Genomic DNA, 56,607 nt, shown 5'->3' with positions numbered 1-56,607 from the left:
GCCCAGGGCGATGGCGGTGTAGAGGAGGGGATGGCCGAGGAAGGGCCCCTCTCCCCCGCCGTACTTGATGTAGCGGGAGGCGCGGTCGAGGAATGCCTGGGCGGCGCCGTAGTAGTCGCCCTTTTCCATGTGGGGCATGACCTCGTCGTCCAGGAGGGTGTCGATGTGCTCGTCGGTAAAGAGGTCGATGGCCCCGCCGGTGGTGGTGATCCAGACCTTGCGGTTGTCCATGTCGATGAGCAGCAACAGGCCGTCGTTTTCCTCCCCGCAGCCGATGCCGTTGTAGTCGTAGAAGTCGTCGGCATAGGCCATGGCCGACTTGCCCCCGGCGTCGTCGGTGGTGACCACAGCGATGTCCATGTGGTAGGTGGTGGCGGTCTCGGTGGCCTTTTTGGTGAGGGTATCCCGCTCCTGTTGGGTAAAGAGACCCGCCTGGTCAAACACCTTGGTCAGGCTGCCGGTGGCGGTGCCCGCCAGGGCGCAGAGGGGGGCGGCGCAGAGCAGGAGGGCGGCCAAAGCCAGGGCGGCCCACCCCCTGTTTCGGTTCCCATTTGCGTGTTTTTTCATTTGAGCAGCCCTCCGATCAACATCGACACGGCAAAGAGGATGCCGCTCACCCCGCCAAACCAGGCGGCCAGCCGCCCTTTGCTCATGGGCAGGCGGCCCACCATCTTGCCGGTTTGGCCGTTCATGGCCAGGTGGTAGGTCTCCCCCTTGTACTTGGTGTTGAGGACCCAGACCGGCAGCATGGCGTAGTCGGCCCGCTCGCTTCGCACCAACACCGAGCAGTTGCCCGGGCTGACGTTGGTGTAGCCGGCCACCGTGTCCCGCAGCAGCATTCGGCTGGTGTTCTCGATGCGCTGGTGGACCCGGGCGGCCAGGTCGCGGGCGCTCTCGTCGTAGCGCTCGGCCAGGTAGCCGGAGAGGTATGCCATGGAGAAGGGCTTGATCTGGCCGAAATTGAAGGGTTCCAGCGCCTGCATCATGCTGTCGTCCAGCCCCTTGGAGCCGTCGGCCGGCAGGTGGTTGAAGGAGATCGCCCCCGCCCGCTCGATCTGGTAGACGTCTGTCTTGGTGTAGCGGTAGCTCGAGTCGCTCCAGCTGGTGATCCGCTCGGCCCGGGCCGAGAGGGAGGCGTCCACCTGGCAGTCAAAGAGCCAGAAGGGGGCGTAGAGGCCGCTGAGCTTTTCGATGTGGCGGGTGGAGGTGAAGTCCCGGGGCAGCAGCGGCTTTTTTTTGCACAGCTTTTCCAGCGCCTGGAGGGCGTGTTCCTTTTTGAGGACAAAGGGGAGCACGTAGGCCGGGCGAAACGCCCCCTCCAACCGGCCGGCGATGACGGCGGGGTTGTGGCAGAAGACGCAGAAGGTGGCGGTGGTATTTTGGTCGGTGAGGATTTGGGCGCCGCAGCTGGGGCAGGTGTAGACGGTGACCTCTTCGGCGTGGTCCTCCCCTGCGCCCTCGCAGTTTTCCAGTGGGTCGTCAACCTGGGCGGCCTGCTGCTGCCGCAGGATCTCCTCCATCTCCTCGGCGGTGAAGGAGCCATTGCAGAAGGCGCAGTCCCACTTCTGGCTGTCGCTGTTAAACGAGAGGGCGGCGCCGCAGCGGGGGCAGTCGTAGGTGAGGGTGGTCTGGGTCTCTGGCATGGCGTGTCTCATCCCTTTCTCTCAAATTGCGTGGTGGCCACAGGGCCGGGCCCCCGCGGAGCGAGGCGCGTCCGCAGGGGCCCAACATCCCCCCGTCCCCTTCTGCCGGGGCGGCAGAGGGGACAAGCAGGGGGCGACTACTTGAGTTTTTCGCCGCAGGACGGGCAGAAGTTGGCCCCGGGCTCCACCTCTTTGCCGCATTTGGGGCAGACGGAGGGGGCTGCCGGGCGGGGCTTACCGCAGTTTTGACAGAAGTTGCCGCCGTTTTCCTGGCCGCACTCACAAGTCCAGGTCGCCGCCGGGGCGGGCTGGGGCTTGCCGCAGTTCTGGCAGAACTTGCCGGTGTTTTGCTGCCCGCACTCGCAGGTCCAGGCCCCGGCAGCCGCGGCGGCTGCAGCCTGGGCGGCCGCCGCTTCCTTGGCGGCCTGTTTCTCGGCCGCCTGCTGCTGCATCTGGCTTTGGTTGGTGGCGCTAAAGGCGCCCATGGGCCCGCCGGAGGCCTGCATGCCGATGCCCATTCCCATAAAGGCCTGGGCGGCCCCGGCCGAATTGGAGCCGGCGGCCTTGATGCCCTCGGCCACCGAGCCCTGGACGTAGCCCTCGCGGACGGTGGCGTCGGAGAGCATGGCGCCCTTGTTGCGCAGGTTGATGAGGTTTTTGGAGTCCTCGTCGTAGGAGATGCTGTTGATCCCCACCGACTCGATCACCATGCCGCGGCGGTCGTTCCAGTCGTCGTCCAGGACGCCGGACATGTACTGGGCCAGCTTCTGGCTCTGCGACGCGACGTAGGAGATGCGCTCGTGGTCGGCCGACATCTGGTTGATGGCCGCCTGGAAGGCGGTGAGAAACTCAGACAGGTAGAGCTTGTGGATGTCCTCCACATTGACGTGCTGGGCGTCCCGGGGGATGGCCTCGCGGTAGAACTTGATGGGGTCGGTGATGCGGATGGAGAAGTAGCCGTGGGCCCGCAGGTAGAGCTCGGCGTTGTAGAACTCGTCAAAGTAGTTGACCGGGTTGACGGTGCCAAAGGCGATGTTCTTGATCTCCTGCATGTTGATGAAGTAGATTTTTTGCTGCAGGGGGGTGGAGCCGGAGAACTTGAAGCGCTCCCAGGTCTCCTTGACCGAGTCGCCCAGCTGGCCGTTGAAGACCGACGGGGCCGCGGAGTTGTCGACGGTGTAGTAGCCCGGCTCGGCGGTGTAGCTGACGATCTTGCCGCCATCCACCAGGAGCATGCACTGATTTTCGTTGACGATGATCTTTGAGCCGTTGGAGACCACCTGCGCGGTGCCCTTGTAGTTGCTGTCCCGCCGGTCGCCCCGGCGGAGTTTGACGCCGGGGGCCATGACCGTGGTGTCACCCATGTCGCCGGCCTCAAACGCCTCCAGCCACTGATCTGCCAAGGCGCCGCCGATGGCGCCGGTTGCCGCTTTGATAAGACCCATATTCATTCCCTCCGCTTATTTTCCCGGCGGCCCACCGCGGGCGGGACGCCTGATTTTTCAGTTGTGTTTCTAGGCGCTGCCGGCACGGCAGTCAGCCGTGCGGTTGACATTGGCCATGGGGCAGGGAGCAAGCGCAGCTTGCGCATCTGCCTGGCCACCTCTGGTGCAATAGCTACTTTGCGGCTATTATACCACAAATTTCGACAGACGCCCACCGCCGACGCCCCTGCAAAGAGGCAAATTTTGGAGCTGTCCTTTGGGCATTTCGCCGACGGGGGGCCGTTCATTTGTGGCGATTTTGATTCTATGCCGGAGGAGGGGGCCTATGGTATACTACCATTGTATGTGCAACCACCTCCGGCCAGCCCCCTTGGGGGAAAGGCCGGGGCGGAGAGGAGGACGATGCGAGCGATGCAATGGGAGGACAAACTGCTGGGCTGTCTGGCCGGCGCCGCCATTGGCGACAGCATGGGCGGCCCCACCGAGGAGCGGAGCACCGAGATGATTTTGGAGGATTTCGGCGGCTACGTGACCGATTTCCGCGACGCCCCCCTGGACACCTGGGCCTACGGGGCCAAGGCGGGGATGGTGACCGACGACTTCTCCCTGGCCTACTTCACCCTGGAGGCCGCGGTGGCGGCGGGGGGGCGGGTGACCCGGGCGGTGGCCGAACAGGCCCTGCTCAAGTGGGCCCAGTACCCCCAGTACTTTGACTACAACGTGGGCCCCACCACCAAGGCGGCGGTGCGGGCCCTGCGGGGCGAGCCGGTTCCCCCGCGGGACATCCCGGTGCAGGTGGTCTGTGAAAACGGGCGCGCCTCCAACGGGGCGGCCATGAAGATCGGGCCGGTGGCCCTGCTCTCGGGGGGCGACGTGGACCGGGCCATTGCCGACGCGGTGGAGGCCTGCCTGCCCACCCACCCCTACGACATCCCCCTGGCGGGGGCCTGTGCGGTGGCGGCGGCGGTGGCCAAGGCGTTGCAGCCGGGCGCGGCCCTGGAGGAGCTGCGGGATGCCGGCCTCTACGGCGCCCGGGAGGGGATGCGGCTGGGCGCTCTGCGAGGACACCGGCTGGCCGGCCCCTCGGTGGAGCGGCGGATCGCCCTGGCCTGGGAGATCGGCCAGCGCCACGCCGGCGACTGGCGGGCGGGGATGGCGGAAATTCGCGATCTCATCGGCAACGGGCTGGCCACGGTGGAGGCAGTGCCCGCCGCCTTTGGCCTGCTGGCCGCCGCCCAGGGCCGGGTGATGGAGACGGTCTACGGCGGGGTGAACATCGGCGGGGACACCGACACCATCGCCACCATTGCCGGGGCCATGGCGGGCGCCTTTGCCGGGGCCGGAGAGATCCCCCCGGCGCACATCGACCTCATCGAGAGACAAAACCAATTTGACCTGCGGGGACTGGCCCAAACAGTTGCCCGCTTTTTGGCCGGGGAGCGGTGAGCGCCCGGATCATCACAACGGATAACGGAAAGGGGAACCAAACCATGAACGAGCCAATTGTCAATCCCGAGCGCTATGTGGTCGCCGTGGGGGACGGCGGCGTGGACCACTACTACGCCCTCTCCCGCTGGCCCGACCTGGGGGAGCAGATCCTCTGCCGGCCCATGGGGGACTACGTGGGGGGGATGATCTCCAACGCCAGTTCCACCCTGGCCGGATACGGCCGCCACACCTACCTCATCGGCACCACCACCCACTCGCCTGAGGGGGATTTCATCCTCAAGACCCTGGGGGAGGCGGGGGTGGATTTGAGCCACCACAACTACGACGACGACTACACCATTGTGGTCTGCAACATCTACCTGACCGACAGCGGGGAGCGGACCATCTTCGTGGGGCTGGACGAGGGCTGCACCTTCCGCTTCACCCCCGAGCAGCAGAAGCTGCTGAACGGGGCGGCCTTTATCTACACCACCATGAACAAGATCGAACTCTACGAAAACGGCTACGAGGCCATTGCCGAGGCCCGCAAAAACGGGGCCCTGGTGACCTACGACCTGGAGAGCTATGAGGGCGACGAGCGCCACCAGAAATACCTGGGGCTGTGCGACATCATCTTTGTCAACGACCACGATTTTGCCCACATGGCCCACGGCAAGGAGGAAGCGGTCTACTGCAAGACCCTTTTGGAAAACGGGGCCAAGATGGTGGTCATCACCAAGGGGGGCGAGGGCTGCTCGGTCTACTCCAAGGAGATGATCGTCAACCAGCCCGCCTGCCCGGTGAAGCCGGTGGACACCACCGGCGCCGGGGACACCTTCAACTCCTCCTTTGTCTACGGGCTGACCCAGGGCTGGTGCCTGCCCAAGGTGACCGCCTTTGCCACCGCGGCTGCGGCCCGCTGCGTCACCATGGTGGGCAGCCGCAGCGGCATTGCCACCCTGGAAGAGGTGGAGGCCTTTGTCAAAGAGCACCCACTGCCGCCCCAGCGGTGACGGCCGCACTGCGGCAAGGGGGAGCGAGGTGACCGGTCGGGGGAAGAGGGGCGGCATTCCCCCCTCCCTCTAGCGGCGGCCCTGCTCCTGGGACACCCCCATCACCGCTGCCTTCCCCATCGCCGAACAGTGGAAGGCAGGCTACAAAAAGCAGGGGATCGAGGGGTATTGCGACAGCATCAAAGGCGCCGGAAACACCTCCTGCTGGGTCTGCGCGCAGGCGCTGGCAGGGGGGCGGTACCGGCACTACATTGGATATTGACCCCCTGCCCGACCGGGCGTGAGGGCAAACAGAGACGAGGAGGAGACCACAGATGACCTTGAACGAACGCATTTTGGGCGGCCTGGTATTGGCCGCCGCTGGAGACGCCATCGGCGCGGCCACCGAGACCCGCTCCATCGACCTGATCGAGGAGCACTTCGGCGGCCCGGTGCGGGACTTTACCGACGCGCCTGAGGACACCTTCGCCCGCGGGGCCAAAGCCGGCACCGTCACCGACGACTTCTCCCTGGCCTGGTGCACCGCCATGGCCATTGCCGAGCGCGGGGGGGTCATCGACGCGGCCTGCGCCAAGGACGCCCTGGTGCGCTGGCACGGCCTGGGGGACTACTTTGAGCGCTACGCCGGGCCCACCACCCGCGCCGCGGTGATGGCCATGTTGGGCACCCCCATGGAGGCCCCCCTCTCCTTCCTGGCCTGCGACAACTCCAAGGCCTCCAACGGCGGAGCCATGAAGATCGAGGCGGTGGGCTATGTCAACCCCGGCGACTGGGACCGGGCGGTGGAGGACGCCATCACCATCTGCCTGCCGACCCACCCCTACGACATCGCCCTTTCGGGGGCCTGTGCGGTGGCGGCGGCCTGCGCCGAGGCGGTGCGGGAGGGGGCCGACCTCTTCTCCATCGTCAAGGCGGGGGCCTACGGGGCCAAAAAGGGGTATGAGAAGGGCGGCCAGGTGGGCGCCCGGCTGGCCGGCCCCTCGGTGGAGCGGCGCATCTGGATCGCCGCCGAACTGGGGATGCGCGCGCCGGACATCCAGACCGCCATGCGGGACATCTCCGACATCATCGGCACCGGGCTGGCGGCGGCCGAGGCGGTGCCGGCCGCCTTCGGCCTGCTGGTGGCCGGCCGGGGCGATCCGGTGGAGGCGACCCTGGCCGGGGTCAACGCCGGCAGCGACACCGACACGGTGGCCACCATTGTGGGCAGCATTGCCGGCGCGCACAGCGGCATCGCCGCCCTGCCGGAGCACTACCTGGAAGTCATCGACCGGGTCAACGGCTACGACCTGCGCCAGCTGGCCGACTCGCTGGCGGAGATCGCCGCCAAGCGGTAGGTATTCAAAAAAGGAGGGGGCGCCGGCTGTTTGGAGAGCCGGCGCCCCCTGTCGCACAGCGAGAAAAGGGGGATTTGCCATGGAGCGCAAAGACGCGCCTTACCTGGTCTTTTTGGGAGAGGCCTGTATTGACGAGTACTACGAGACCGACCGCTGGGGGCAGATGGGGGACAAGATGATGTTGCGCCCGGTGGAAAACCTGGTGGGGGGGATGGTGGCCAACGCCGCCGGGGTGGCCGCCGGGCTGGGGCAGAAGTGCTACCTGGTGGACTCCCTCAGCGACAGCCCGGTCTGCCGCCAGCTGCGCGTGGCGATGGAGGCCGAGGGGATCGACACCTCCTACACCCTGCACGACCCGGGGATGGCCGACCCCAAGTGCATCATCGTCACCCAGGGGGGCGAACGGGTGGTCTGTGTGGTGGACACCGCCCGCGCCCCCCGCCACATCACCCCCCGCCACCAGCGGCTGCTGGACGGGGCGGCCTGGATCTACACCATTGTGCGCACCCTGCAGCAGGTGGAGGGGGCCGAGGCGGTGCTGGACCGGGCCCGGGCCGCCGGGGCCAAACTCTACCTGGATGTGGAGGGGGTGGTGGCCGCCGACAACGACCCCCGCTTCCTCCGCCGGGCCGACGGGCTCACCTTCAACGAGCAGGGGTTTGCCGCCTTTCGGGGGGAGCGCAGCGAGGAGGAATGCCTGCGGGATCTCTTTTCCGGCGGGGTGGAGTTCGTGGCTGTCACCCTGGGGGCCAGCGGCTGCCGGGTGCACGCCCCGGGGCGGACCATTGCCTGCCCCGGACTGCCGGTCACGGCGGTGGACACCACCGGCGCCGGGGACACCTGGGGGGCCGCCTTCCTCTGGGCGCGGGTCAACGGCTGGGAACTGGGCGACTGCGCCCGCTTTGCCAACGGGATGGCCGCCCGCGCCTGCACCCTGCTGGGGGCCCGGAGCGGCATCTGCCCCCTGGAGGAGGGGCGGCGCTGGATGGACAGGGTGCCCCGGGCGGCGGAAACCCGGGCAGAGCTCTGAAAATATTACAAGAAGTTTACCAAAACCAGGCCATAATATGATAAAATAAGTCAAATAGGTTTTGTGTTTTAAAGGGGGACACCACTTTGCAGTACGGCGTCATCGACATCGGTTCCAACTCCATCCGCCTCTCCATCTACGAGTGCAAGGGCAGCGAGATCACCCAACTCATCAACAAGCGGGAGATGGCCGGCCTGGCGGGATATGTGAAAAAAGACGGGATGCTGGCCGAGGCGGGCATCCGCAAGGCCTGCGCCATCCTCTCCGGGTACAAAGAGGTGTTTTCCGGCTTTGGCATCGAGGAATACGGGGTCTTTGCCACCGCCTCTCTGCGGGGGGCGGGCAACCGGGACAAGGCCCTGGAGGCCATCCGGCGGGAGACCGGCCTCTCGCCCGAGGTGCTCACCGGCGAGGAGGAGGCCCGGCTGGACTACATCGGGGTCAACCACGCCATGCCCATGGGGACCGGCCTGCTCTGCGACATCGGCGGCGGGTCCACCGAACTGGTGGTGAGTAAAGAGGGGGCCATCGAGCACCTCTGTTCCCTGCCGGTGGGGTCTTTGGGGCTGCACGCCAAGTACGTGGACGGCCTGCTCATGAGCGATAAGGAGCGCCACCAGGTGCGCGGCGTCATCCGCAAGGCCATGGACAAGGTGGACTGGGTCGGCAGGGACACCCTGCCCCAGATGTGCGGGGTGGGCGGCACCCTGCGGGCGCTGTACAAGCTCAGCTGCGAGCTGCTGGGCCTGCCCGCCGACGCCCGGGAGGTGCCCGCCAAAAACGTGAAGAAGCTGTGCAAGATGATCCGGGACAAGGAGTTTTTCTACCAGACCGTCTACCGCATCGTCCCCGAGCGGATCTTCAGCATTCAGCCGGGGCTGATGATCCTGCGGGAGGTGGTGGACGCCTTCGGCTGCCAGCAGATCGCCATCAGCCAGAGCGGCGTGCGGGAGGGCTATCTCATCGACCGGATGCTGCAGACCAAAAAAGGGTGTGAAGAGGGATGAAGGGAAGCGAGCTGGCCCCCTGTATGCAAAACAGGGAGCTGTCCTGGCTAAAGTTCAACGAGCGGGTGCTGGAAGAGGCCAACTGCGAGGCCACCCCCCTGCTGGAGCGGTTCAAATTCCTCTCCATCTTCACCACCAACCTGGACGAATTTTTCATGGTGCGGGTGGGCAGCATCACCGACTACCTGCTGGCCGCGCCGGAGAGCAGGGACACCAAGACCGGGATGACCCCGGCCCAGCAGCTGGCGGCCATCTTTGCGGCGGTGGGCCCCCTCTACCAGCTGCGCGACCAGTCCTTTGAGGCGGTGGCCAAGGCCCTCGCCAAAAAGGGGATCGCCCGCTGCCGGGTGGAAGAATTGCCCGAAAAGGAGCAGCGGCACCTGGAAAAGCAGTTTCTCAAAAACACCCTTCCCCTGCTCTCCCCCCAGATCATCGACAACCGCCACCCCTTTCCCCACATTGGCAACAAGCAGCTGAACGTGGCGGTGACCCTGCGCCACAAGGAAAAAACCTGCTTTGGCATCATCCCCCTGCCGCCCATGGTGGAGCGCATCACCTTTTTGGAGCCGGCGGAGGGCAAGGCCCTGCGCTTTGTTCTCACCGAGGACCTGCTCTGCCACTTTGCCCACCTGGTTTTTGACATGTACGAGGTGGTGGAGCGGACGGTGCTCTGCGTCACCCGCAACGCCGACATCGACACCGAAGCCGGCCTGTTGGACGAGGACATCGACTACCGCCAGCACATGAAGCGGGTGATCCGCAAGCGGCTGCGGCTGGCCCCGGTGCGGCTGGAGCTGCAGAGCCAGGTGGGGGACCGGTTTGTCAAATACCTCTGCGGCAAGCTGCACATCGGCCGCGACCAGGTCTTTCTCTCAAAAGCGCCGCTGGACCTCTCCTACTGCTTTGCCCTGGAGGGGAAGCTGAGCCCCACCCAGAAGCTGGAGCTTTTGGACCCGCCCTACGCCCCCCAGCGCTCGGCCCTGGTGGACCCCGGCGAGAGCATGTTGCGCCAGGCGCTGGCGCGGGACATCCTCCTCTCCTACCCCTTTGAGAGCATGACCCCCTTTCTCAACCTCATCAAGGAGGCCAGCTGTCACCCCTCGGTCCTCTCCATCAAGATCACCCTCTACCGGATCGCCCGCCAGTCCAAGCTGGCGGAATACCTGATCGCCGCGGCGGAGAACGGCAAGGACGTGACGGTGCTGATGGAGCTGCGCGCCCGCTTTGACGAGCAGAACAACATCGAGTGGGCCCAGCGGCTGGAGGAGGCGGGCTGTCACGTCATCTACGGCACCGGCGGCTACAAGGTGCACTCAAAGATCTGTCTCATCACCCTGCGGGACCGGGGGCGCATCCGCACCATCACCCAGATCGGCACCGGCAACTACAACGAAAAGACCGCCCGGCTCTACACCGATCTGTCCATCATCACCCCCGATCTCTCCATCGGCGAGGACGCGGTGGAGTTTTTCAAGAACATGGCCATGGGCAACCTATTTGGCCACTACAACCGGCTCTGGGTGGCGCCGGTGAGCTTTAAGCAGAGCATCCTCGCGCGGATGGACGAGGAGATCGCCAACTGCCGCGCCGGGAAGCCCTGCGGCATCACCATCAAGTGCAACTCCCTCACCGACACCGAGATCATGGCCAAGCTGGTGGAGGCCTCGCAGGCGGGGGTGAAGGTGCAGCTGATCGTGCGGGGCATCTGCTGTTTGACCCCTCAGGTGCCCGGCCTCACCGACAATGTGAGCGTGGTGAGCATTGTGGGCCGGTTTTTGGAGCACTCCCGCATCTACTGTTTCGGCACCGGGGAACTCACCCGGGTCTACATCGGCTCGGGGGATATGATGACCCGCAACACCGAGCACCGGGTGGAGATCGCCTGCCCCATTCAGGACAAGGACCTCAAGGCCCGCATCCTGCAGATGGTGCACGTGATGCTAAACGACAACGTCAAGGGCAGGGAACAGCGCGCCGACGGCAGCTATCTGCAGCGCACCCCGCCCGCCGACTGGCCGGTGGGATCGCAGGAGCTGTTCATGGAGGAGGCGGTGGCCGCCGCCGCCAAACCGGCGCCGCCGGTGAAAAAGACCGCCTGGGGCCGCTGGAAGGGGCGCGCGCCCTTCTCCTGGTTCGGAAAGTAAAGGCAGATTTTAGGGAGGGCCCACCCGGCGGCAAGCCGGTGGGCCCTCCTCTTTTTTGCCGCCGATTGACAGGCGGGAGCGCAGCTTTTATACTAAATTACAGAAGGGACAACAGATTGGAGAGGAATTGGGTGAAGGTACTGATTTTGTCCTGCAACACCGGACAGGGACACAACACCGCCGGAAGGGCGGTACTGGAGGAGCTGCGGCGGCAGGGGGTTCCCTGCGAGATGAAGGACGTGCTCCTCTTTGCCGGACAGCGCACCTCGCGGGTGGTGTCAAACGCCTATGTCAAGATCACCACCCGCTCCCCCCTGGTGTTTCGGTGGCTCTACCGGGCGGGCGAGGCCATTCGCTCGGACCGGCTGCACTCACCGGTCTATTTTGCCAATACCCTCTATGCCGACAACCTGCTGCACTACATCGAGGAACAGGGGTTTGACCGGGTGCTGACCCCCCACCTCTTCGCGGCCGAGGCCCTCACCAGCCTGCGGCGGCGGGGGAAGCTGGCGGCGCGCTGCTATGGGATCGCCACCGACTACACCTGTATCCCCTTTTGGGAGGAGACCGAGCTGGACGCCTACTTTATCCCCCACCGGGATCTGGAGGAGGAATTTGCCCAAAAGGGACTCCCCCGGGAAAAACTGGTGGCCACCGGCATCCCGGTAAGCCGGCGGTTTTCCTCCCCGGGCGGCCGGAATGCCGCCCGCGCCGCCCTGGGGATCGGCCCCGACAGCCAGGTCTGCCTGGTGATGACCGGCAGCATGGGCTTTGGCCGGGCCGGAGAGTACGCCCAGGCCCTGCTGGAGCAGGGGGGCGACAACCGCCGTGTCTACCTCTTTGGCGGACACAACCAGAGGTTGAAGGCCGAGTTGCGGGAACGATTTGCCGGGGAGCAGCGGATCGCCGTTCTCGACTACACCGACCAGGTGCCCCTCTACATGGACAGCTGCGACCTGCTCCTCACCAAGCCCGGCGGCCTGACCAGCACCGAGGCGGCGGTACACCGCATCCCCCTCATCCACACCGCCCCCATCCCTGGATGCGAGACCCAAAACGCCGCCTTCTTCAGCCGTCGGGGGATGTCCCTCTGCCCCGACGGGCCGGAAGAGACCGCCGAGGCCGCAGAGCTGCTGCTGGGCGATCCCGCCCGCCGAGCGGCGATGGCCGCGGCCCAGGCGGCAAATTGCAACCCGCAGGCAGCGGCGGAAATTGTTCGCTGGATGGTGGAAGACACCTTTTAGACATCCCCTTTGAGAGAGGAGGAAAACGGCTGTGCTGCCCTATCTCTTTTACGCCCTGCTGGGCTTTCTGTCCGGCAGCATTCTGTACAGCGCCCTACTGCCCCGCTGGCTGCGGGGGGTTGACGTCATCGCCGACAGCGACGACCACAACCCGGGGGCGACCAATGCCTTTTTGCTGGCCGGTGTGCAGGTGGGGACACTCTGCGTTCTCTGCGATCTGGCCAAGGGGTTTTTCCCGGTCTTTCTGGCGGCAGAACGGCTGCCCACCCAGGAGCGGCTTCTCTTCTCCCTGGTATTGGCGGCGCCGGTGCTGGGGCACGCCTTCTCTCCCTGGCGGCGGGGGCGGGGCGGCAAGGCCATCACCGCCAGCTTTGGGGCCCTATTGGGACTGCTGCCCGGCAGCCTGGTGGTCTTTTGGCTGGCGGCTCTCTACCTCTTTTTCTCCCTGATCGCGGTGATCCCCGACCACCGGCTGCGCACCCTGGCCACCTTTTCCCTCTTTGCCGGAGGCAGCTTCCTCCTCTGTCCCAACAAGTGCATTGCCGCGGGCTGCACCCTCATTTCGGCTGCGGTGATCTTTCGCCATCTCAAGTGGGAATCCCACCTTAGCCCGGAAGTGCTGAAAAAGGCCTTTGAGCGGAGGATATTTAGTTGAAAAAGAGCAAGATTATACGAATTGTAGTAATTGCATTGATCGCGCTTCTCCTTCTCTTCCCCAAGCGCACCCTCTACAAGGACGGGGGAACGGTGACCTACACCGCTCTGCTCTACCAGGTGGTCGTCTGGCACCAGTTGCAGGGGGCGGATATGCCCTACAAGACAGGGGTGGAGGTGCGGCTTTTCCCCCACAATTTCGGTGGGTTGTAGCGCGCGCTCTTCTCTTCTTGCCGCCCGGGCGGCAAAGGGCAAATGGCAATGCAAGTGGCAAAGGAAGAGGGGGACGGATTCCATCTCTGCGGCAGAAAAGACCGCCAGTCGGCCCGAATAGGGCTGACCGGCGGTCTTTGTTGACTGTGTTAAAACGGGAGGGCTACCCCTTCTATTCTTTCTGCCCATTCTCCCTTTCGGCCCGCTTGCGGGCCCGCAGGCCGGCAAAGAAATCCCGCAGGAGATGGCGGGACTCCTCCTCCATCAGCTGGACCACCTCTTTGGGACAGTAGGTGAAGGGCTGGGAAAAGAGGTCCACCACGCTGCCGCAGGCGCCGAACTTCTCGTCCTTCGCGCCAAAACAGACCCGGTCGATGCGGGCGTTGATGATGGCCCCGGCGCACATGGCGCAGGGTTCCAGGGTGACGTAGAGGGCGCACTCGGGCAGCCGCCAGCCCCCCAGGTTGCGGCAGGCCATATCAATGGCCTTGATCTCGGCGTGGTCCAGGGCGTTTTTGCTCTGTTCCCTGGTGTTGTAGCCCCAGCCCACCACCCGGCCGCGGTGCACCACCACCGCCCCCACCGGCACCTCGCCCTGGGCCGCCGCACAGCGGGCCAGATCGAGGGCGAGGCGCATGTACTGCCTGTCCATCAGAGGATGCGGGCCTGGGAGGCCATGAGGAAGGCCACCATGCAGAGGCTGATGACAAAACCGCCGGAGCCGATAAAGGCGATCATCTTGGTGGTGAGGGTGTTGGTGTCCTCATAGTCCTCGATGGCAAAGATGGCGCTGTCCTGCCGCGAGAGGTAGGCAATGGAAAAGACCCCCAGCAGGAGCAGCAGGGCAAAGAGGCTGTTTTGCACCAGGGCGTAGGTGGAGGCGCTCACCGCCGTCTGCAGGGTGGTGAGCACCAGGCTGAGGGCATTGTTGACAAAGTGGAGGATAACCGTGGTGAGGATGGAGCCGCTCTTGATGGCCACATAGCCCAAAAAGAGGCCCACGAAGAACATGTTGGGGGCCTTGACAAAGCTCTGGTGGGCCATGGCAAAGACGACGGCGCTGACCACCACCGCAAAGCGATCGCCAAAGCGGCGCAGGGGTTGCAACACCACCCCGCGAAAGACCACCTCCTCCACCACGGCGGGGACGGCCGAGAGGGAGAGGAAGTAGAGCAGGTAGGCGGGCACCGAGGTAATGGCCGGTTCAGTGCTGCTGACAAAGCGGATATTCAGCTGGGAGGCCAGGCCGCTGAGGAGATTGGCCGAGGCGATGCCAACGATGCCGATGGCCAGCAGGATAAAGGTACAGGGCACCAGGGTGCGCCCCTTGACCGCCCCGCGGGGGAGGTCCTTTTTCAGGGAAAAGCCGTTGAGACAGGACACCACCCAGTAGGGGATGACAATCTGCGCCAGGTAGACCAACAGGCGGATGAAGTAGTGGAGGAACTGGTTGGTCAACACCTGGCCGTTTTTCATGATGACCACCCCGGAGGAGAGGAGGGCGAAGAGCCGGGTCAACAAAAAGAAGGAGGCGTTGGAGAGGAAGATGGAGAGGAGGATGGCAAAGCCCAGAATGTTGGCCTGGCGGTGAATCTCCTGAATTTGCAGTTCACTCTTGCCCTTGCCCCTTCCCTCCTGGGGGCCGCCCAGGTAGCCGAAGCCGGCGGAATAGGAGTAGCCCTCCCCCTCTTCCGGCGGGGGGAAGCCCTCAAAGGTCTGCTGGACGCAGTCCCTCTCTCTGCCGTCGCTGTACACCCGCTTGTCCCCCCTCTCGCCGCCTGCGCGAAAAGCGACCGGCCCTGTTCGGCCGGTCCGCCCCAGGCCGGCCTTTGCACTCCAATCGCCGACGCATTGTGATTGATTTCATTATATCAACCCAGCGGGGTGAAATCAAACCGATTGTTTGAACAAACCGTGAAAAGTGGCGAGAAGGGGAGATCGTTTAAAGGGTTTCTATGCGGGAAACGAGGGCAAGGCCTTGGTGCTGCGCCCTATCCAATGTGCTCGTACTTCTTGATAAAGCCCAGCTGGTGCCGAAGGTCTTCCAACTGGTCGATCTTTTCCCAGAGCATCTCTGCCAGCCGATTCCCGTCGATCAAGATGATCCCGCTGTCGTCTGCCAGGGGCTGTATATCCGGATCAAACTGCGCACTGGTGAGAAAGACATACCGGATGTTGTCCTTTGCGAGGGTGATGCCCCCACCGCTCTTTCCCCCTCTAAACTCGTATACGCCCGCCTTCTCTATCATCTCTTTAAACTGAATGATCTGGTTTAAGCCCGTGCTGTCGGTCAGCCCGGTGTGGTGTTTCACCTGTATAAAATAGGCCGTTTTGAACTCGTCTCCCAGGGCGCAGTCACGGATGGCCAGAACATCGGCGTCCGCCTTGCCGTCGCCGCACTGTTTGGACAGCTTTTGGACGGCAAACCCGCTGGCCGCAAAGAGGTCTGCCACCAGCCTTTCAAACCCCTCTCCCCCGTGGTCCAGGGACTGCTTTTTGTAGTCCTGCAAAACGGCGGCGAGGGTCTTTTTGATCTCCTCCATGGCCCGGCCCTCCCGAGCAGCCACCTGGGCCGCGTCGGAGGTGTCTTTTCCGTCCTGGAGAAGGGCGTCAATCTTGGCGGTGACCTCGGGATCGCCGTAAGTCAAGACGGTAAAGCCCGGGACGCCGAGCTTGGAGACCAGGGCGGTGTTTTTCCCGCTCCTGGAAAAAAACAGCGGTTTGCCTGCATCATCCTTTAAAAATGACACCCGCAGCTGATTGGCCATATCCCGCTGCATTTCTGCCGAATCATAGATGTATTCCCCCGTCGAGACGGCCAGGTAAAAGCCCTTGTAACAGGGGACAACCAGCACATCCCCCTTTTGGATCTCGAGAAACCTTCTGATCTCTGCCTTTTTTCTGCCCACGAGGCGGGGGGAGACGCCCCCTTGGTAGTGGACTTCCTCCACCCTTTGCAGAAGGCCGTCCATATCCTGCCGGAGCTCTGAAAAGTTTACCCCGCTCCACCCCACGGCGACCAGCGATCGCTCGGCAAAGGCATCCACGTCTCTGCGCACCCGGACCATGTAGTACTTTCGATTCATCTTGCTTCTCCTTTCAGCATCCATAATTTTCAATGGCGACAGCGAGGTCTTTTTTCACCTGTTCCACCAGCTGCGGCGGCGACAGCAGCGTCACATCTTTGGCATATTGCAGCGCCCAGCAGCGCATTGCCTGAAGGTTGACGCTCACCTTGGCGGTCACCTTGTCCGCCGTCACATCGGAAAACTGCACCTCTTGACCAAACCAATCCAGAATATCGGAAACCAGCGACCGCTTTGCCCGAAAGGAGACGCGAGCGCTCTCGCCGTGAAACATGTAGATGTGCTCGGCCATGTGGCGGGGCAGGTCCAACCCATTTTCAAGCCCCTGCACCAGGCGGGGCGGCTTGGAAGGGGTGTCCAGCAGCCGGATGTCCGTGATGCGATCGAGACGGTAGTTGGCCAGGTTGTCGTATTCGTCGAGGTTTCCAATCAAGTAGTAGCGCCCGTTGGCGGCGACCATCTGATAGGGGTTCACCAAATACCTGCGCGGCTGGCCCCGGCGATCCCGGCGGGGGTGCAGCTGCTTGTCCACATCGCAGCTGTTATACAGAAACTGCACCTGTTTGTTTTGACTGATGGCCTCGTCCAGCACCTCAACGGTCAGGAACAGCTCTCTGTTCTCTGGGGAGTGCTCTGGCAGACTGCGGATGTGGGCGGTCCTCGCGCGGAAGTATCTGCTGGAAAGCCCCTGTATCTTTTCGATCAGATCCCTGCGCTGGCGGTTGGGAATATGCCTTGAAAACAGCAGGCTGTCAATCATCAGCCGCAGCTCTGCCTCGGTAAAATCCCGCACCAGGTACAAGTCGGTATAGAGGGTCTCCTGCTCCCCACCCCTGCCGCGGCGCACCCGCTCGCTGTATCCGATCTCGTAGCCGCTGTCCATCAAATTGACCAGGTTGCGCTTGATGGCCCGCCGGTCCACCTTCATCTGGTACTCTCTCTCCAGAATGTCGGCGATCTCCCGTTGGCTGAGGCGGTGGCTCTCGTCGGTGTATTTCTGCAAAACAGCCAGGAGATCGACAATCAGCGCCTTTTTGGGCTGGACGGTGTACTGCATCGGCCTTTCCTCCTGCAATTTATACCATAGTAACCGAAATATCATTATACGTCAATAATAATATATACTATTTGTCAAATCAATCTCCTGCCTACCCCGCTGGTGGACAGATGATTTCCCTCGGCCCAACTGCGAAAGGCCGCGGCCAGCTCCCCCGTTCTGTGGATCGGTCTCCCCCCGGCAGCCTCTGCCTGCACAACCAAATCGCCCTCCAACTCGATGGCCGCCACATAGCGATTGCCGACTTTGACCCCGATCACCCGCCCCCGGTCACAGTTGCCCCAGCGCAGGCAGTTGTGCAGCTGTGTGCCTGCTTCTCGGTACTCAAAGGTGGCGCGGAGCGCAGCAAATCGGAATTTGCCGACACAGCCGTCCACCGACTTTTCTCCCGGCAGTTGCGCCACCGGAAAACTGTGGACAATGCGGCCGACCTGCCCCTCCCACACGGCCTCAAAGGGATTTTTGCGCAGTGCGAATGATCTGTCCTTCGCGCTGAATAGCAGGTACTTTGAGGCGGTGTCAACCAGACTGTCCAGATGGCGGGATAGGAGACGCCAGGCGCCAACCTCTCCCTTTTGGGCGACCAGGTCCCCCAAAAAAGCGCTCACCCCCGGCAGCGTATGGAGGATGGACAAAAGCCGAAATATATCGGGGGATCGGATGAGCCGCAAGAGCACATCTGGGTTGTGAAAGGGAAGCGCGGCCAGTTCCCGCGCATAGAAAAGGAGGCCCGGACTCTCAAAAATCGCTCTGCGCACCGCCTTTTTGCGGGGAAGGCCAAAGCGCTCATAGACAGCCGGCGCGCCGTCTTTGTCCGCCAGCAGGGTGGCCAGTTCGCCAAATCCTTCGGCAGGGGCGCGGCTTCCCTCTGCAAAGGGAACGGCGCGATAAAACGCGCTCGGATAGCCCTGAAAACGGTTGAAAAGAATCCACTCTTCCAAGGCGGCGCGCCCCTGTCTGAGGGAGGGGTGAAGACGCATTCCAAAGGACGCGGCCAAGGCCTTCTGCAGCTTGGCGCTGGCGCCGATCTCCCGGCTCATCAGCCAGCCCTCCAGAGGCAGGCGCTTTTCTGTGAGGGCGCATTGCCACAGCTGCCGCCCCTGGCAGTCCAACACCCGAAAGCCGCTGCTGTGGGCGGCGTGCTGAAATGTCAGCTGGAGTTCCAGCGGGAACAGCTCGTCCCCCCAGGCGTCCGCGCTCTGCGGCAGTGCCCTGCGCCTCTCTGCGGCCGAAACCCGCTGCGAGACCACTGTGGTGTCCACATCTGTTTTTACTAGGTAGGTATTCCACCGCTGGGCGATCCCCGCCACAAAACCGCAGTGGGGACAGCGCGCCGTCTGCCCATCGCCCAGCGGGGAGAAAGCCTGCCACCGCCTGTCCCGGGGACTGGGCCCAAACAGGGTCGTCTGCAGCGCCCAATCGCAGAAATCGCTCGGCGGCCCTCCGCGTGACGGCTGCAGCCCCTCAACCTGCCCGGCGGGGGAAAAGAAGTGGTCACACCGCCCGCACCGATACCGGAGGCGGGTGAGGTGGATCGCCCCTGTTGCACCGTCTTTTACCGCCCAGCAACAGCTGTCGGGATCGCCCTGAACTTGCAAAAGGGCCTCATAGGGGGCCAGGACCTCTGTTTTTGCACAGGGCAGATGCCCACCGTCTGTCACCTGTACCTGCTGTATGCGCTCCATATCCCCACCTCCTCAAAAGCCAATTTTCACTCGGGCTCTCACAGAGGGCGGGGGCGAAAAATCCTCTGGTTCCAAAACGGCCAAACGCTCTGGGCTGATCTGCTCCAGGCCCATCTTCATCAGGCGGGAAGACTGGCTGATCACCGCCCGCTCTACCAGGTTGCGCGCAAACCGCCCGTTTCCAAAATCGGCGATCTCCTTTGCATTGGCGAAGATGGAGGTGAGCTTTTCCCTGGCTGCAGGGGCGATCTGCAATCCTTTTTTCTGGGCGATCTGCCGGGCAATCTCCCACAGCTCCTCCGGGGTGTAATCAGCAAAGGGCAGGTGGAAGGCAATGCGGGAGCGAAGGCCCGGGTTTCGCTGCAAAAAGGCCTCCATCTTCTCCGGATAGCCCGCGAAGATCACCACCGTGTCAGAGCGGTGGTTTTCCATCTCCTGCACAATGGTATTGATGGCCTCGTCCCCGTACAGGCCATCCTTGTCATCCAACAGAGAGTAGGCCTCATCGATAAACAGGACCCCGCCCTTTGCCTCCTGAAAGGCATCGCGCACCACCTGGGCTGTCCAGCCCACATATTTCCCCACCAGGTCTCCGCGCCCCACCTCGTGTAGAGTGCCCCGGGGAAGAAGGCCGTTGTCCTTCATAATCGACGCAAATAGCCGCGCCACCGTGGTCTTGGCCGTGCCCGGATTTCCCAAAAAGGCCATGTGCATAGACGGGCGCTCCACCCTCTCCCCTCCCCGGGGCCGCAATTTCTGCACCTTGTAGTAAGCCAGCGCCTGTTCCACGACCGTCTTGACCTCTTGCAGGCCCACCATCTGCCTTAGCTCTCGGTAGGCCCCGCCTTTTGCCTTTGCTTTTGCCACAGACTGACTGATGGAAGAGCGCCCACTGTACTGGGGGTAGACGACTTTCTTGAGGTGATCGTCCAGCCAGCTGTCAAAGGCTGCATTGAGCTCGTCGGCCAGAAACCCCTTTTGCGACCCGTTCACTGCGCGGTAAAGGCGTCTGTCGGGGGCCAGCCCAAGCGCCTTGGCCCGCTCTCTCAGATAGGCCTTGGCCCTGTTTTCGAAGACGACCTCCTCGTTGAGTTCGACCAGGGTGCAGTTGCCCAGATGGTGCCAGAATGTCTCCTTGATCCTGGAGCGGCTGCGAGGCAGGCAGAAAATGGTCAATACCCGGTCTTTGTGCGCCTGCATGGCGCGGCAGAGGCGATCGATGTTTCCCGCGCCGATCCTCGCGTACTCCCCCTCCTCTTCCTCTTCGGCAGAGTAGTCAATGACCACCGCCCCTCCCTCGCAGCTGTCGTAAAGGGCTTGCAGGGCGCTCTCCTGCAAGAGCCCACTGCCACTCTCCACTACCGAACAGTATCTCCTGCTGAAAATGCGGTCGTTCTGATGGAGCGCCGTCAGAAGAATTTCGGCCATTCTCTCCCTGGTTTTCTGCCGATCGCTCTGGACCAGGTAGTGCACCGGGTGGCCCCAGGCACAATCCCTCGCCGCCCCTTGAAAGATCCGCTCAATTTCTGGGGACAGGGTTCCCTCGCAGAGCATTTCTGCCGACATGCGCAGCAGCTGCGCCTTGCCTTTCTCCTCGCGCAGCAGGTGCTCGCAGAAGTACAGACCCCTTCGAAAGCGGTCCGCCAACTCTTCCAAGCCAAAGTGCTCCAGCACCTCGCCGTCATCTGCTACATAGTCGCCCCGCTCGGCCATTGCCAGCATAGCGCGCATCGCCTTCAAGGTGATCTCTTCCACCCGGCAATGCCCCACCTGCAGCCCCATGGCCTGCCAAAACTGAGATAGCGCGGTGGAGAGCAGCTCTCTCTCTCTGACAATGACGCCAGCGGTGATTCGCCCATCTCCCACAGAGGACAAGAAGAGAAAGATATTCCGGTCACACTGCTGGTAGATCATCTCCCCCTTTTGTTGGGAGGAAAAGGCGTACTCCTGTCTCTCCCGGTGGTCTTGAAAGCACACCGCCCTCTCGACGTCCGCCGTCACCTTGTAAAACAGCATCTCGGTCCCCCCTTTCCAACTCCAGTATGCCACCGTCCATGTACCTTTTTTGGCGCATCCCCGTCTTGGCTGGGAGAGGTAAAAAAGGAGGAGAGACCGGCCTTGCAGCCCAAGAACTGCAAGGCCGGTCTCTCCTCGATCGCCTCTTTTCGAATCCTACATCCCCTCCGTCCCGTCGGGGAGGCCGAAGACCTTGTCGACCTTGACCCACTGGGGGGAGCCGTTGTACGCCTTTTCGTTTTCCAGGTCGTATTTGATGTCGCTCCAGCTCTTGCCGTTGATGGACTTGGAGCCGGTGGTGCACTGGTACCAACTGCCGTCGTCCCGGTTGTAGATGTAGTTGGCCGTCCAGTTGCCGCTGTTGTTGGCGTTTGTGTTGGCAAAGATCACCAGGGCGTTTTCCGTCTTGTCCTGCTTGACGGTGTTGTAGTAGGGCTGGACGTAATAGGTGCGGCCATCCACCTTCAGTTCGCCCCAGCCGCCGTTTTGCTCGTAGACGGCTTTGCGGAAACTCTCGTTGTTGATGAGGGAGGGGTCTTTGTTGGTGTACATGCTCTCGATCCCCAGCTCCTTGAGCCGCTTCTGCTTTTCGTCCTTGCTCAAGGTGTCGTCCCCCATGATGTCGAGGTAGTTTTTTAAGGCGTTGGCGCCGTATTGGTAGACGGTGCCGGTGTTGACCTGGTTTTGCACCGCCTCGCTCGCGTCCCCCAGGTGTTTGGAGCAGACAAAGATGACCCCGCCGTTTACGTTGTCGTAGAGGGAGAGGTAGGCCCCCCCGTCGGGGCACTCGACCCCCTCCTCCACATAGCCCGTCTCCCGCAGGAAGGGAAGCACCCTGTCGGCCCGGCCGTTCTGGCTGTCCCCCTGCAGTTCCGGCTCCAGGGGGAGGGCCGCCTGGTAGTAGCGGGCGATGTCGCTGCGGTTAATCTGGCAGATTTTCTCGTGGGACTTGTCGATCCACTTCACCATGGAGGGGATGAGGAGGGCCGCCAGCACCGCCAGGATCACCAGCACCACAATGACCTCCACCAGGGTGAAGCCCTGCCGCCCTTTGCGGGCGGCCCGTCTGTTTGCCCTCACTGTGCGCCCCCCTCTCACAGGTATTCCCGCAGATTGGCGGGGGAGGTGGAGGCCAGCAGCGCCGTCTGCCGGTCGATGACGCCCCGGCGGGCCAGGTTGGCCAGGTCGGCGTTCAGGGTGTGCATCCCCTGGGCGGCCCCCGCCTGCATGGGGGTGTCCAGCTGGTGGCACTTGTTCTCGCGGATCAGGTTGAGCACTGCGTCGGTGCCCACCAGCACCTCGGTGGCGGCGATCCGCCCGCCCCCCACCCGGGGGAGCAGCTGCTGGGTGATGACCCCCCGCAGGATGGCCGAGAGCTGGGAGCGCATCTGGGACTGGGCCTGGGGCGGGCAGACATCCACAATGCGGTCGATGGTCTGGGCCGCGCCGGTGGTGTGCAGGGTGGAGAGGACCAGGTGCCCGGTCTCGGCTGCGGTGACGGCGGCGGAGATGGTCTCGTAATCGCGCATCTCCCCCACCAGGATCACGTCCGGGTCCTCCCGCAGGGCCGAGCGCAGGGCGGCGGCAAAGGAGGGCACGTCCCGCCCCACCTCGCGCTGGTGGACGGTGGCCCGTTCGGGGGTGTAGAGGTACTCCACCGGGTCCTCCACCGTGAGGATGTGGGCGGGGCGGCTGCGGTTGATGCGCTGGATCATGGCCGCCAGGGTGGTGGACTTGCCGCTGCCGGTGGGGCCGGTGACCAGGATCAGCCCCCGGGGACTGTCGGCCAGCTGCCCCAGTACCGGGGGCAGAGAGAGCTCCTCCAGGGTGGGGATGTGCTCGGACAGCAGGCGGATGGCCGCCGCCGGCTGGCCCTGCTGCCAGAAGATGTTGACCCGCTGCCGCCCCTGCGGCAGGGCGAAGGCAAAGTCCATGTCCTCCCCCCGGCAGAGGCCCTCGGGCCGCTCGCCCTCGGCCAGGGCGCGGATGAGCGCCTCAACCTCGCCGCTGTCCAGCGAAAAGGGGGCGGGGAAGAGGGCGCCGTCCCGGCGCAGGGCACAGGGGACCGGGGCCCCCGCGGTGAGGTGGATGTCGGAACACCCGCTCTGCCGCCCGCAGGCGACCAGCTCCTGAATGGTCATCTTGCAAAACCTCGTTTCTCTCGTCTCGCGCCGGCGTCAGTCGGCGTAGTAGGTCACCTTGAGGAATTCCTCCACTGTGGTGACCCCGCTTTGCACCAGTTGCAGGGCGCTGTCGCGCAGGGTGCGCATCCCCTGCTCCTCGCGGGCGTACTGGGCGATGTCGTCCATGGGGGCCCCTGCGGAGATCATTCGCCGGATCTGCCGGTCGACCAGTGCCACCTCGTGGATGGCGATGCGCCCCTTGTAGCCGGTGTGCCCGCAGATGTGGCAGCCCTTTCCCCGGCGCAGCCGGGGCAGGTCGGCCCCCAGGGCGGCCCGCTCGGTCTCGTCGGGGACGTACTCCTCGGCGCAGTGGGGGCAGACTTTGCGCACCAGCCGCTGGGCCACGATCCCCACCAGGGAGTTTGCCACCATGTAGGCCGGCAGCCCCATGTCCTGCAGGCGGACGATGGCCGAGAGGGCGTCGTTGGTGTGGAGGGTGGAGAAGACCAGGTGGCCGGTGATGGCCGCCCGCACCGAGATGGAGGCGGTCTCGCTGTCCCGGGTCTCCCCCACCATGATCACGTCGGGGTCCTGCCGCAGCAGGGCCCGCAGCCCCGCGTCGAAGGTGAGGCCGGCGGCGGTGTTGACCTGCATCTGGTTGATGCGGAAGATGTCCCTCTCCACCGGGTCTTCAATGGTGGAGATGTTGAGGGTGCGCTCGGCCATCCGCTCCAAAATCATGTAGAGGGTGGTGGTCTTGCCCGAGCCGGTGGGCCCGGTCATGTAGATGATGCCGTGGGGGGAGCGGAGCATCTGGGAGAACTTTTGGTAGTTGTCGTCGTCCATCCCGAACTGGCCCGCCCGGTCGATGGGGGTGTTTTGGTTGAGGAAGCGGAGCACCGCCTTCTCCCCGTAGATGGTGGGGACGATGGAGACGCGGATGTTGACGTCCTGCCCGTCCACCTTCTGGCGAAAGTGGCCGTCCTGCGGCTGGCGGCGCTCGGCGATGTCCAGCCCGGCGAGGATTTTAATGCGGGTGATGAGGGAGGGGTGGATGGCCGGGGAGAGGGTGACGTAATCGACGATCACCCCGTCCAGCCGCATCCGCACCGAGGTCTGGCGCTCAAAGGGCTCGACGTGGATGTCGCTGGCCCCCGAGTTGTAGCCCCGGTCCAGGAGGCTTGCCAGCAGCTTGACCACCGGGGCGTCGCCCTCCCCCTCCTCCACCTCGATGGGGGAGATGGGCAGGGGCTCCACGTCCTTGTTGGCCTGCTCGGCGGCCAGTTTGGCCCCGATCTCGGCGTAGTAGTGGGCGATGGCCGCATCGATGGGGGCCTTTTCGGCCAGCACCGAGTCCACCGGCAGGCCGGTGATCTGGCGCACCTCCTCGGTGCCGTAGAAGTTGAGGGGGTCGCTGGTGGCCACCACCAGGTGCCCCCCCTGCTGGGCCACGGCGATGACCCCGTGGCGCAGGGCCAGCTGTTTGGGGATTTTGCCCACCGCGTCGGTGTCCACCTCATAGGTGGCCAGGTCCACCACCGGCAGCCCCATCCTCTGGCCCAGGGCCTCCAGCTTTTGGCGCTCGGTGACAAAGCCCATGTCCTCGAGAATTTCGCCCAGGCGGCGGCTGCGGTTTTGCTTTTGGGCCGCCAGGGCCTGCTGCAGCTGCTCCTCGGTGATGTAGCCGTACTCCTTGAGCACCTCGCCGATGGGTATGTTTTTCATGGATACTCCCCTTTTCCTCTGTGTTGCGGTCTCGGCCGGTCAGCTTGCCCCCTGCCCGCTGGCAAAGAGGAAGGCCGGGTCCTCGCTCTCGCCGGCCGGTCCTTCTGCCGGGACACCGCCAATTTCCAAGTTGAGCAGCTTGACGGTGGTGCGGGTGGTGTAGCAGACCTCCCCGCCGGCGCGGTGGACCCGCACCGCCAAGTCCAGGTAGTGCTGGTCGTGCAGGGCGGCGGTGACGGACAGGGTGCGCCCCTGGTAGAAGGCGTCGCCGTAGTAGTCGATCCCCTGGCCGGGCTGGGGGTCCCCCTCCCCGCTGTTTCGGTACCAGAGGCGGCCGTCCTCCACCCAGACGGCCTCGGGGGCGGAGAGGTCGCCCCCCCCGGCGAGGCGCAGTTCGGTGGCGTAGCGCAGCTTGCCCGAAAGCCACTGGCAGGCGGCGTCGCCGATGCGCTTTTCCTCCCCCAGCTGGGCGCTGCGGCCCAGCAGGTTGCCTCCGGAGAGGATCATCCCCCCCGCCAGGGCCACCACCAGCACCAGCAGCAGGAGCACCACCGACACCTCCACCAAAGTCCAGCCGCGGCGGGCGGCCGGGCCCCTACTGCGCCGGCGCATCGGGAATAAAGACCCGGTGGCTGATGGCCGGGTTCTCCGGGTCGGTGACGGTGATGGTGCGGCCCTTTACACTGCGGGTCGCGCCGTTGAGGGTGTAGGTGAGGGCGCTCTCCTCCTCTGTGCTGTCCACCTCGTCGGCGGGGGGGAGGCCGCCGGCGAGCATCTCCAGGGCGGAGATGGTCTTGTCGGTGCTGTTTTTGGTGTCGGTTCCCCGGCGGATCAGCTTGCCCGCCGCCGAGAAGCCGGTCACCAGGATGAGGGCGACAATCGCCAACAGGGCCAGGGAAACCACCACCTCCACCAGGGTCATCCCCCCGGTGGCGGCGGGCTTTGCCCGCTCTCTGCGCTCCATCTTGCGCCCTCCTCTCTCTTTCTCTTCTCCGCTAGGCCGCCTCGTAGCGCACCAGCTTCCAGCGGCCGCTGCTGGGGGCGGCGGGTTTTCCCACCTCGGTGGGGCGGGAGTGAAACTGGATGTCGGCCCGGTTGCACTGCAGGTGGTCCACGTAGGCCGCGCCGCGGATCTCCCCCCAGAGGGTGAGTTTGGTCTCCCCTCCCCCCAACACGTAGAGGTTGAGGTTGTCCGGCTGGCTCCACCTGCCGCTATATGCGGTTTCAAACTCGGTCTGGCTCCACTGGGAGGCGCCGTCCTCGAGGACGATGAAGACCCGCACGTCCCCCTCGGTGGCCGGGCGGACAAAGTTGCACTGCAGCTTCTGCCCGGCGGGGACGACGACGTAGCAATCGCCGCTCCCCACCACCCGGACGGTGGCGTTTTGCTGCCAGCCGCCCTCGCAGCGGTACCAGTGCTCCCCCTCGCCGCCGATCTCCACTGTGGCGCCGTTTTCCAGCCGCAGGGTGGCCGTATTCCCATCGGCGGGGCCGCTGGGAAGGCGGGGGCGGGGGACGGCGGGGCTCTCGCTCCACTGGGGCTCCACGCTCCAGCGGACGGTGTTTCCCCCGGCTCCGGTGGCCCCCGATCTGACGATGGGGGCGCGGTAGGTCACCACCCGGTTCTGGGAGCCCACCTCCTGAAAGTCCTGCAGCACCACCATGTCACAGGGGGCGTCCGGGGTGCCGAAGGTGTAGGTGTAGCCGCCCAGCCACCAGTGGTTGGCCACCATCCCGGTGAAGGGGCCGCTCTCCCCCCCGCCGCCGGGACCCTCTCCCGCGCTGCCGGTGGACGGCGGGCGGTATTCCAGTTCGGTCTTGTGGCCGGTCTCCACCGCACCTGCACAGTAGATGCTGCCGGTCAACTCGGTGTCCCCGCCCAGGAGGACCTCGGTATCCGCCCCGCCGCAGATGTAGAGGGGGGCGTTGTCGGGGTTTTCAAAGCCGTACTCGGTCTGAAAGAGGGGGGCGCTCCCCCCCGCCCCGGGCTCCCCCTCCTCCAACAGGACGAAAATTTGCACGTCGGCGGTGTCCTCGTCCCGGACGATCTTGCTAAGATAGAGTTTCTGGCCCCGGGCGACCCGGATGTAGATGTCCTGATCCCCGGTGATCGTCAGCACCGAGGGGGAGGTGCTCCCCTCGAACTGGTACCACTGCTGGCCGCCCCCCAGGGTGGCGCTCCAGGTGCCGGCGGGGAGGGTTTTCACCCCCTCTTCGGGGAAGGTGATCTGGGGGAGGGAGGCGGTGATCTCCTGGTTGACCGGCTCCCGGTTCGCGCCGTCGTACCCCACCTCTTTGGGCCAGCTGCAGCCGGGGGCCAAAACGGGGGGGAGGTCGGCGTGGACGTGGCCCTTCTGCCCGGTACCGGAGCGGATGCTCTCGAGCACGTACATGGCCGAGGCGTCCCCGTCCCCCGCATCCCCCTCCAGTTCCAGCTGGCCGCTGACGGTCCACCGGCCGCCCACAAAGCCCACAAAGCCGGAGAGGTCGGTGACCGGCAGGTCGCCGTCGCCGCCCCCTTCCCGGGTGAGGCGGCCCACCACCGTCTGCTCCTGGGAGCCGTAGCGGGCGGTGGCGGTGATGGTGATGACCCCCTCCTCCGGCCGGGCAATGGTGGCGGTGCAGCTGCCCATCCCCTCGGTTTGGGGGATTTCCACCCGAATGCCCTCGGGGGTGGTGGGGACCAGTTCCGACTGCTGCCCCGCCTCCAGCGCGTGCAGCTGGGAGGAGAGGGCGTCCACCGCCGAGCGGGCGGTGAGGTAGGCCTGCTGCCGGCTGTCGTTTTGGATGCTGCGCTGGGAGAAGGAGAGGGCCAGGGTGAGCACCCCGGTGGCGAAGATGGCGATGATGGCCAGCACCAGCACCGACCAGAGCATGGCGGAGCCCCGCTCTCGCTGTTGTTTGGCGCGCACGGCAGATCTCTCCCTTCTGCGGCGGTTTGGGGGCTACTCGCCCGGCTGGTACTGGTAGATGGCGAAGTGGATGGTAAACAGGGTGCGCTTGACGGTGTTGCCCGCCTCGTCCTTGCTGCGCTCCACGGTGGTCTTGTACTGGGTGACCCGCAGTTCGGGCAGGTCCTTGACCTCCTCCAGGAGGTTTTGCAGGTTGGACAGGGTGCCGTAGGCCTGCAGCTCGATCTCGGTGGTGACCAGGGCGCCGACGGCCTCTCCCTCCTCCTGGGCGGCGCTCTCCTGCTCGGCGGGCTGGGAGAGATAGGCCGGGATGGGGGTGTTCACCGGGTCGGAGATGGTCTCCTTCACCGGGGTCAGCCGGTGGCGGACGGCCAAGTTGGTCACCATCTGGTCGGCCCGGTTGGAGACCATGGGGGCCGGAAAGTTGCCGGAGAGCTCGGCGATCTCCTCCTTGCAGGCGCTGATCTGGCCCTCGTAGGTCTGGGCCAGGGCGATCTGCCGCTCCATCAGCTGGGCGGCCTCCCTGTCCTGCGCCAGCTGTTCCTGGGCGGCGTCCCGGGACGCCGCCAGGGGCCGCGCCAGGAGGAAGGCCCCCGCCGCAAAGAGGACGAGAAACATGGCGTAGAGCAGCGTTCGCTCCCGCCGGGTCAGTTTGGTCATGGCGTTTTCCTCCTCGCGGCTATTGGGCCGGGGCTGCCAGCAGGCAGTCGGCGGTGAAGTGGTAGCGGCCGTCCTGTTCGTTCACGCCGTACCCCCGGTAGGCGATGTCGCGGAAGAGGCCGGACTCCCGCAGCTTTTGGATGTAGGCCGGCGCGTCCTTTACCCCGGAGGAGGACAGCTCTAGCGTCAGCAGACCGGTCTCATCGGAGAAGGAGGTGCTCTCCACCTGCACGGCGCTCCCGGTGAGGCCGATGACCTGCCGGTAGAGTTCCTTGTAGAGCCGGGGGTAGCCAGCCAGGGCGTCCAGGTCGCTCTTGAGGGCGTCCCGCCGGGCGGTGTGGCCCGCCAGCTGGTCGGAGAGTTCCACCGCCCTGCTCTGGCGCTGGAGGTTTTGCGGGTTTTGCAGGTAGGCCTGCAGGGGCGCGTCCTCCTTTTTCAGGCGGGAGGTGTCGCCGGTGTAGTGGAAAAAGGCGGCGGCAAAGGCCCCCAACACCAGCACAAAGGGGAGGGCCAACAGGGCGATGCGGAGGACGGGGCGGCCGCTGCGCCGCCCGTCCTTCAGCCGGGCCAGATAGTCGATGTCCTTTTTGCGAAGCGCCTTCATCCCCAAATCCCCCCTGTCTGGATCAGCCCCCCCACGGCGTACAGGTGCCCGGCGAGGGAGAATTGACAGCCCCTGCGGCGGGGCAGGACGGCAATTTCGGGGCAGTCGGGGAAGGGGGCGGCGGCGATCCCCAGGCTCTCGCCCAGGGCCGCGCAGAGCCCCTCCTCCCCCTCCTTGAGGCCGGCCAGGTAGATGTGTGCGACCGGTTCCCCCTTTTCAGAGGCGTTAAACTGCACCATGGAGGAGAGCAGCCGCCCGATCTCGGCGGCGGACTGGGGGGTGCCCCGCCCCTCCAGCAGGCGGGAGCGGTTGCAAAACCGGTAGTCGCCGGCGGCCAACAGGGTCAAATCGACACCCAGGTCGTCGAGCACCACCACCACGCAGCTCTCCCGCTGCAGGGCGGTCGAGAGCCGCGCCACCTTGATGAGGCCGCCGATGTTCAGCTCTGCCGAGCGCAGGCCGATGCCCGCCGACGCGAACAGCTGCCGGTAGGACTGGATAAAGGCCCGGGGCGCGGCGGTGCAGAGGACCGCGCCGCCCCCCTCGGGGAGGCGGGGGGTGAGCACCGCGTAGTCGTAAAGCAGCTCGTCGGGGTTCTCCACCTCGGGGAACTCGTCCACCAGCACCCGCTGCAGCCTGCCGCGGGAGAGGGTGGGGACCACCGAGCGCTTGAGAAAGACCGAGCGGCCCCCCACCACCAGCCGCACCCCCCGCGAGGGGAGGTGGCTGCGGCCCCAGAGGCTGCAGAGGGCCGCCTTGACGGCCGCCTCGTCGATGAACACGCCGCCGATCACCGCCCCCGGGGCCAGGGGCTCGGAGCAGACCCGCTCGATCTGCACCCCCTTGCGCCCGGCCCGGCCCGTCACCGCGTGGATGGCCTCGTTGCCGATATATACCGAACATTCCATGGTGTTTTTTCTCCTTTAAAAAGCGGGATCTGTCAGCCGCCGTAGCTGCCGGCCCCGGCGCCGATCTGGTCGTAGAGGGAGTAGATGGGCAACATCACCGAGATCATGATGAAGCCGATGACCAGCGCCATGAGGATGATGAGCACCGGCTCGAGGATGGCGGTGAGTTTGGCGGTGGCGCTCTCCGCCTCGTAGTCGAAGGACTCGGCGGTGGACTCGAGCATCTCGTCGAGTTTGCCGGTCTCCTCCCCCACCCGGATGGTGGCGGCCAGCTTGGGGTCAAAGCCGTCCACCTGGGCGATGGCGTCGGACAGGGAGCCGCCGCTGCGCACCTGCCGCACCACCCCGTCAAACTGGGCGCCGATGTAGCGGTTGCCGGTGGTGCCGCGGGCGTTTTGCAGGGCGGTGATGATGGGCAGCCCGCTGGCGTAGAGGGAGCTGAGGGTGCGGGCAAAGCGGGCGGTGTAGATGGTGCGCAACAGCTTTCCCACCAGGGGGAGGCGCAGCTTTTGGCGGTCCACCGCCAGCCGCACCTTGGGCAGGCGCAGCACAAACCCCAGGGCCAGCACCGCCAGCAGCACACCGATGAGCCAGAACAGCCAGTACTTTTGCAGCCCGCCGCTGATGGCCATCACCACCTTCGTGGGCCAGGGCAGCTCCATCCCCTCGAAGAGGGTGAAGAAGCTGGGGAGGACAAAGAGGAAGATGCCCAGGGTGATGACGAGCGTCAGGCACAGGAGGATGATGGGGTAGACCATCGCCCCCCGCACCTTGCTGTTGAGGCGGTGCTCCTTTTGGTAGTGGAGGGCCATCTTCTGGGAGGTCAGGTCCAGCCGGCCGCTGGCCTCCCCGGCGCGGTACATCTGAATCAGCAGTTCGGGGAAGGCGCCGGTCTGCTCCTCCATGGCCTCCGACAGGGGGAGGCCCCGCTGAAGGGAGCGGTAGAGCTGCTGGTAGACCCGCTTGATGCGCACCTTGGGGTCGCGCTGGATGAGGATGGAGACCGCGCGCAGCAGGGGCACGCCCGAGCCGAGCATGGTGCCCAGGTCGCGGCAGAACTCGGAGAGCTCCAGCGGGCGCAGCCGGTAGGAGACGGCCTTTTCCTCCTTCTCCTTGCAGGAGAGGAGGAAGAGCCCGTCGGCCCGCAGACGCTCGGACAGCTGGGTCTCGGCGGGGGCGTTCATCTCCCCCTCGGTGATCTTGCCGCCCCTGTCGGCGGCGCGGTACTGGTAGACGGGCACCTGCCCCGCCCCCTTTCCGATTTGATGAGCCCCCTAGGCCAGGCCAAAGAGGGAGAGATAGCCGGCGATGAGCCCTTCGCCCCAGAGGAGGGCCACCCCGATCCCCCCGGCCAGAAAGGGGCCGAAGGCGAAGTGGCTCTTGCGCCCGGCGCGGCGGGTGGCCAGCAGCCAGGCCCCGTAGAGGCCGCCGCCCACCAGGGCCAAAAAAGCGGCCGCCAGGGTGGCGCGCCACCCCAGCAGGAACCCGGCGGCGGCCATCAGCTTCACATCGCCCCCGCCAAAGCTCTCGGGCACCAGGAGGGTGCAGAGGAGCAGGGGCAGGCTGATCTCGGCCGCGCCCAGGAGGCGGGAGAGAAGCCCCACCCCCGGCGCGGCGGGGACCGCCAGCAGGGCGAAGGCCGCCAGGGCCAGCACCAGGGCGTTGGGAATTTCCATGGTGGCGGCGTCGATGCAGGCGACACACAGCAGCACGCAGAGGGCGCCAAAGGCCACTGCCGCCAGGGGGGTGGGACCCAGCGCCCCCACGCAGAGGAGGGCCAGCGCCCCGCCGGCGCACTCGACAAGGGGGTAGCGGGGGGAGATGGGGGCCCCGCAGAACCGGCAGCGCCCCCGCAGGGCCAGCCAGCTGAAGACCGGCACCATGTCCAGCGGGCGGAGGGCCTTGCCGCAGCGGGGGCAGAAGGAGCGCCCTTTGGCCACCGAGATGCCCTGGGGCAGCCGGTAGATGACCACGTTTAAAAAGCTGCCGACGACGCTGCCGAAGACAAAGAGGAGGAGGGCCAGCACGGTGCAGGCGACGTAGTACGAAGCTGGCACTGGCGGACCCTCCCCTCTCGGTCATTTTTGCCCTTATCTCAGAACACCCCTGCGGAAAAATCCCGCAAGGGTGCCCTCTGCCTAAAAAGACCGCTTACATTTACGGGTTTGAGGCAATCTTCGTCACCGCAAAAGTTTCATCAGCTGCGGAGTTGTATATGACCTGGTATCCCTTTGAAGTCTCATAAGTAAAGCCGGTGACCGTGCCGTTGGCAACGGTGATCGTCGTGCCCGCCTTGAAGTTCCCGCCGATGTTGGCCAGATCGGTCACTTTTGTCAGCTGGCCGTCTTTCAACTCTGTCAAGCCGGGGGTTTTTTCATAGGTTTCAGAGGCGATGGTCTGGGCGGACATCAAAATCGTTCTCGCCTCGACAATGGCCTCTTTCTCGTGGGCCTTGTCGATCCACTTGACCATGGAGGGGATCAGCAGGGCGGCCAGAATCGCCAGGATGACCAGCACCACGATGACCTCGACCAGGGTAAAGCCCTTTTTGCCGGTCTTCTTCTGCAGCTGTTCCTTGGCGCGGTTTGCCAATTTGTTCATACAAACGACCTCTTTTCTCGGCGCTCTGCCGAGGGGGCAGAGCAAACATTATTACACAGCGGTCTGCCGTGCACCGTATATGTGATTACATTATACGGCCCTTTCTCTCAAAAAACAAGACTATTTTACCCTGATTGCCCGGCATTTTGGGAAAAGGCGACCCGGTTCTTCCCCGCCCCTTTGGCGGCGTAGAGGGCCTGGTCTGCGGCGCGCAGCAACTCGTCGTAGCCGCTGCCGTCCTGCGGCCAGAGGGCCACCCCCACGCTGATGGAGGTGGGGAAGTCGCCGCAGGCGGCCACCGATTCGCAGAGCTGTTTGGCCCGGTGCTCCACCAGCTGGGCCGAGGGGGCGTCCCGCATCCAGACCAGGAACTCGTCGCCGCCGTAGCGGCCCACCACATCGCTCTGGCGGAAGGTGCGCTGCAGCAGGCCTGCCAGCTGGATGAGCGCCTGATCCCCCACCTGGTGGCCCAACCGGTCGTTGACCCCCTTGAAATCGTCCACATCGATAAAGAGGCAGGCGTGTACCCGCCCCCCTTCCGGCACCCGCATCAGCATGGGTTCCACGACGGCGCGCACCCCTCCGCGGTTGTAAATGCCCGTCAGGCTGTCGCGCCAGTTGGCCCTCACCGCCGCCTGGTTTTTGCGCCAGATCAGCCAGATGCAGAGGAGGACCACGCTGTACAGCAGCAAATTGAGGCCCATCAGGGCCGCCGAGCGGCCGTTGATACTGGAAAACTGCTGCTCCACCGACTCGGCGATGACCAGGGAGAGAACGGTCCAGTCCCCCACCCCGGCGGGCTCAAAGTAGAGGTAGCGGGCCTTGCCGTTTCGGTAGTAGGTGAAGAGCCCCGACTCCCCCGCCTCGACGCGCTCGCGCAGGCTGGCCAGGGTGTCTTCCCCCCGGAAGTCCATCTGCGAGATGGCGTCGTAAAAGGTCTCGTACCGCTCGGTCCCGGCGTAGCCCGAGACCATGGCCCCGTCCGGCTGGATCACCATGGTGGCCCCCAGCCCGGCAAATTGGGCGCTGCCCAGCATTTCGGTAAAGTGATTCACCGCGTACTCGGCATAGGCCACCCCGGCCACCTGTTCCCCCTCGTAGACGGGGATGGCCAGCACCACGCAGGAGCGGCCGTCCAGACAGCTGCCGTGCACCCGGCTCAGCACCCGCTCCCCGGCGGCGGCCCGCTGAAAAAAGTCCCGCCCGGAGATGTCCACCGGCACCGAGGTGCCGGTGTAGAGGGCGCCGTCCAAGCCGGCGAGGCCCAGCTTGCAATTCTCGTCCCGGCCGTTTTGCCGGCGCAGCAGTTCGGTGATGTTGTCGATGTCCCGGCCGGCGTCCCCGGCGCAGAAGAGGGCCACCGCGTCCAGCTGGGCGAAGTAGTCCTCCACCAGGCTGGAGACCATCACCCCGCTCTGGTGGGTGTAGCGGGCCATCTCCTCCTCGGTCTTTTGCAGGAGGGTGGCCCGCAGCCCCCGCTGGTAGGAGACAAAGGAGAGCACCGACAGCACCAGGGCCAGGGCGATGGCGCAGGTGGGCAGAAGCAGATTTTTTCGCCTGTGGCCGACCCTCTGTTTCACCCTGTGCGCCCCCTTTGCCCCGCCCGCTGCGGGGAGGGGCTGCCTGCGGCGCCCCTCAATTTTCACCAGTATACCACGCGGCGTCGCCCGCCGAAAGGTATTTCTAAAAATACCCAAAAAAAATTCTCTGTTTTTGAGATGCAAAAAGCCACCCCAGGCAAACTGCCCGGGGTGGCGCTGCCGCCGCTGGGTCACCAGCGGTCGATGTGGATCTTTGTCTCGTCGTACCGCTCGTCCGCGGCGGCGGGCTTTGCCTCCCCCGGCCAGCCGACGGAGAGGACGCAGAAGGGGATGATGTGCGCGGGCAGTTCCAGGGTCTCGGCGACCCGGCGCATCTTGTCGGTCTGGGGGTAGACACCCAGCCAGACCGCCCCCAGGCCCATGCCGTGGGCGGCCAGGAGGATGTTCTCGGCCGCGGCGGCGCAGTCCTCCACCCAGTAGTCCCTGCCCCAGCGGTAGGCCCGGTTCCAGTCGCCGCAGAGGGCGACGGCCAGGGGCGCCTCTTTTAACATCAGCCCCGAGTGGCCCAGGCAGTCGGACAGGCGATCGAGCACCGCCCGCTCCCTGGTGACGACAAATTCCCAGTCGCGGTTGTCCACCGCGGTGGGGGCGATCATCCCCGCCTTGAGCAGGGCTTTCACCGCCTCGTCCCCCACCGGCTGGCCGGTGTACTTGCGGATGCTGCGGCGGGTGTAAATCGCTTCCAACACGTCCATCAAAAAAACCTCCCTCTTTCCCGGGTCTTCCCGGTTATGGTCCCATCATACCACCGCAAGAGGGGCGGGCGCAATGCCGGCCGCCCTTAGAGATTCTCGTTTTGCAGGGCGTCCATCACATTTTCGCGGCGGAGTTTGCGCAGCGACAGGGCCATGGGCACCCCCACCAGCAGAAACACCCCCAGCACTGCCGCCAGATAGGCCCCCCAGGGGAGGGCGAAGGAGAAGGCGAAATTTCGCTCCAACACCCGGTACATGCCAAAGGCCAGCAGGGCGCTCACCGGCAGGCCCAGGGCCAGGGCCTTCACCCCGTAGGAGAGGCTCTCCCAGCGCATCATCCGCCGAAAGCCCCTGGGGGAGATGCCCACCGAGTGGAGCATGGCGAACTCCCGCCGGCGCAGGGCCACCCCGGTGGAGACGGTGTTCCAGATATTGGCCCCACAGACCAGCGCCACCAGGGCCACAAAGCCGTAGACAAAGACCTGCACCAGCAGCAGAAGCTGGCTGTTTTGCTCCCGATAGCGGGAAAAGTCGGTGACGCTCCACTCGCTGCGGATCTCCTTTTGGTACTGCAGCAGGCGGTTGTAAAAGAGGTCGGGGTCGGCGGCGCGAACCAGCACAGAGGCGCTGCGGGAGCTGGTCCCCATCTGGTCCAGCCAGACGGCGAAGGTGTCCTGGGAGACCACCACCGCCAGGGTGGAACTGTTGCCCATGGCCCCGGCCACCGGCATGGGGGTCTCGGACGAGACCCCGGCGATCTGCAGGCGCAGCGGGGGGCTCCCCTCCTCCTGGGCGGCAAAGGACAGCTCGCTGCCCAGGGGGTCTTGCAGGTGGCGCAGTTCCCGGAACTCGTGCCCGTCCCGGTAGAGCTGGGGCGAGAGGAGGATGCCCTTGCCACTGCCTGACAGCAGGGGGGCGGCCTCGATCCCCGCGCGCTGGCAGTACTGCCGCAAAGACGCCTCGTCCATGGCGTAGACCTGAATGCCCATGGGGTAGAGCCCGTCCCCCCGCTGCCAGATGGCCGAGCGGGCCTCGGCGGTGAGCTGTTCGGGGCGCAGGGTCAGGTGGCCGTACAGGTTTTGGGTGCAGGCGCTCTCCTCGATGCCGGGGAGGGCCTGGACGCCGGCGGACAGCTGGTCGCGCTGGCTGTCGCTCTCGTAGGAGAAGTTGACGGTGTAGTCAAACTGCAGGTCCTCCACCGTCATGGAGAAGGAGCGCCCCATGTAATAGGTAAAGGTCGAGGCGGTGAGAAAGAGCACCACGCTGACAAAGAGGGAGAGGAGGGTGGCCAGGTAGCGGCTGCGGCTGCGCTTGCTGTTTTTGAGCCCCAGCTCCCCCTCAAACCCCAGCAACTTGCGGCTGACGGGGGAGGTGCGCACCTGGCGGGGGGAGATGCGCACCTGGTGGCTGCCGCGGATGGCCTCGATGGGGGAGATGCGGGAGGCCCGCCGGGCCGGCAGCCAGGCCGAGAGGAAGAGCACCGCCGCCGAGAGGAGCACCGCCGCGCCGACGGCGGACGGGGCGACGACCACCCGCAGGGGCTGGGCGGAGCGAAACGTCTCCTGCACCGTGGAGCCGATGCAGGCAAAGGTGACTTTGATGCCCAGCCAACCGGCGAAGAGCCCCAGGGGGATGGCCGCCGCCCCGATGAGGGCCGCCTCGAAAAAGACGCTGTCCCGCTTTTGGCGGCGGGTGGCCCCCACGCTGGAGAGCATCCCGAAGGTGCGGCTCCGCTCGGCCAGGGAGATGGAGAAGGCGTTGTAGATGAGGCTGACCGAGCCGACGAGGATGACCCCGCAGACGATGGCCAGGGTCCCCAAGAGGGTGTTGTAGAGGGTGTTGTCGTCGGTGATGCCCATGTAGAAGAGGAGTTCGCTGTTGTAGGTGCGGGCGCCGCCCACCTGTTCCCAGAGGCGATCGCCCCAGTCGTAGACGGACCTGTCGGGATCCTCCATCGACGCCGAGACCTCCAGCTGGCCGCCGTATCCGGCGGGCAGGCAGGTGATGCCGGTGTAGCTGCGGCCCCAGCTGGGCTCCAGACTGGTGGAGAAGGAGCCGACGCCCACCAGGGTGTAGCCCGCGCTCCCCTCGGGCAGCCACTGCTCTTCGTCCACTGCGGGGGAGGAGGGGGCGACCGGCGCCAGTTCGCCGCTGTCCTCGTCGGGGGCCAGCCGCCAGCCGGTGGGCAGCTGCACCTGCTGGCCCACCTGCCAGTCGAGGGCAGACGTCTCCAAGAAGGCGCGGGAGACCACCAGTTCCCCCGCCCGCTGGGGCAGCCGCCCCTCCTCCAGGGTGAGGGGGGCCCGGGCGGCGGACTGGTCCGCCGGGTCGTAGCCCCAGAGGGCCAGGTAGGGGCGCTGGGCGTCCAGGCTGTCCTGCGGCTTTGCGCAGGCGAGCAGTCCCCGGGTGGTGACCTGGGCGGTCTGGCGGTCGGCGCGCACCGCGTCGACCGCCGCCGAAGAGACCCCCTCAAAGCGGACGTGCCAGTCGCCGGTGTCGGCCAGCACGGTGCGCTGCATCATGTCCAAAAAGGAGACGGCGATGAGGGAGACGGCGGTGAGCATGGCCACCGAGACGGCGGCCCCCAGCACGGTGACCAGGGTGCGCCGCCGGTTTTGGGCCATGTTTTTGAGGGTGAGGCGGTGGATGATGTTCATCGGCGGATCACCTCGTCCCGGGCGATCTGCCCGTCCTCAATGGCGATGATCCGGTCGGCCTGGAGGGCGATGCGCTCGTCGTGGGTGATGACGAGCAGGGTCTGGTCCAGGGTGCGGTGAAAGTCCTTCAGCAGGCCGATGATCTCGCCGCTGTTCTTGCTGTCCAGGTTGCCGGTGGGCTCGTCGGCCAGCACCAGGGCGGGGCTGGCGATCAGCGCCCGGCCGATGCTGACGCGCTGCTGCTGCCCGCCGGAGAGCTGGCTGGGCAGGTGTTTCAGACGGCTGCCCAGGCCCAGTTTTTCCACCAGGTTTTGCAGCTGGAAGGGATCGACCTTCCGCCCGTCCAGCAGCAGGGGGAGGGTGATGTTCTCCTCCACATCGAGGACGGGGATCAGGTTGTAAAACTGGTAGATCAGCCCGATTTGGCGGCGGCGGAAGATGGCCAGGGCGTTTTCGTCCATCTGGTAGACGTCGGCCCCGTCCACCAGCACCCGGCCGGAGGTGGGGCGGTCCACCCCGCCGAGGATGTGTAAAAGGGTGCTCTTCCCCGAGCCGGAGGGGCCGACAATGGCCACGAACTCCCCCTTTTCGACGGTGAAGGAGACCCCCTTTAGGGCGTCGGTGCCGGTCTCCCGGCCGCCGTAGTGTTTGCAGAGGTTTTCCACGCGCAGTAGTTCCATTAAAACAGTTCCTCCCTTGCGGGCCGGGGCCCGGTCATGGGCGGGGCCTCTCCCCGCCTGGCCCCACTCTACTTTCAGCGGGTGACTCGCCGGTGACCCGGCCGGTGACGGTTTGGTCACCTTTAGACGATCTGCTTGTAGAGTTTGACCGAAAACTCGGCCCCGCCCTCGGGGCGGTTGCGGGCGCTCACGTCGGCGTTCTGGCGCTGCAGGATGGCTTTGGCCATGGCCAGGCCGATGCCCACCCCGTCGGAGGCGGCGTTTTTGCCTTTGTAAAAGCGCTCGAAGAGGTGGGGCAGGTCGCCGGGGTCGATCCCCTCGCCGCTGTCGCAGATGGCGATCTCGATGTGCAGTGGATTCTCGCTGCAGCGCACCCAGATGTCGCCTCCGGCCGGGGTGTGCTCGGCGCAGTTTTTGAGGAGGTTGCCCAGGGCCTCGGCCGTCCACTCCCCATCCCCCCGCCAGATGAGGGCAGGGGGACAGTCGATGGAAAGGGAGAGCCGCCGCCCCTCCAGCAGCGGGCGCAGGGGGGCCGCCGCCCGGTTCAAGAGCTCTTTTAGGGAGAGTTCCTCCCGGACAAAGGCGACGGCCTCGGCGTCCAGCCGGGAAAATTTCAGCAGGGTACCCACCAGCCACTGGATCCGCTCCAGCGACTGGCCGGTGTTCTGCCAAAACGCCTCCCGCCTGTCCGCCGGCAGGTCGGGGGAGCGCAGCAGTTCGGTCATGACAAAGAGGCTGGTGAGGGGGGTCTTGAGCTGGTGGGAGATGTTCTGCATGGCCTCGGCCAGGTAGTCCCTGTCCCGGTGGAGCCGCTCGGCCTGCCGGGTGAGGACGCAGGTGATCTTGTAGAGGTCGTTTTTGAGGATGCTCAACTCCCCCTCCCGGTTGTCGCGGATGTCCAGGGGCTTGCCCCCCGAATAGACCGACGCCAGGTACTGGGAGAGGCGGCGGATCTCCCGGCAGCGCCGCCAGGTAAAGGCGGCGAAGAGGGCCCCCAGCAGCGCGCAGAGGGAGAGGCAGACCCACCCGGCCGCCGGGGCGATGGCGAAACAGAGGGCCGTCCCCGCGGCGGACAGAACCGCAAAGGAGAGGGCGGCGAGCTTTCCCTCCCGGCCGCGCAGCATCACTCCCCCTCCATTCGGTAGCCCAGGCCGCGGACGGTGGCGATCCGCCCCTCGTCCCCGGCGGCGGCCAGCTTTTCCCGCAGCCGCTTGATGTAGACGGTGAGGGTGTTGTCGTTGACGAAGTTGCCGGCCACATCCCAAATTCCCTCCAGCAGCTGGCCCCGGGTGAGGACCTGCCCGGGGTGGGCGGCAAAGGTCAGCAGCAGCCGGTATTCCAGGGCGGTGAGGGCGAGTTCCCGCCCGGCCACGCGCACCTGGGCGCACTGGGGGCAGATGGTGAGGGCGCCAAAGGAGAGGGAGACCTCCCCCCCGCCCCGGCCGCTGCGGCGCAGCACCGACTTGATGCGGCTGAGCAGTTCCCGCAGGCGAAAGGGCTTGGTCACGTAGTCGTCTGCCCCCATGTCCAGGCCCATCACCGCGCTGACCTCCTCGTCGCAGGCGGTGAGGAAGACCACCGGGGTGTCCCCCAGGACCTTGGCGCGGCGGCAGATGTCGTAGCCGCTGCCGTCGGGCAGGGTCAAATCCAGCAGCAACAGGTCCCAGCCCCCTGCCTCCACCGCCTGTAAGGCCGCGGCACAGGTGGCGCAGTGTGTCACCTGGTAGCCCTCGGCCTGCAGCGAATAGCAGAGGCCGGCGGCGATGGCGCGGTCGTCCTCCACCAGCAAAATGCGCATCTCCTTGCTCCCCTTCCCGGCGGGGCGATCCCCGCTGTCAGACTTGTCTCTATTATAGCAAACCCCGCCCCCCTGCGGGTGACGATTTCGTCACAATGGGGGCGGGGAAGGGTCTGCCAGCGGGGCCTGGCGGAAAGGGTGGGCGTCACCGCCGCCTATCCGGCCCTTTTTATACAAATTGTATTATCTCATTTTGTTTATACGATCTTTTGGTTTTGCGCGGTGGGGACGGATTCCCGCCGGCCGAAGGCCCAGGCCGAGAGGGCCGAGACCACCGGCACCGTCAAGATCACCCCCAAGGTGCCGGCCAGGCCCTGTAGGATTTCAATGCCGATGGCGTACATATTGATCACCTGCAGGTAGGGCATGTCGTAGGCGTAGATCACCAGCAGGGTGTTCACCGAACCGCCGGTAAAGGCCAGGATCAGGGTGTTGGACATGGTGCCCATCATGTCCCGCCCCACGTTGATGCCGCTGCGAAAGAGCTGCCGCCGGGTGAGGGAGGGGATCTGGCTGATGATCTCGCTGACGGTGGAGGAGATGGACATGGCCACATCCATCACCGCCCCCAGAGAGGCGATGAGGATGCCGGAGAAAAGCACCCCGCCGATCTGCAAGCGGCTGTTCTGGCCGATGAGGATCATGGTCTCAATGTCGCTGACATTGTAGCCGGAGATCCTGCCCAGTGCCCCAAAGAGGGCGGCGATCCCCCCGGCAGCCACCACCCCGGCCACCGTGCCGAGGATGGCGCAGAGGCTTTTGCGGGTAGGCCCCCCGATGAGGTAGAGGGTGACCAGGGTGGTGAGGGCCACCACCGAAACCGCCGCCCAGAAGGGCGAGGCCCCCAGATAGAGCAGGGGCAGATAGAGGAAGAGAACACAGAGAAAGGTGAAGATAAGCCCCGCCGCCGACTTGAGGCCCCGCTTCCCCCCAATGGCACAGAGGGCCGCCAAAAAGAGGCCCGCCAGTGTCCAGATCACCCAGCCTCGGTCGCAATTGTAAACGCTGGCGGTGAGGGCGCCGCCGTACTCGCCGAGCTGCACCACCACCCGGGTGCCCACCCGGCAGGCGGCCCCGTAGAGGTAGCTGGCCGAGTTGTCGGCTGTGACCGTCTCCCCCCTGTGGGGGCCGCTGCGCAGCAATACCTGGACGACCTGCCCGCCGCCGTCGGCCAGGTCGTCCTCCACCAGGGCGGTCACCGACCCCTTTGCAAAGGCGCTGCCGTCCTCCGGCAGCAGGGGGGTCTTTTGCACCGAGCGGTTGAGGAGGACAAGGGCGAGGGCGAAGAGCAGCAGAAAGGCCAGCATGGCCAGGTCGGGCAACCTGCGGCGCAGGCGGGCGCGGTTGGACTTGCACATGAAAAATCCCTCCATCGTTCAAGGGTTGGGGCGATGCAGGATGCAGAGGCGCCGGGGCGCCTCTGCATCCTGTGCGGGGGAAAGGGGGGTTACCGGGTCCGGCGGCGCTTGGCCAGACCGGCGCCGGCCGCCAGGGCCAGGGCGCCAAGGCCCGCCAGGGGGAGGAGGGCTGCGCCGGAGGGGTCGCCGGTGTTGGGCTGGCCCGCCCCGGAAGAGCCGGTGTCGGTGGGCTGCTCGCCGCCCTGACCGGAGCCAGCGGGGGGGACGTCCTCGGTGCGCCGCTGGTCGGCAAAGGTCTGGATCGCGGCCTGCAGGGTCTCGGCGGCGGCAGTCAGCTCCCCGCTGCTGGCCAGCTGGTCGTCAAACACCGCCTGCGCCGCCTCGACAGCCGCCTGCAGCGCCGCTTTGGAGCCGGCGGGGTACTGCCCGGCGCGCTCGCCCTCCTCGGCGGATTCCAGAATGGTCTCGGCCCGGTCGATCTCCGCCTGCAGAGCATCGGCGTCGGCGCGCAGGGCCAGGCCGTCCAGCGCCTGTTGCAGGGCGGCGTAGCGGGCGGAGAGATCGGCCGCCGAGACGGTGGTGTTCTGCTGGCGGTGCAGCGTCTTGTCCAACAGGGTGGAGAAACCGGCTTTCAGGGTGGTCGCTTTGATGTTCAAATCCCCGTCGGCGGCAGCCTGGTACATCCCCTGGGCATAGCCGTAGTAGTTGAGGGGATCGGCACTGTTGTCGCCCTGAATGTTTTTGCTATACGCCTGGGCCAGCGCCTCGGCCCCGGGGTCCGCCTGGGTGTCCAGCAGGGCGGCGGCCTCGCCAGCGGCCTGTTGCAGGGCGGCGTAGCTGCCCTCGGTGTAGTCGCCCGCATCCTTTGCCCGGGCCTGGGAGATCAGGTTGGTGAGGGACTCCTCATCGGCATTTTTGACGATGGTGAAGGGCTGGGCGTACTGGTTTCCCTCGTAGTCGTAGGTGCTGATGGAGAAGTGGTTGCTCCCCATTTTAATGACCGAGAAGGTGGGTTTGTTCTCGTTGTTGCGCTCGGCCACAAAGTACTGCTTGGGGGTGTTCAGGTTGTAGAATTTGCTGCCGCTGGCCGAGCCAGCGGACAGGTAGAGGGTGCCCTGGGGGTCGGCGATGGAGCCGGTGCTCTCGTCGTAGTCCACCACCTTGCCGTCGAGGATTTGGTAGGTGCGGGCGTAGGAGTGGTCGTGCCCGGTGAGGCAGACGTCGATGTTGAACTGGTCCATCAGCGGCGCGAAGAGGATGCGCAGGTTGGCGCCGTCCACGCTGGCGTGGGGTTCGCCGGAGCCGTAGATGTCGTGGTGGAACATGGCGATGCGCCACTTGGCATCGGGATGGCTCTGGACGGCCTTCTGCATCAGCTGCTGATGCTCGGCGGTGTTGCGGTTGTTGCTGTTGAGGACGATGAAGAGGACGTCGCCATAGCTGAAGTAGTAGTCGCTGCCCGAGGCGGTGGCCCCCAGGCCGTCCTCTGCGTTGGGGGTATTGTAGTGCAGGGAGTAGTCGTTTCCATAGCTCTCGTGGTTGCCGATGGTGGTGGCCATGGGCAGCCCCTTGAGGGCTTCGGGGTAGAGGTAGCCGGCGTACTCGCTCTCGCGGATGGCCCGTTTTTCGGCGGTATCGGCGCTGGAGTAGTCAATCTGGTCGCCGGCCACCAGCATAAAACTGGCGTTTTTGCCCTCGTTTGCGCGGGCGTACCGGAGGGTCTTGTCCCAGTTGTAGGTGTCCACCGCGATGTTGGCGTCATCGGCTGTCCCCTGCCCGGTGCTGCCCGAGGCCCCCACCTGGGGGTCGCCCACGTAGAGCATCTCAAAGCTGTCAAAGCCGTGGGACTGGTAGGTGGCGGGCTCGCTCCACACCGGGTCAGCGGCCTCGACATCGTCGGTGTAGCTGTAGTAGTAGAGGGTGTTGGGGGCGATGACCCCCTCGGCCTCCACCTTGTTGGAGGCCAGATAGCGCACCCCGGCCACGTTCTGGCGGTCGATGGCGGTGGCCGTTCCCCGGATGGGGGTGGCGGCGGCCAGCCCCTCTCTGCTGGTGGCGATCTTCACCGCGGGCACCCCCTTCTGCTGGGCGTACCAGGCGAAGTTCAGGTCGGTCTCGGTTTTGCCGGGGGCGATGGCCAGCCGGCCGGAGTTGGCGGCATTTTCGGCCGTCCAGTGGGTGCTTTTCCAGCTCTGGTAGGCGCTGCCCCCCTGGGTGTCGCCGGCAAAACTGGCAAACGCCGGTGCGGCCGAGGAAAGGGCCAGGGCGGCGGCCAGCCCCAAAACGGCGGCTCTCTTTGCAACTTTCACAGTCTCTTTCTCCTCTCTCTTCTTCAAAGCGTTTCCTGTGGCGATTGCATTATAGCGCCGTCTCGGCGGCATCCTCAAGGTTTTTGACCCACTCTTTACCCGGCCTTACAGAGCTTTGACAGCCCCCCACCTTCCCCCTACGCCCCCCTTTCCCCAACCTGTCATTTGGGCAAAAAAGGGGGGGAGCCCGATCGGGCTCCCCCCCTCTTGACAAAAGGGCTTTTTGAAAGGCGGTATCAGGTGGCGTCGTCCTCCGCCCCGGCAAAGTCGAGGGGCGCTTCCCTCCCCCCGCCGCCCCCGGCGGGCAGGGTTTTGACGCCGAAAACGAAGTAGAGGATGTGAAAGGCCCAGACCGCCGCCAGGACGGCCCTCCCCACCGGCACCCGGCCCATCATCACAAAGCCAAAGGCCATGGTCAGGGTGACAACAGCCATGATGCGGACTTTGGTGCGCCAAGTCATCCCCCGGCCCTGGACAAAACTCTCCAGGTTGTTCCGGTAGAGCTTTGTCTGCAAAAACCAACGGCTGAGCCGCTGGGAGCTCTTGGCAAAACAGACGGCGGCCAACATCAAAAAGGGGAAGGCCGGCAGCAGGGGCAGGGCCGCGCCCAAGGCCCCCAACCCCAGGCCGAGAAGGCCCAAAATCAGGTAGAGTATCTTCATCTCCATCCCTCCAATCGCTTTTTTTCACGCCGGGCCGACAGGGCGTGGCGGACGGCCGCCACCGGGTGGTGAAAGAGCATCCGCGGCCCGGCGTAGCGCATCACTTCGCGGATGCGGCGGCGCATCTCCGGCCGGTAGCAGTGTACCCGGCAGTTGGAGCAGAAGGTCTTTTCCTCCATAAAGGGGCAGCGGTCGCTGCGCTCGGCGGCGTAAGCGGCCAGCTGGGCGCACCGGGGACAGAGCGTTCCCCTGCTGCCGTGGCGGCCCCGGCAGTAGAGGGCGATCATCTCGGCCACCATCTCCTTTTCCCGGCGGCGCTTTTCGCCCACCGGCCGGGCCCGGCCCTTCAACTGGCCCGCCCTCCATCGGCGGAGTACACCTCGTCGGCGACGGCCATGGTGGAGGCCCGGTGGCTCACCAAAACCACCGTTCGCCCGCCCCGCTCCCGGCGGATGGCCCGCAGGATCACCGCCTCGTTGAGGCTGTCCAGGTTGCTGGTGGGCTCGTCGAGGAGCAGGAGGGGGGCGCCGTGCAAAAAGGCGCGGGCCAGCCCCAACCGCTGCCGCTCCCCACCGGAGAGGGCGTCCCCCAGTTCGCCCACCGGGGTGTCGTACCCCCGGGGCAGGCTCTCGATGAAATCGTGCAGCGAGGCCTTTTGGCAGGCCTTCACCATCTCTTCCCGGGTGGCGTCGGGCTTGGCGATTTTCAGATTGGCGGCGATGCTGTCGTGAAAGAGGTGGGTCTCCTGGGTGACAAGCCCCTCCATCTGGCGGAGGTTGACGGTGTCGATCTGGCGCAGGTCGGTCCCGGAGATGCGCACCGCGCCCCCCTGCACGTCCCAAAACCGCATCAGCAGCCGCAGCAGGGTCGACTTGCCGCTGCCGCTGCGGCCGGAAATTCCCAGCACCCGCCCTGCGGGGATATGCAAGTTCAGCTGTTTGAGGACCGCCTCGTCCCCGTAGGAGAAGGAGACATCCTCACAGCTGGCCCCGTCAAAGGCCACTGGCGGGCGGCCGCTGACCTCCTCCACCTGGGGGGTCTCGTCGAGGATGTCCAGCACCCGGTCTCCGGCGGCAAGGGTGTTTTGCAGGGTGCTGCCCAGGTTGGCCAGGGCCACCACCGGCCCGAAGGAGCTCAACAGGGCGAGGAAGGGGATCAGCACCCCGCCGAAATCCAGCTGCCCGGCCCAGTAGAGGCCGGCGGCGGCCGACAGCATCGCCAGGTCAAAGAGGAGGATGACCGCCCCTGTCAGGGCGCTGCCCCAGGCGGCCTGCCACTTCATCCCCTCCTCGGTGCGGGAGAGCTCGTCGGTGCGGCGATCCAGTTCTGCCAGACGGTCCTCGCCCCGGCCGTACTGCAGCAGTTCCCCCATCCCCCGCAGGGTGTCCAGCACAAAGCCGCCCAGTTCGCCTGACCGGTCGCGGAAGGCCGCCCCAGCCCCGCCGCCACGGCGGGAGATGAGCACCGGCAGCACCCCGCCCACCGCCAGATAGGCGGCGGCTGCCAACAGCCCCAGCAGGGGGTGGTAGCTGCCGATGAAGAGGGCCATGATGGCCGACATGCAGACGGCGATGGCCGCCGGGGAGAGGGTGTGGGCGTAAAAGACCTCCAGCAGTTCGACGTCGGAGGTGATGACCGAGATCAAATTTCCCTTGTCCCGGCACTCGAGCTTGGCCGGGCAGAGCCGCCGCAAGGCGCGAAACACCCGGTCGCGAATCAGGGCCAGCAGCCGAAAGGCGATGTAGTGGTTGCAGGCCTGCTCGCCGTAGCGGAGGAAGCCCCGCAGCAGGGCGGCGGCTGCCGCCAAGGCAAAGAGAGTCCCCAGGGCAAAGGGGGCGTTCAGCCCCACGGCCCGCAGGGCCGCCCAGCCGCCGAATATACTCAGAAAGGTGGAGCAGAGAAACCCCGCCACCCCCAGCAAGACGGCCAGCAGCATCAGGGGCAGCAGGGGCCCCACCAGCCGGACCAGCCGCGCCATGATCGTCCAATTTCCCCTTTTCTTCACCGGGCTGCGCCCCCTTTCGCAAATTCTTCCAGTTGTTGTTGCCCTGCCCAGAGGGTGCGGTATCGCCCGCCCTCGGCCAGCAGGGAGAGGTGGTTGCCCCACCCCGCCACCCGGCCGCCCTCCAACACGCAGATGTAGTCGGCAGCGGCCACATTGGCCAGCCGGTGGGAGATGAGGAGGACCGTCTTCTCCCCTGCCAGGGCGTGGATCTCGGCCATGATGTCGTTCTCGCTCTCCACATCGATGTTGGAGGTGGCCTCGTCGAAGATGTAGATGGGGGTGTCGTGCAGCAGGGCTCGCGCCAGGGCCAGCCGCTGCCGCTGTCCCCCCGAGAGATTGGCCCCCTGGGGGTCCAGATGGGTTTCCAGCCCCTGCTCCCCCCGCAGGAAATCGGCCATCCGGGTGCGCTCCAGTACCCGCCAAAGGGCCGCATCGTCGGCTTTGGGGCAGCCCATGCGCAGGTTTTCTGCCACCGTGCCCGAAAACAGATAGCTCGCAAAGCCCACATAGGTGACCGTGCGGGCCAGTTCTCCGGCAGAGAGCCGGTCCAGCTCCACCCCGCCAATGCGCACCTGGCCTCCATAGCCCCGACAGCGCCCGGTGAGCAGGGCGGCGAGGGTGCTCTTGCCGCAGCCGCTCTCCCCCACGACGGCGGTGAGTGCGCCCGAAGAGATGTCCAGCGACACCCCCTGCAACACCGGACGCCCCGGCTCGTAGCCAAAGGACAGGTCCCGGCAGCAGACGGTGTAGCCGTCCCCCGGCAGGCGGCCCCGGCGGGGCGGGTCTTCGGGCAGATCCAACAGGGCAAAGATTTTGCCGCTGGCGGCCATGCCGTTCATGGCCACGTGGAAGAAAGAGCCCAGCTGCCGCATGGGGATGAAGAAGTCCGCCGAGAGGAGGAGCACCGCCAGGCACCCGGCGAAGGAGAGGGTTCCCGCCGCCAGTTCGCCCACGGCCAGGATCATCCCCAGGGCCGCGCCGCCAAAGGCCACCAGGTCCATGATGGTGATGGAGTTCAGCTGCATGGTCAGCACCTTCATGGTGATGCGGCGAAATTGTTCGGCCTCCCGGTTCATCTCCTCATTCTTCCGGCCGTCGGCCCCGTAGATCTTCAGGGTGGTCAGCCCCTGGAGGTTTTCCAAGAAGGTGTCCCCCAGGGCGGTGTACTGACCCCAGTAGCGGGAGAGCAGCTTTTTGGCCATGGTCTGCACCGCAGCGATGGCCGCCGGGATCAGCGGCACACAGAGGAGGAGGGCCACCGCCGCCTTCCAGCTGATGGGGAAGAGCAGGGCAAAGAGGGTCAGCGGCGCCAGCAGGCTGTAAAAAAACTGGGGCAGGTAGGCGCCGAAATAGGTCTCCAACTGCTCCACCCCCTCGGTGGTGACCTGCACCACCTCTGAGGTGGGGATCCGCTGCGCGCAGGAGGGGCCCAGCCGCAGCAGCTTGTTGCAGATGCGGCGGCGCAGCGCCTTTTTCACCGAGCGGGAGGCGAGGAAGCTCTCCCGCCCGGCCATGGCGGTGCAGAGCCAGCGCACCGCCATGGCCAAAAGCCCCACCCCACAGGCGGCAGCCAGGTCGGCGCCGGTGGCCGCCCCCTGCAGCAACCCGCCCAGCAGCCGGGCAAAGGCAAAGGTGGTGGCTGCGCTCGCCAACAGCCCGCCCCACTGGTAGAGCACATTTCGGGCCACATGGCCCCGGCTGTCCGGCACGGCGCCGATCAGCCGCTTGTCAATCATCATCTCGTCTGTCCTCGCTCCCTTCCCCGGCGGGCCTTTACTGCGGCGTTTCCCGGGAAAATATTTCTTTTAAAAAGAGGGGCGCCGGCGGTTTTGCCGCCCGCACCCCTCTGGCTGCCTATTTGTCGGGGTGGCAGAGGCCCCGGCTGGGGCAGTCGCCACAGCCGCAGCTGCAGCCGCCCCGGTGGTGTCTCCTGTTCCAGACGCCCCGCCCGACGACGGCGGCGACGATGGCCAGAACAACCAGCGCGCCGATGATGGTGGGCCCGTTCAAGAAATCACCTCCTTTTTCTTTGCGGCGGCGGTGACCGAGCGCACCGTCCCCTTGCTGTCGCCATACCGGTTCTTGCGCACCAGCAGGTAGACGGCGGCCAGCAGGGCCAGGAGGGCGGCGGCAGTGCCGAGGCCAAAGCCGTGGCCGGTGAAGAGCAGGCCCAGCTGGTAGACCACCAGCGAGGCGAGGTAGGCCAGGCCGCACATGTAGCCGATGGCGGCAAAGGTCCACCTGGCGCTGTTCATCTCCCGCTTGATGGCGCCCATGGCCGCAAAGCAGGGGGCGCAGAGGAGGTTGAAGATCATAAAGCTGTAAGCGGAGAGCTGGGTGAAGTCGGCGGCGATGTTGCCCCAGATTTCAGCGCCGTCCTCGGCCACCTCGGCAAAGCCGTAGAGGACGCCAAAGGTGCCCACCACGTTCTCCTTGGCGATGAGGCCGGTGAAGGTGGCCACGGCCGGTTTCCAACTGCCAAAGCCCAGGGGCGCAAAGAGGAAGGAGATGGCGCTGCCGATGGAGGCCAGCAGGGAGGTGTTGTTGTCCTCCACCATCCCGAAGACCCCGTCCACAAAGCCGAAGGACTGCAAGAACCACAGCGCCACCGAGGAGGCCAGGATGACGGTGCCCGCCCGCTTGATGAAGGACCAGCCCCGCTCCCAGGTGGCCCGCAGCACGTTCCCCGCGGCGGGGACGTGGTAGGCCGGCAGCTCCATGACAAAGGGGGCCGGGTCGCCGGCGAACATCTTGGTCTTTTTGAGGATGATGCCCGAGAAGATCACCGCCGCCACCCCGATGAAGTAGGCCGAGGTGGCCACCAGCCCGGAGCCGCCGAAGAGGGCCCCGGCGAACAGGCCGATGATGGGCATTTTGGCCCCACAGGGGATGAAACAGGTGGTCATGATGGTCATGCGGCGGTCGCGCTCGTTCTCAATGGTGCGGCTGGCCATGACGCCGGGGACCCCGCAGCCCGAGGCGATGAGCATGGGGATAAAGCTCTTGCCGGAGAGGCCGAAACGGCGAAAGATCCGGTCCATGATAAAGGCGACCCGGGCCATGTAGCCGATGTCTTCCAGCACCGAGAGCATGAGGAAGAGGACCAGCATCTGGGGCACAAAGCCGATGACTGCGCCCACGCCGCCGACGATGCCGTCGACCACCAGGCCCACCAGCCAGGGCGCACAGCCGACGCCCTCCATCCAGGCGCTCAAGTTGCCGCAGATGAGGCCGCCAAACAGGGTCTCGTTGGTCCATTCGGTGAGCACGTCCCCCACCGTGGAGATGGAGAGGTAGTAGACCAAAAACATGACGGCGGCGAAGATGGGCAGGGCCAGCACCCGGTTGGTGACGACGCGGTCGATCTTGTCGGAGATCGAGAGGCTGTGCCCCTGCCGCTTCTTTTTCACCGACCGCTCCATCACCCCGCTGATGTAGGCATAGCGCTGGTTGGTGATGATGCTCTCGGCGTCGTCGTCCAGCTCCTGCTCACAGTCGGCGATGTGCTGTTCCAGGTGTGCCTTTAGGGGGGCGGAAAGCCGCAGCTCCTCCATCACCCGCCCGTCGCGCTCGAACACCTTGATGGCGTACCAGCGCAGGAAGCGCTCATCCACCTTCCCGGCGATGGACTCCTCGATGTGGGCGATGGCGTGCTCGACGCTGCCGGTAAAGACGTGGGGCAGCTCCCCCGCCCGGCGGCCCCCCGCCAGGGACAGGGCGGCCTCGGCGGCGGCCATGCCGCCCTCCCCCTTGAGGGCGCTCATCTCCAGCACCGGGCAACCCAGGGCGGCCCCCAGCTTGACCAGGTCGATGTGGTCGCCGTTTTTGCGCACCAGGTCGATCATGTTGACCGCCACCACCACCGGCAGCCCCAGCTCGATGAGCTGGGTGGTGAGGTAGAGGTTGCGCTCGATGTTGGTGCCGTCGACGATGTTGAGGATGGCGTCGGGCTTCTCCCCCACCAGGTAGCTGCGGGCCACCACCTCTTCCAGGGTGTAGGGCGACAGCGAGTAGATGCCCGGCAGGTCCTGAATGACCGCGTCCCCATGGCCCTTGAGGCGGCCCTCCTTCTTTTCCACCGTGACGCCGGGCCAGTTGCCGACATACTGGTTGGAGCCGGTCAGGGCGTTGAACAGGGTGGTTTTCCCGCAGTTGGGATTGCCCGCCAGGGCGATTTTGATCTCCATTTCTAGTCCTCCCCCTCTCTTAATTAGCACAAGCTAACCGCTTGGCCGAAAAACAGGCGGCGCCTGCCGCCCTAGCCGATCTCGATCATCTGCGCGTCCGCCTTGCGCAGGGACAGCTCGTACCCGCGGACATGGAGTTCCAGCGGGTCCCCCAGGGGGGCCACCTTGCGGATGTGGATGTCCACCCCCTTGGTGATCCCCATGTCCATGATGCGGCGCTTGACCGCCCCCTCGCCGTGGAGTTTCACCACTGTGACCGTGTCCCCCACCTTGGCGTCTCTCAGTGTTTTCATCGGGCGCTCCCTCCTCTCAAATCATCACCCGCATGGCCATGGTCTTGTCCAGGGCGATGCGGCTGTCTTTCACCTGCAAGATCAGGTTGCCGGCCAGCTCGCTGACCACCGTCACCGACGCGTTCACCACAAAGCCCAGCTCCGCCAGGTGCTGGCGCACCTCGTCGCGGCCGGTGATTTTGCGGATGGTGACCGTCTCCCCTGCCTTTGCCATTGTCAAGGGCATTCTGACCCCTCCTCTCCCCTTGGCCGCCCGTTTGGGGCCGAGGGCGTTGCGGCGTGGTTAGCCATAACTAACTTCTTTGAACAGTTCATAGTTTACCGCCGCTAACTCGGTCTGTCAAGCCCTTCTCCCAAATTTTTTGCTCCCGCTTCCCGCCTTTTCCAATCCGCCGTCCAATGGCCGCTCCTTTGCCGTCGGAAAAGATTTCTCTTTCCCCGTCTAACAATGCGTCTTTGCGGCGGAGATGGTTCTCTTGGGGTACAGTCAAAACAGCAAAAGGTGGGGCGGCTCTTTTGACCTCCCCACCTTGCTGATTCATCTATTTCTCCACATATTGAAGAAAGATTCTCCCACACGTTGCCGTTTAGAGGGCCTTCTTATCCGTTCTTCCCACAAGATAATCCAGCGAAACCCCATAGAGATCTGCGATCCTAATCAAAATCTCCAATTTGGGCACACGCATCATCAACTCATAATTCTGATAGGCTTTCTCTGTAATATCACAATAAATGGCGACTTCTTGTTGGGTGAGCTTCTTTTCTTCTCTACACTGTTTTAGACGCTGTGCCAAAACTTTTTTCACGCCTCAACACCTACAATCGTTCTTGACATAACCAGTATGTAGGAATAAAATAAAGGCCGTACCAACGTTTGTTGGTACGGCCAAATAAATTCAAATTTTTGTAGTGGTGATGGGGTTCCAATAGATTTACCTATTTACCTTCCTGTTGTCTGTTCTGCCAACAAGGTAATCCAAAGACACATCAAAAAACTTTGCGATTTCAAGTACAATCTCCAGTTTGGGCTCCCGCGTCATCAGTTCATAGTTCTGATACGTGTTTTCAGCAAGGTTGCAGTACGTCGCCACTTCCCGCTGTGTGAGACCCTTTTCTTTTCTGCACTGCCTCAATCGTGCGGCTAAAACTCTCTTCATACACAACACCCACATTTGTTCTTGTAATAGCCAGTATGAAGGAGCAATCGCCAATATATACCAACAACTGTATGTATCACCGTTTTTTTACACAATTTTTCTAAAAACTGCTGTCACGGCCTTTCTGTCCGCAAAAAGGCCGGTCTGTCGATTCTCCGCGGGGAAAATATTTCCTATACTGAAAAGGGCCCTGGCGGCGCGGCGGGCGGCCAGGGGCCCACGCAGTCTTATACCAAACGGGCAGAGAGGGGGTGAGGCCGGGTGGACCGGACACAGTTCGGCAAGCTGCTCAACGAGGCGCGGCTGGCCAAAGGGGTGACGGTGGAGGCGCTGGCCGAGGCGTGCGACGTCTCCGCCGCCTACATGCAAAAAATTCTCAGCGGCAAGCGGGGGTTGGGGCTGGACCTGCTGCTGAAAATCTGCAACAACCTCACGGTCTCGCCCCAGTACCTATTGCAGGGGGACCTCTGCCTGCCCGACGGGGGGGAGGACATCCGCCCCCTGGTGGACCGTCTCACCCCGCACGAGCAGCGGCTGCTCAAGGAGCTGCTCAAATCCATCATGAAGGCGCGGGACTAGCTGCCCGCGCCCTCTGTCTGAAGGGGGGCGCACAGATGTCACAGTGGCCGGAAGTCGCGCGGCTCTCCCCGGCGCAGCGGGAGGAGCTGGACGCCATCTGCCGCCGGTGGGAGGAGGTCTACCCCCAGCTGCTGGCGGCCGGGCGGGCCCGCGACCGGCTGGAACGGCGCGCCCACTTTTGGATTGGGGTGCCTGTTTTATACGCCCTTCTCCTCTGCCTTGGCGCGGGCCTCTTTCTATTTTTGTGTTTTCCCGGCTGGGGCCGGTACGCCTTTTTGGGGGGCGCCTGCCTCTGCGCGGCCGGCGTCCTTTTGACAGGGCGCTGGAAGCGGTGGTGCGGGCGCTACTGGGCAGCCTACCGCACCTGTGCGCAGTTGAGCGAGCGCCTCCAGCGGATATGCCCCCTCCCCGACGGCCAATCCCCTTTACCGCCCCTGCCGGGGGAGGAATGGCTGTAATTTATTCGTCGTATAATACCAAACGTATAAAACAGACAGGAAAAGAAGAGAGGTCCCACAGCTGTGGGGCCTCTCTTCTTTGGCGGTGGAGAGAGGGGGTTACTCGTCCTCCCCCTGCTCCTGCTGCTCTTCTCTCTTCTTTTTGGCCCGCTCCATCTCCTCCAGCGCGTCCTTGCGGGAGAGGTTGATGCGGCCCTGGCGGTCGATCTCGGTGACCTTGACCACCACCACGTCGCCCACGTTGACCACGTCCTCCACCTTCTCCACCCGGTCTTTGTCCAGCTTGGAGATGTGGACCAGCCCCTCTTTGCCGGGGGCGATCTCCACAAAGGCGCCGAAGTTCATCAGCCGGGTGACGACCCCCTTGTAGAGGGCGCCCACCTCGGGGTCCTGCACGATGGTCTTGATGATGGTGATGGCGCGCTCCACCCCGGCCAGGTCGATACCGGAGACAAAGACGCGGCCGTCGTCCTCCACGTCCACCTTGACGCCGCACTCGGCACAGATCTTTTGAATGACCTTGCCGCCCGAGCCGATGACTTCGCGAATCTTGTCGGGGTGAATCTGCATCCCCCGCATCTTGGGCGCGTACTGGGACACCTCGGGCCGGGGGGCGGGCAGGGCTTTGAGCATGATGTCGTTTAGAATGTGCATCCGGGCCCTGTAGGTCTTTTCAAAGGCCTCGGCGATGATCTCATAGGTCAGGCCGTCGTTTTTGATGTCCACCTGGATGGCGGTGATGCCGTTTTTGGTGCCGCCGACTTTAAAGTCCATGTCGCCGAAGAAGTCCTCGACTCCCTGGATGTCCACCATGGTCATCCAGCGCTCCCCCTCGGTCACCAGGCCGCAGGAGATGCCCGCCACCGGCTCTTTGATGGGGACGCCGGCGTCCATCAGCGCCAGGGTGGAGGCGCAGATGGAACCCTGGGAGGTGGAGCCGTTGGAGGAGAGCACCTCGCTCACCAGGCGGATGGCGTAGGGGAACTCCTCCTCGCTGGGGAGGACGGGCACCAGGGCCTTTTCGGCCAGGGCGCCGTGGCCGATCTCCCGCCGGCCGGGGCCGCGGCTGGGCCGGGTCTCCCCCACCGAGTAGGAGGGGAAGTTGTAGTGGTGCATGTAGCGCTTGCCGGTCTCGTGGTCGATGCCGTCGAGGCGCTGTGACTCGCTGACCGGGCCCAGGGTGGCGATCGTCAACACCTGGGTCTGCCCGCGGGTGAAGAGGGCGCTGCCGTGCACCCGGGGAAGGACCCCCACCTCGGCCGCCAAGGGGCGGATTTCGTCGATGCCGCGGCCGTCGACCCGCTTGCCCTCGTCCAGCAGCCAGCGGCGAACCACCTGCTTTTGCAGCTTGTAGAGGCAGTCGTCGATCAGGCCGGGGTCGTCGGGGCAGCAGTCGTCAAAGTGGTCGTGCACCTCCTCGTAGAGGGGGGCCAGCCGCTCGTCGCGCACCCGCTTGTCGTCGGTGTCCATGCAGTGCTGCATCTTCTCCAGGGCATAGTCGCGCACCGCGTCCAGCAGTTCAAAGGGCACGTCCTTCGAGGTGTAGGGGATTTTTTCCCTGCCGATTTCCAGGCGGATATTCTCGATGAAGTCGATGATGGAGCGAATTTCCTCGTGGCCGGCCTTGATGCACTCGAGCATGGTGTTGTTGTCCACCTCGTTGGCGGCGCACTCGATCATGACGATCTTTTCCCTGGAGCCAGCCAGGGTCAGGTGCAGGTCGGAGCGGTGGCCCTCCTCCTCGCTGGGGTTGAGCACTACCTCGCCGTCCACCAGCCCCACCTGCACCCCGCCGATGGGCCCTTTCCAGGGGATGTCGGAGATGGCCAGGGCGATGGAGGTGCCGATGAGGCCGGCGATCTCAGGTGCACAGGCGGGGTCCACCGACATCACCGTCATCACCACGGCCACGTCGTTGCGCATGTCCTTGGGGAAGAGGGGGCGGATGGGGCGGTCCACCATCCGGCAGGCCAGCACCGCCTTTTCGGAGGGGCGGGACTCCCGCTTCAAAAAGGAGCCGGGGATCCGCCCCACCGAGTAGAGCTTTTCCTCAAAGTCCACCGAGAGGGGGAAGAAGTCGATCCCCTCCCTGGGTTTTGGGGACATGGTGGCGTTGCAGAGAACGGTGGTCTCGCCGTAGCGCACCAGGCAGGAGCCGTTTGCCAGGCAGCACATCTTCCCGGTCTCCACCGACAGCTTCTTCCCCGCAAACTGGGTCTCAAACACTCTGAATTCCTCAAACATCACGCATTCCTCCCGCGCACACAAAATTGATGGCCGGCGGAACCGCGCTTTTACAGGGTATCCCACCCCTTTTGAAGGCGCAAAGGGGGCGCGATAGTCTGCAAAAACCGATGTCCGCCCCACCCCGGGGCCGGGCGGCCCGTCCCCCTCCCCCGCGGCGGGGGAGAAAAACCGGCTGTTCGGCTATGGGTTCAGTATAGTATAAATACCAGTTCCCTGTAAAGGAATGGCTGCAGTTTTGTGGACTGCGCCGATAACCGTGGCCATTTTGTAGGCAATTCGACAAATGCCGACCGGGGAAAGGTGGGAGGTGGAAGGGTGCGGCCCCGGCGAGGGGGACGGCGACAAAATAGAGGGTTTGGGGGAATGGCGGCCGCGCCCCACAGCGGGGTGGACCGGCTGTCTTCGCTATAACGCTCCTCACACGCAAAAATACGCCCCTTTCAAGATGGGGGGAGGGGGCTCTGGCGGGACAGGACGGCCCCCTCCCCCGCCGGGGCCGCGGCGAGGGGAAGTGCAGGCCACGACGAGGGGGAGAGCCCTCTGGCAGATTGGATGCAAGTTGACCGCAACACCAGTTGTTGTCAAACCGCAAAATCGTTGACAGCGGGCCTGTACAGACGGTACACTGGGAGAAACAATGGCGAAAGGAAGCGGTCTTTATGTCCACCAGCAAAGCGCCCAAGGGCGACATCCCCTCCCCTTCCCCCGAGCCGGAGGAGGAAAACTACCAGTCTTTAGGTCTGTGCCTGGGTCTCTGCCTGGGAACGGCCTTTGGCGCCATCTTCCACAACCTGGCCATCGGCATCAGCGTCGGGCTCTGTCTGGGGCTGGCCGTGGGCGCCTCCATCAAGAAAAAGACCCCGCCCGGCCCCACCCCGCCCCCAGAAGGGGGAGCGGAGGGATGATGGTTCGCCCCGCCGCGGCGGGCGATGACCGCCTCGCCATCGGCCAGGTGTATGTGGACAGCTGGCGGGCCGCCTACCGGGGGCTGGTCCCCCAGGCCCATCTCGATGGCCTCGACGCCCGCAACTGGCTGGGAGCGCTGGACGCCCCCCAGCAGACAAATCTCCTCCTCTTGGACGGAGACGCCATCGCCGGCACCTGTTCCTGCGGCCCGGCCCGCATTCCCGAGATGGCGGGCTGGGGAGAGGTGGTCTCCCTCTACCTAACGCCCGCCTACTGGGGCCGGGGATTGGGGGGCACGCTACTGGGCGCGGCGCTGGACGAACTGGCCGGCAAAGGCCACCCCTCTGTCCACCTCTGGGTGCTAAAGGGCGACCGGCGGGCCCAGGCCTTTTACCGCCGCCAGGGCTTTGCCCCCTCCGGCGCGCGCATCAAGGGGGAGGTCGGAGGTCAGCCGGTGGAGGAAATTCAGTACACCCGCCC

Annotated in this window: 53 protein-coding genes (2 of these 53 running past the window's edge); 13 read left to right on the top strand and 40 right to left on the bottom strand. The window is 65.1% G+C overall.

What is annotated here, in order from left to right:
• The 3 genes from HJY11_RS03065 to HJY11_RS03055 form a co-directional block, all read right to left on the bottom strand.
• Nucleotides 1–567, bottom strand: partial view of a TPM domain-containing protein gene (locus HJY11_RS03065; protein ID WP_208074615.1) — the 5' portion only. The gene continues 261 nt to the left of window position 1, outside the view; the window shows 567 of its 828 coding nt (coding positions 1–567); its start codon is at nucleotides 565–567; the stop codon falls past the left edge of the window.
• On the bottom strand, nucleotides 564–1,643 hold the full coding sequence (locus HJY11_RS03060; protein WP_208074614.1) for a hypothetical protein: 1,080 nt from the start codon (nucleotides 1,641–1,643) through the stop codon (nucleotides 564–566). Before HJY11_RS03060 ends, HJY11_RS03065 begins: the two co-directional genes overlap by 4 nt.
• 137 nt (nucleotides 1,644–1,780) lie before the next feature.
• Nucleotides 1,781–3,088: an SPFH domain-containing protein gene (locus HJY11_RS03055; RefSeq protein WP_208074613.1), complete on the bottom strand. Its 1,308-nt coding sequence runs from the start codon at nucleotides 3,086–3,088 to the stop codon at nucleotides 1,781–1,783.
• Between the two features lie 402 nt (nucleotides 3,089–3,490).
• Here HJY11_RS03055 and HJY11_RS03050 point away from each other — a divergent pair, with 402 nt between their 5' ends.
• The 9 genes from HJY11_RS03050 (at nucleotide 3,491) to HJY11_RS03010 (ending at nucleotide 13,158) form a co-directional block, all read left to right on the top strand.
• Nucleotides 3,491–4,534, top strand: coding sequence for an ADP-ribosylglycohydrolase family protein (locus HJY11_RS03050; protein WP_243764148.1), 1,044 nt, complete (start codon nucleotides 3,491–3,493; stop codon nucleotides 4,532–4,534).
• Nucleotides 4,535–4,578: 44 nt separating this feature from the next.
• Nucleotides 4,579–5,529 carry a carbohydrate kinase family protein gene (locus HJY11_RS03045; protein WP_208074612.1) on the top strand — a complete coding sequence of 317 codons (951 nt, stop codon included), beginning with the start codon at nucleotides 4,579–4,581 and terminating at the stop codon, nucleotides 5,527–5,529.
• A gap of 314 nt (nucleotides 5,530–5,843) precedes the next feature.
• Nucleotides 5,844–6,866 carry an ADP-ribosylglycohydrolase family protein gene (locus HJY11_RS03040; protein ID WP_208074611.1) on the top strand — a complete coding sequence of 341 codons (1,023 nt, stop codon included), beginning with the start codon at nucleotides 5,844–5,846 and terminating at the stop codon, nucleotides 6,864–6,866.
• 79 nt (nucleotides 6,867–6,945) lie between these two features.
• Entirely contained in the window at nucleotides 6,946–7,896 is a 951-nt protein-coding gene (locus tag HJY11_RS03035) for a carbohydrate kinase family protein (protein ID WP_208074610.1), read from the top strand.
• An 86-nt stretch (nucleotides 7,897–7,982) separates the two neighbouring features.
• A complete protein-coding gene (locus HJY11_RS03030; protein WP_208074609.1) occupies nucleotides 7,983–8,903 on the top strand; it encodes a Ppx/GppA phosphatase family protein in 921 nt (306 codons plus the stop codon).
• Nucleotides 8,900–11,047 (top strand): polyphosphate kinase 1, encoded by a 2,148-nt coding sequence (gene ppk1, locus HJY11_RS03025; RefSeq protein WP_243764147.1) that lies wholly within the window; start codon nucleotides 8,900–8,902, stop codon nucleotides 11,045–11,047. The genes HJY11_RS03030 and ppk1 overlap by 4 nt, the downstream gene beginning before the upstream one ends.
• 131 nt (nucleotides 11,048–11,178) lie before the next feature.
• Nucleotides 11,179–12,291, top strand: coding sequence for an MGDG synthase family glycosyltransferase (locus tag HJY11_RS03020; RefSeq protein WP_208074608.1), 1,113 nt, complete (start codon nucleotides 11,179–11,181; stop codon nucleotides 12,289–12,291).
• A gap of 31 nt (nucleotides 12,292–12,322) precedes the next feature.
• A complete protein-coding gene (locus HJY11_RS03015; protein WP_208074607.1) occupies nucleotides 12,323–12,946 on the top strand; it encodes a glycerol-3-phosphate acyltransferase in 624 nt (207 codons plus the stop codon).
• Complete coding sequence (locus HJY11_RS03010) at nucleotides 12,943–13,158, top strand: hypothetical protein (protein ID WP_208074606.1); 216 nt, start codon at nucleotides 12,943–12,945, stop codon at nucleotides 13,156–13,158. Before HJY11_RS03015 ends, HJY11_RS03010 begins: the two co-directional genes overlap by 4 nt.
• A 172-nt stretch (nucleotides 13,159–13,330) precedes the next feature.
• Here HJY11_RS03010 and HJY11_RS03005 read toward each other — a convergent pair whose 3' ends face one another.
• From HJY11_RS03005 to HJY11_RS15595, 36 genes are all read right to left on the bottom strand, one after another.
• The gene (locus HJY11_RS03005) at nucleotides 13,331–13,810 is read right to left on the bottom strand and encodes a nucleoside deaminase (protein ID WP_208074605.1); all 480 of its coding nucleotides are present in this window, start codon (nucleotides 13,808–13,810) and stop codon (nucleotides 13,331–13,333) included.
• Entirely contained in the window at nucleotides 13,810–14,913 is a 1,104-nt protein-coding gene (locus tag HJY11_RS03000; RefSeq protein ID WP_208074604.1) for a CPBP family glutamic-type intramembrane protease, read from the bottom strand. The genes HJY11_RS03005 and HJY11_RS03000 overlap by 1 nt, the downstream gene beginning before the upstream one ends.
• Nucleotides 14,914–15,149: 236 nt before the next feature.
• Nucleotides 15,150–16,244, bottom strand: a complete 1,095-nt coding sequence (locus HJY11_RS02995; protein WP_208074603.1) for a restriction endonuclease — start codon at nucleotides 16,242–16,244, stop codon at nucleotides 15,150–15,152.
• 13 nt (nucleotides 16,245–16,257) lie between these two features.
• Nucleotides 16,258–17,301 carry a helix-turn-helix transcriptional regulator gene (locus HJY11_RS02990; protein ID WP_208074602.1) on the bottom strand — a complete coding sequence of 348 codons (1,044 nt, stop codon included), beginning with the start codon at nucleotides 17,299–17,301 and terminating at the stop codon, nucleotides 16,258–16,260.
• Nucleotides 17,302–17,375: 74 nt separating this feature from the next.
• Nucleotides 17,376–18,986, bottom strand: a complete 1,611-nt coding sequence (locus HJY11_RS02985; RefSeq protein ID WP_208074601.1) for a hypothetical protein — start codon at nucleotides 18,984–18,986, stop codon at nucleotides 17,376–17,378.
• A 12-nt stretch (nucleotides 18,987–18,998) separates the two neighbouring features.
• A complete protein-coding gene (locus HJY11_RS02980) occupies nucleotides 18,999–21,002 on the bottom strand; it encodes an AAA family ATPase (RefSeq protein ID WP_208074600.1) in 2,004 nt (667 codons plus the stop codon).
• A gap of 156 nt (nucleotides 21,003–21,158) precedes the next feature.
• Nucleotides 21,159–22,082: a prepilin-type N-terminal cleavage/methylation domain-containing protein gene (locus tag HJY11_RS15605; protein WP_208074599.1), complete on the bottom strand. Its 924-nt coding sequence runs from the start codon at nucleotides 22,080–22,082 to the stop codon at nucleotides 21,159–21,161.
• A gap of 14 nt (nucleotides 22,083–22,096) precedes the next feature.
• Nucleotides 22,097–23,143 (bottom strand): type IV pilus twitching motility protein PilT, encoded by a 1,047-nt coding sequence (locus HJY11_RS02970; protein WP_208074598.1) that lies wholly within the window; start codon nucleotides 23,141–23,143, stop codon nucleotides 22,097–22,099.
• Between the two features lie 36 nt (nucleotides 23,144–23,179).
• Nucleotides 23,180–24,850, bottom strand: a complete 1,671-nt coding sequence (locus tag HJY11_RS02965) for a GspE/PulE family protein (protein ID WP_208074597.1) — start codon at nucleotides 24,848–24,850, stop codon at nucleotides 23,180–23,182.
• Between the two features lie 39 nt (nucleotides 24,851–24,889).
• A complete protein-coding gene (locus tag HJY11_RS02960; RefSeq protein WP_208074596.1) occupies nucleotides 24,890–25,462 on the bottom strand; it encodes a hypothetical protein in 573 nt (190 codons plus the stop codon).
• A complete protein-coding gene (locus HJY11_RS02955) occupies nucleotides 25,446–25,814 on the bottom strand; it encodes a type II secretion system protein (RefSeq protein ID WP_208074595.1) in 369 nt (122 codons plus the stop codon). The genes HJY11_RS02960 and HJY11_RS02955 overlap by 17 nt, the downstream gene beginning before the upstream one ends.
• A 31-nt stretch (nucleotides 25,815–25,845) precedes the next feature.
• On the bottom strand, nucleotides 25,846–27,762 hold the full coding sequence (locus HJY11_RS02950; protein WP_208074594.1) for a type II secretion system protein: 1,917 nt from the start codon (nucleotides 27,760–27,762) through the stop codon (nucleotides 25,846–25,848).
• A gap of 33 nt (nucleotides 27,763–27,795) precedes the next feature.
• Entirely contained in the window at nucleotides 27,796–28,422 is a 627-nt protein-coding gene (locus HJY11_RS02945; protein WP_208074593.1) for a hypothetical protein, read from the bottom strand.
• 19 nt (nucleotides 28,423–28,441) lie between these two features.
• Complete coding sequence (locus HJY11_RS02940) at nucleotides 28,442–29,026, bottom strand: hypothetical protein (protein WP_208074592.1); 585 nt, start codon at nucleotides 29,024–29,026, stop codon at nucleotides 28,442–28,444.
• Nucleotides 29,023–29,934 carry a type IV pilus biogenesis protein PilM gene (pilM, locus tag HJY11_RS02935; protein ID WP_208074591.1) on the bottom strand — a complete coding sequence of 304 codons (912 nt, stop codon included), beginning with the start codon at nucleotides 29,932–29,934 and terminating at the stop codon, nucleotides 29,023–29,025. Before pilM ends, HJY11_RS02940 begins: the two co-directional genes overlap by 4 nt.
• Nucleotides 29,935–29,966: 32 nt before the next feature.
• Nucleotides 29,967–31,175 carry a type II secretion system F family protein gene (locus HJY11_RS02930; protein ID WP_208074590.1) on the bottom strand — a complete coding sequence of 403 codons (1,209 nt, stop codon included), beginning with the start codon at nucleotides 31,173–31,175 and terminating at the stop codon, nucleotides 29,967–29,969.
• A gap of 33 nt (nucleotides 31,176–31,208) precedes the next feature.
• Nucleotides 31,209–31,991 carry a prepilin peptidase gene (locus tag HJY11_RS02925; RefSeq protein WP_208074589.1) on the bottom strand — a complete coding sequence of 261 codons (783 nt, stop codon included), beginning with the start codon at nucleotides 31,989–31,991 and terminating at the stop codon, nucleotides 31,209–31,211.
• Between the two features lie 100 nt (nucleotides 31,992–32,091).
• The gene (locus tag HJY11_RS02920; protein WP_208074588.1) at nucleotides 32,092–32,535 is read right to left on the bottom strand and encodes a prepilin-type N-terminal cleavage/methylation domain-containing protein; all 444 of its coding nucleotides are present in this window, start codon (nucleotides 32,533–32,535) and stop codon (nucleotides 32,092–32,094) included.
• A 125-nt stretch (nucleotides 32,536–32,660) separates the two neighbouring features.
• The gene (locus HJY11_RS15600) at nucleotides 32,661–34,115 is read right to left on the bottom strand and encodes a sensor domain-containing diguanylate cyclase (protein WP_208074587.1); all 1,455 of its coding nucleotides are present in this window, start codon (nucleotides 34,113–34,115) and stop codon (nucleotides 32,661–32,663) included.
• Nucleotides 34,116–34,306: 191 nt separating this feature from the next.
• Nucleotides 34,307–34,831: a nitroreductase family protein gene (locus HJY11_RS02910; protein WP_243764146.1), complete on the bottom strand. Its 525-nt coding sequence runs from the start codon at nucleotides 34,829–34,831 to the stop codon at nucleotides 34,307–34,309.
• Between the two features lie 86 nt (nucleotides 34,832–34,917).
• A complete protein-coding gene (locus HJY11_RS02905; protein WP_208074586.1) occupies nucleotides 34,918–37,488 on the bottom strand; it encodes an ABC transporter permease in 2,571 nt (856 codons plus the stop codon).
• On the bottom strand, nucleotides 37,485–38,168 hold the full coding sequence (locus HJY11_RS02900) for an ABC transporter ATP-binding protein (RefSeq protein ID WP_208074585.1): 684 nt from the start codon (nucleotides 38,166–38,168) through the stop codon (nucleotides 37,485–37,487). The genes HJY11_RS02905 and HJY11_RS02900 overlap by 4 nt, the downstream gene beginning before the upstream one ends.
• Before the next feature lie 122 nt (nucleotides 38,169–38,290).
• Nucleotides 38,291–39,292, bottom strand: a complete 1,002-nt coding sequence (locus HJY11_RS02895) for a sensor histidine kinase (protein ID WP_208074584.1) — start codon at nucleotides 39,290–39,292, stop codon at nucleotides 38,291–38,293.
• Nucleotides 39,292–39,966: a response regulator transcription factor gene (locus HJY11_RS02890; protein WP_208074583.1), complete on the bottom strand. Its 675-nt coding sequence runs from the start codon at nucleotides 39,964–39,966 to the stop codon at nucleotides 39,292–39,294. Before HJY11_RS02890 ends, HJY11_RS02895 begins: the two co-directional genes overlap by 1 nt.
• Nucleotides 39,967–40,163: 197 nt before the next feature.
• Nucleotides 40,164–41,324: a YibE/F family protein gene (locus HJY11_RS02885; protein ID WP_208074582.1), complete on the bottom strand. Its 1,161-nt coding sequence runs from the start codon at nucleotides 41,322–41,324 to the stop codon at nucleotides 40,164–40,166.
• Between the two features lie 89 nt (nucleotides 41,325–41,413).
• Nucleotides 41,414–43,633, bottom strand: coding sequence for a metallophosphoesterase family protein (locus tag HJY11_RS02880; protein WP_208074581.1), 2,220 nt, complete (start codon nucleotides 43,631–43,633; stop codon nucleotides 41,414–41,416).
• Between the two features lie 236 nt (nucleotides 43,634–43,869).
• Complete coding sequence (locus HJY11_RS02875; RefSeq protein WP_368041530.1) at nucleotides 43,870–44,295, bottom strand: YbaN family protein; 426 nt, start codon at nucleotides 44,293–44,295, stop codon at nucleotides 43,870–43,872.
• The gene (locus HJY11_RS02870) at nucleotides 44,292–44,645 is read right to left on the bottom strand and encodes a nitrous oxide-stimulated promoter family protein (protein ID WP_208074579.1); all 354 of its coding nucleotides are present in this window, start codon (nucleotides 44,643–44,645) and stop codon (nucleotides 44,292–44,294) included. The genes HJY11_RS02875 and HJY11_RS02870 overlap by 4 nt, the downstream gene beginning before the upstream one ends.
• Nucleotides 44,642–46,273 (bottom strand): thiol reductant ABC exporter subunit CydC, encoded by a 1,632-nt coding sequence (gene cydC / locus HJY11_RS02865; protein WP_208074761.1) that lies wholly within the window; start codon nucleotides 46,271–46,273, stop codon nucleotides 44,642–44,644. Before cydC ends, HJY11_RS02870 begins: the two co-directional genes overlap by 4 nt.
• A gap of 23 nt (nucleotides 46,274–46,296) precedes the next feature.
• Nucleotides 46,297–48,036 carry an ABC transporter ATP-binding protein/permease gene (locus tag HJY11_RS02860; RefSeq protein ID WP_438820423.1) on the bottom strand — a complete coding sequence of 580 codons (1,740 nt, stop codon included), beginning with the start codon at nucleotides 48,034–48,036 and terminating at the stop codon, nucleotides 46,297–46,299.
• Between the two features lie 118 nt (nucleotides 48,037–48,154).
• Nucleotides 48,155–48,310: a FeoB-associated Cys-rich membrane protein gene (locus HJY11_RS02855; RefSeq protein WP_208074577.1), complete on the bottom strand. Its 156-nt coding sequence runs from the start codon at nucleotides 48,308–48,310 to the stop codon at nucleotides 48,155–48,157.
• On the bottom strand, nucleotides 48,307–50,487 hold the full coding sequence (gene feoB, locus HJY11_RS02850) for a ferrous iron transport protein B (protein ID WP_208074576.1): 2,181 nt from the start codon (nucleotides 50,485–50,487) through the stop codon (nucleotides 48,307–48,309). The genes HJY11_RS02855 and feoB overlap by 4 nt, the downstream gene beginning before the upstream one ends.
• Nucleotides 50,488–50,558: 71 nt before the next feature.
• Nucleotides 50,559–50,780 (bottom strand): FeoA family protein, encoded by a 222-nt coding sequence (locus HJY11_RS02845; RefSeq protein WP_208074575.1) that lies wholly within the window; start codon nucleotides 50,778–50,780, stop codon nucleotides 50,559–50,561.
• 16 nt (nucleotides 50,781–50,796) lie between these two features.
• Entirely contained in the window at nucleotides 50,797–51,006 is a 210-nt protein-coding gene (locus tag HJY11_RS02840; RefSeq protein ID WP_208074574.1) for a FeoA family protein, read from the bottom strand.
• Nucleotides 51,007–51,367: 361 nt separating this feature from the next.
• Nucleotides 51,368–51,586, bottom strand: a complete 219-nt coding sequence (locus tag HJY11_RS02835; protein ID WP_208074573.1) for a helix-turn-helix domain-containing protein — start codon at nucleotides 51,584–51,586, stop codon at nucleotides 51,368–51,370.
• Between the two features lie 126 nt (nucleotides 51,587–51,712).
• The gene (locus HJY11_RS15595) at nucleotides 51,713–51,937 is read right to left on the bottom strand and encodes a helix-turn-helix domain-containing protein (protein ID WP_208074572.1); all 225 of its coding nucleotides are present in this window, start codon (nucleotides 51,935–51,937) and stop codon (nucleotides 51,713–51,715) included.
• Between the two features lie 261 nt (nucleotides 51,938–52,198).
• On the opposite strand from HJY11_RS15595, the gene HJY11_RS02825 reads away from it, so the two are divergent.
• The gene (locus HJY11_RS02825) at nucleotides 52,199–52,516 is read left to right on the top strand and encodes a helix-turn-helix domain-containing protein (protein ID WP_208074571.1); all 318 of its coding nucleotides are present in this window, start codon (nucleotides 52,199–52,201) and stop codon (nucleotides 52,514–52,516) included.
• A 35-nt stretch (nucleotides 52,517–52,551) separates the two neighbouring features.
• A complete protein-coding gene (locus tag HJY11_RS02820) occupies nucleotides 52,552–52,974 on the top strand; it encodes a hypothetical protein (RefSeq protein ID WP_208074570.1) in 423 nt (140 codons plus the stop codon).
• A 99-nt stretch (nucleotides 52,975–53,073) separates the two neighbouring features.
• On the opposite strand, the gene HJY11_RS02815 is transcribed toward HJY11_RS02820, so the two are convergent.
• Nucleotides 53,074–55,218 (bottom strand): polyribonucleotide nucleotidyltransferase, encoded by a 2,145-nt coding sequence (locus HJY11_RS02815; RefSeq protein ID WP_208074569.1) that lies wholly within the window; start codon nucleotides 55,216–55,218, stop codon nucleotides 53,074–53,076.
• A gap of 662 nt (nucleotides 55,219–55,880) precedes the next feature.
• Between HJY11_RS02815 and HJY11_RS02810 the strand changes: the two genes are divergently transcribed.
• A complete protein-coding gene (locus HJY11_RS02810; RefSeq protein ID WP_243764145.1) occupies nucleotides 55,881–56,126 on the top strand; it encodes a DUF2700 domain-containing protein in 246 nt (81 codons plus the stop codon).
• Nucleotides 56,123–56,607: the 5' portion of a GNAT family N-acetyltransferase gene (locus HJY11_RS02805; RefSeq protein ID WP_208074568.1), read on the top strand. Its footprint extends 7 nt past the window's final position; 485 of the gene's 492 nt are visible here — the first part of the coding sequence; it begins with the start codon at nucleotides 56,123–56,125; its stop codon lies beyond the right edge, outside the window. The genes HJY11_RS02810 and HJY11_RS02805 overlap by 4 nt, the downstream gene beginning before the upstream one ends.

It is taken from the genome of Bittarella massiliensis (ex Durand et al. 2017) (genome assembly GCF_017566145.1).
Classification (GTDB): domain Bacteria; phylum Bacillota; class Clostridia; order Oscillospirales; family Ruminococcaceae; genus Bittarella; species Bittarella massiliensis_A.
This window is presented reverse-complemented; position numbering and strand designations above follow the sequence as displayed.

What these genes read in the sequence shown, in the direction of transcription:
- HJY11_RS02900 (WP_208074585.1), bottom strand. Translation starts at nt 38,168, where the DNA reads ATGGAACTACTGCGCGTGGAAAACCTCTGCAAACACTACGGCGGCCGG.
- HJY11_RS02890 (WP_208074583.1), bottom strand. Translation starts at nt 39,966, where the DNA reads ATGCGCATTTTGCTGGTGGAGGACGACCGCGCCATCGCCGCCGGCCTC.
- HJY11_RS02985 (WP_208074601.1), bottom strand. Translation starts at nt 18,986, where the DNA reads ATGGAGCGCATACAGCAGGTACAGGTGACAGACGGTGGGCATCTGCCC.
- HJY11_RS02875 (WP_368041530.1), bottom strand. Translation starts at nt 44,295, where the DNA reads ATGAAGATACTCTACCTGATTTTGGGCCTTCTCGGCCTGGGGTTGGGG.
- HJY11_RS02990 (WP_208074602.1), bottom strand. Translation starts at nt 17,301, where the DNA reads ATGCAGTACACCGTCCAGCCCAAAAAGGCGCTGATTGTCGATCTCCTG.
- HJY11_RS03035 (WP_208074610.1), top strand. Translation starts at nt 6,946, where the DNA reads ATGGAGCGCAAAGACGCGCCTTACCTGGTCTTTTTGGGAGAGGCCTGT.
- HJY11_RS15595 (WP_208074572.1), bottom strand. Translation starts at nt 51,937, where the DNA reads ATGAAGAGAGTTTTAGCCGCACGATTGAGGCAGTGCAGAAAAGAAAAG.
- feoB (WP_208074576.1), bottom strand. Translation starts at nt 50,487, where the DNA reads ATGGAGATCAAAATCGCCCTGGCGGGCAATCCCAACTGCGGGAAAACC.
- HJY11_RS03005 (WP_208074605.1), bottom strand. Translation starts at nt 13,810, where the DNA reads ATGGACAGGCAGTACATGCGCCTCGCCCTCGATCTGGCCCGCTGTGCG.
- HJY11_RS02970 (WP_208074598.1), bottom strand. Translation starts at nt 23,143, where the DNA reads ATGACCATTCAGGAGCTGGTCGCCTGCGGGCGGCAGAGCGGGTGTTCC.
- HJY11_RS02980 (WP_208074600.1), bottom strand. Translation starts at nt 21,002, where the DNA reads ATGCTGTTTTACAAGGTGACGGCGGACGTCGAGAGGGCGGTGTGCTTT.
- pilM (WP_208074591.1), bottom strand. Translation starts at nt 29,934, where the DNA reads ATGGAATGTTCGGTATATATCGGCAACGAGGCCATCCACGCGGTGACG.
- HJY11_RS03055 (WP_208074613.1), bottom strand. Translation starts at nt 3,088, where the DNA reads ATGGGTCTTATCAAAGCGGCAACCGGCGCCATCGGCGGCGCCTTGGCA.
- HJY11_RS02815 (WP_208074569.1), bottom strand. Translation starts at nt 55,218, where the DNA reads ATGTTTGAGGAATTCAGAGTGTTTGAGACCCAGTTTGCGGGGAAGAAG.
- HJY11_RS02895 (WP_208074584.1), bottom strand. Translation starts at nt 39,292, where the DNA reads ATGCTGCGCGGCCGGGAGGGAAAGCTCGCCGCCCTCTCCTTTGCGGTT.
- HJY11_RS02945 (WP_208074593.1), bottom strand. Translation starts at nt 28,422, where the DNA reads ATGACCAAACTGACCCGGCGGGAGCGAACGCTGCTCTACGCCATGTTT.
- HJY11_RS02965 (WP_208074597.1), bottom strand. Translation starts at nt 24,850, where the DNA reads ATGAAAAACATACCCATCGGCGAGGTGCTCAAGGAGTACGGCTACATC.
- HJY11_RS02910 (WP_243764146.1), bottom strand. Translation starts at nt 34,831, where the DNA reads ATGGACGTGTTGGAAGCGATTTACACCCGCCGCAGCATCCGCAAGTAC.
- HJY11_RS02940 (WP_208074592.1), bottom strand. Translation starts at nt 29,026, where the DNA reads ATGAAGGCGCTTCGCAAAAAGGACATCGACTATCTGGCCCGGCTGAAG.
- HJY11_RS02820 (WP_208074570.1), top strand. Translation starts at nt 52,552, where the DNA reads ATGTCACAGTGGCCGGAAGTCGCGCGGCTCTCCCCGGCGCAGCGGGAG.
- HJY11_RS02920 (WP_208074588.1), bottom strand. Translation starts at nt 32,535, where the DNA reads ATGAACAAATTGGCAAACCGCGCCAAGGAACAGCTGCAGAAGAAGACC.
- HJY11_RS03045 (WP_208074612.1), top strand. Translation starts at nt 4,579, where the DNA reads ATGAACGAGCCAATTGTCAATCCCGAGCGCTATGTGGTCGCCGTGGGG.
- HJY11_RS02840 (WP_208074574.1), bottom strand. Translation starts at nt 51,006, where the DNA reads ATGCCCTTGACAATGGCAAAGGCAGGGGAGACGGTCACCATCCGCAAA.
- HJY11_RS02810 (WP_243764145.1), top strand. Translation starts at nt 55,881, where the DNA reads ATGTCCACCAGCAAAGCGCCCAAGGGCGACATCCCCTCCCCTTCCCCC.
- HJY11_RS03050 (WP_243764148.1), top strand. Translation starts at nt 3,491, where the DNA reads ATGCGAGCGATGCAATGGGAGGACAAACTGCTGGGCTGTCTGGCCGGC.
- HJY11_RS02905 (WP_208074586.1), bottom strand. Translation starts at nt 37,488, where the DNA reads ATGAACATCATCCACCGCCTCACCCTCAAAAACATGGCCCAAAACCGG.
- cydC (WP_208074761.1), bottom strand. Translation starts at nt 46,273, where the DNA reads ATGGCGCGGCTGGTCCGGCTGGTGGGGCCCCTGCTGCCCCTGATGCTG.
- HJY11_RS02845 (WP_208074575.1), bottom strand. Translation starts at nt 50,780, where the DNA reads ATGAAAACACTGAGAGACGCCAAGGTGGGGGACACGGTCACAGTGGTG.
- ppk1 (WP_243764147.1), top strand. Translation starts at nt 8,900, where the DNA reads ATGAAGGGAAGCGAGCTGGCCCCCTGTATGCAAAACAGGGAGCTGTCC.
- HJY11_RS02955 (WP_208074595.1), bottom strand. Translation starts at nt 25,814, where the DNA reads ATGGAGCGCAGAGAGCGGGCAAAGCCCGCCGCCACCGGGGGGATGACC.
- HJY11_RS03040 (WP_208074611.1), top strand. Translation starts at nt 5,844, where the DNA reads ATGACCTTGAACGAACGCATTTTGGGCGGCCTGGTATTGGCCGCCGCT.
- HJY11_RS02885 (WP_208074582.1), bottom strand. Translation starts at nt 41,324, where the DNA reads ATGTGCAAGTCCAACCGCGCCCGCCTGCGCCGCAGGTTGCCCGACCTG.
- HJY11_RS03060 (WP_208074614.1), bottom strand. Translation starts at nt 1,643, where the DNA reads ATGCCAGAGACCCAGACCACCCTCACCTACGACTGCCCCCGCTGCGGC.
- HJY11_RS02995 (WP_208074603.1), bottom strand. Translation starts at nt 16,244, where the DNA reads ATGAATCGAAAGTACTACATGGTCCGGGTGCGCAGAGACGTGGATGCC.
- HJY11_RS02860 (WP_438820423.1), bottom strand. Translation starts at nt 48,036, where the DNA reads ATGATTGACAAGCGGCTGATCGGCGCCGTGCCGGACAGCCGGGGCCAT.
- HJY11_RS02960 (WP_208074596.1), bottom strand. Translation starts at nt 25,462, where the DNA reads ATGCGCCGGCGCAGTAGGGGCCCGGCCGCCCGCCGCGGCTGGACTTTG.